A 57,011-nucleotide genomic window follows, 5' to 3' on the forward strand; every position below is an offset into this window, starting at 1 on the left:
AAACGATGGCGGCGATCGCAGCACAGATGCCGAAGGGCGTGTCGATCCTGTTCGGCGCCGCACGCGAAGACAGCTTCTCGATTCATGGCCCGGAATCCTATGCCGGCAGCGTTCTCGCAAGCCTCGGTGCCACCATTCCGACCATGCGGGAAGAAGGTGCTCCGACGGAATTCGCCGGCATCGAGCAGCTTCTGAGCCTTGATCCCGACTGGCTGTTCGTCGGCCACTATCGTCACCCGAACATTGTCGACAAGTGGAGCAAGGAAGAGCTCTGGAGTGTGCTGAAGGCCTCCAACGGCAAGGTTGTCGGCGTCGATTCGAACGTCTGGGCCCGCAATCGCGGTATTCTGTCTGCCGAGAAGATCGCAAGCGACACGCTGGCGATCATGCAGGGTACGTTCACGCCGGTCGAGTGACGGGCTGGATGTAAGAGCATGCCGATGCCAGCCCTTGTTGCCGATCGCCGCCTCGTTTCCATCGGGGCGGCAATCGCGCTGATCGTGCTTCTGTTCTGGTGGTCGCTTTCGGCCTTCTCCGCCTTTGCGATAAGTGCGGCGGATGCCTGGGCCGGGGTCTTCAACGGTGGGCAGGGGGCCGGCACGGCAGCACGTATCGTTGCCCATATCCGCCTGCCGCGCGCGCTCGCCGCGCTGCTGATCGGCGGCACGCTTGGGCTCTGCGGATTGCTGATGCAGGGCATCACCCGCAATCGGCTGGCATCGCCGACAGTTCTCGGTGTCACCGGCGGCGCAAGCCTCGGGCTTGCACTGGTGACCACCGGCCTGATTTCGCTTCCCTTTGCCGATGGCAATCTCGTCGCCACCATCCTGGGTGGTGCATGTGCCTGGCTTCTGGTGTTCATGCTGGGGACGGCATGGTCTCTCGACGCTTCCAAGGGCCGGCTGGTTCTGGCCGGCATCACGGTCGCGGCGCTCTGCGCCGGCCTCACCCGCCTTCTGGTTCTTCTGGCAGAGGAGCGAGCGCTCGGCATGCTGAACTGGCTGGCCGGGTCGCTTGCCAATGTGCGGTTCGCCGAAGTTCAAGTGATGACCGTCGTATTCGTCGCAGGCTTCATTCTGGCGGCGGTGGTCGCCTCGCGGCTAAATCTCGTCAATCTCGGCAATGAAACGGCGCATGCGCTGGGCGTGCGGCTGCGGCTGCTGCGCGCAACGGTGTTCGTCGCCGGATGCATCATGACCGGCGCCACCGTGGCTACCGCCGGTCCGATCGGGTTCATCGGCCTGATGGCTCCCAACATCGCGCGCCTTTTCGTCGGTTCCGATTATCGGCCGCTGGTGCCGATGAGTGCCGCTGTCGGTGCTATCCTTCTCTTGGCCGCCGACATCGCCGGCCGGGCCGTGGCCTTCCCTGCCGAAACGCCGGCCGGAGCGGTGGCCGCGCTCATCGGTGCGCCGTTCTTTCTGCTCATGGCGCGGGGGCAGCGGTAATGGAACGGTCTTCTGTCACCACCATCCCCATCCTGATCCTGCTTCTCGTTGCGGCAACTCTTGCCGCGCTCTGCGTCGGAGCGACGATGATCTCGCCGGTCGAGGCGGGAAGGATGGTTCTCCTGCGCGATGCGGCCGATTTCGTCGTCTGGCAGCATCGCCTGCCGCGCAGCCTGATTGCCATTCTCATCGGTGCAGCGCTCGGCACGGCCGGCGCCTTGATCCAGGGCGTCATCCGCAATCCGCTGGCCTCGCCCGATATTCTCGGGGTAACGCAAGGAGCGGGGCTTGCCGTTACGATCGCGCTTCTGCTGCTGCCGGCCGGAGGTTCTTCCTTTCTGCCGATCGTTGCCTGCCTCGGCGGTGCCGCCGGCGCCGCACTCCTGATGGCCTATAACAGTGGCATGGCCTTCTCGCCGGTACGCTTCGCGCTTTCCGGCGTGGCGGTGTCGCTGACATTCGCCAGCGTCACGGAATTTCTGCTTTTGACCTACCCGGTCGAAATCAATACGGCGCTTCTGGCGCTGACCGGCAGTCTCTGGGCGCGCGGCTGGACACATCTGACGCCGGCACTGCTACTGGTCCCATTGATCGGACTTGCCATGTTCCTTGCAAAGCCTCTCGACCTGATCGGCCTCGGCGATGAGGCGGCCGCGAGCCTCGGGGTTCGCCTTTCGCGGGCAAGGCTGGCGTCGATCACGCTTGCGGTCCTGTTGACCGGTATCTCCGTCTCGGTCATCGGGCCGGTGACGTTTGTCGGGCTTGTGGCGCCGCATCTCGCTCGGCGGCTGGTCGGAGGGGCACATCTTGTGCTGATCCCGACCGCGGCTCTCGTCGGTGCCATCGTCGTCGTGACCGCCGATACGCTCGGCCGCGGTCTTGCCCCGCCGGTCGAAATTCCCGTCGGCATCCTGACGGCGGTGATCGGCGCTCCCTATTTCCTCTGGCTCTTGTTCCGGATCCGATGATGCAGGCTTCCATGACCCAATCGCAGGACGCGACACAATCCTTGGCGGCAATTTCCGTCAGCAATCTTGCCCTCGGCTATGGTGCGGTGAAGGTGATCGACGACCTGTCGCTCGATTTTCCGGCCGGTGCGGTCACGGCACTGATCGGGCCGAACGGCTGTGGCAAGTCCACACTCTTGAAAAGCCTGACCCGTATCGTGCCTTCATCGGCCGGCCAGATCCTTATCGAAGGCAAGCCGCTCGCGGGCTATAGCGCCAAGGCGCTGGCAAGGCGGGTTTCGTTTCTTCCGCAGGTGCTTCCGGTTCCGGACGGCATCACTGTCCGGCAGCTGGTATCCTATGGCCGCAGTCCGCATAACGATATCTGGGGCCGTCTCGCAGGCGAGGATACCAGTGCCGTCGATGCGGCGATCCGGCAGCTCGAAGTCTCCGATCTGGCCGACCGCCATGTCGCCGATCTCTCGGGCGGCCAGCGGCAGCGGGTCTGGATTGCCATGATCGTCGCTCAGCAGACGCCGATCGTGCTGCTCGACGAGCCGACCACCTTTCTCGACATCAACCATCAGGTCGAACTTCTGAAATTCGCGCGCCGGTTGGCATCGGAAGGCAAGACCGTGGTCGCCGTCCTGCACGACCTCAACCAGGCCTTCCGCTATGCCGACCATGTGGCGGTGATGAAGGCGGGCCGGCTGGTCGCGGCAGGGAAACCCGGCAAGGTGGCCGATCCCGACCTGCTGTACGAAGTCTTCTCCATCCGCTGCACCATTATGCAGGATCCCGAATCCGGCACGCCGATGGTCGTAATCCGCGATTGTAGACTGTGATTACGAAAAAGGACCTGGATGTTACTCCAGATCCCTTGTCTCTCGTTTTCGCCGATCCGATTGGGGCGTACTTCTCGCTTAAGAAGCCGCCGCCTTCACGGCCGGGCTGTAGCGGATGAGGCTGAGGATCTCGAACAGCATCTGCGCGCCCGCATGGGCGGTATTGGTCGTAGCGTCATATTGCGGTGCGACTTCCACGACGTCACCGCCGACGAAGTTCACGCCCTTCAGACCGTGCAGGATGTCCAGTGCCTGCCGGCTGGTTAGGCCGCCGATTTCCGGCGTGCCGGTGCCCGGCGCATAGGACGGATCGAGGCTGTCGATATCGAAGGAGAGATAGGTCGGGCCGTCACCTACGATTTCGCGTGCCTTGGCAATGACGGCATCGATGCCCATCTTGCCGATCTCTTCCGCATGAATGACCGTCATGCCGCTCTCGTAGGAGAATTCCCAGAGATATTCGGCGGCGCCGCGGATGCCGATCTGGATAACGCGGGTCGGGTCGAGAACGCCGTCCAGCACCGCGTTGCGGAACGGGCCGCCGTGGTGGAATTTGGTCAGATCATAGGCGCCGCCTGTATCGCAATGGGCGTCGATATGGATCATGCCGACCGGACGGTCGCGGCCGACGGCCTTGAGAATCGGGTGGGTGATCGAGTGGTCGCCGCCGACCGACAGGGGAATGACGTTGGCGTCGATGACCTTGTTGTAATGCGTCTCGATGTCCTCGTGGCTCATTTCCAGCCGGTAACGGCTGCGGAACGGCACGTCGCCGATATCGGCGACCTTCATTTCGAAAGTGGGAGCGGTCTTCAGTACGTGGTTATAGGGGCCGACACGCTCGATCGTACGCAGCGCCCGAGGTCCGAAGCGGGAGCCGGGACGGTTGGTGACGCCGAGATCCATGGGTACGCCGATCAGCGCCACCTGCAGGTCGCCGAAATCCGGATTTTCCGGGTCGATGGCCATCAGCGGCGCGTCGAGCAGCGTGGGCACACCGCTGAACGGAGCTGCGCGCGTGCCACTGGCGGAAAAGATGCGGTCGGCGACGGCGCGGAATTCCGGATCATGGATGCTGCCGCCATGGCCTTCGCCATAACGTGCCCTGAGGTCTTCCAGCGCCTTCTTGTCGAATGTCATGTCGGTTCTCCCGGTCTTTCTCGGTGTGTTTTTATCAGGATGCTTGGCGCGCCGTTTCCAGCGCGTCGAAATGGTCGGCTATCTGCTGGCCTGTGGCAATCCAGACGTCGGATTTCGCCTGCACGTGTCGCAGAAAATCACGCAACAGGTGCCAGCGCATCGGCCGCCCCGAAACCTGCGGATGCAGGACGAGCGTCGTGACACCGCCCCAGGCGTGGGTCGCCTCGAATTCGTCGATCCACATCTGCAGCACGGCCTCGCGTCCGAAGATCGGTCGTGACGAGGTGCGGCTGGTCATGCCGAAATTCCAGTCGTCGAAGGCGAAGTTGACCGGGATCTCGATCAGCCCGCGTTCGCCGCCATGGTCGGCATGTCTATAGGGCAGGATATCGTCGCGGAACGAGCTGGAATAGCGCATGCCGGATTGCGAGAGATAGGCGAGCAACTCCGGGAAATTTTCCCCGGATGGTGCACGGTAGCCGATCGGTCGCACGCCGAGCACCTGTTGCAGCGCCTCGTAGCCAAGGTCGATTTCTTCGAAGGCTTCGGCGAGCTTGTCGCGATCCGGGCATTTGTGCAGATAGCCGTGATGGCCGATTTCGTGGCCCGCTTTCAGGATCGCCTCGCACTGGGCGGGATGCGCGCGCGCCGTCCAGCCAGGAATGAAAAATGTGGCCGGTAGGGAAAGTTCGTCCATCAGCTGGACGATTTTGGCGATCCCGACGCGTGCGTCATAGCCGCCATGGGACGTGGTGACCATGCGGTCGACATTGGATGGCGTGTTGCCGATCCAGGCCGTCTCCGCGTCGACATCGAAGCCGATGAACAGGGCGCTCTTGGCACCGTTCGGCCAGGTCATTGTCGGTGTCGCGGGGGCGGGATTGAGCGGACGGGGAGAAAGATCAAAAGCCATGAGGAATATCCGATGCCGGAATGGTTGGAACCGGGCCGCCGGCTGAAGGCGGCCCGGTATCCGGGCGCAGGACGGGACAGGTCCGCCACCCTGGCCCGGCTTTAGGAGAATGAAGCCGGGCCAGGGTTCCCGCCATGCGGAATGCGGACTTATTTCTGTGCTTCGCCGTTGACGTAGATGCCGTCGAGTGCAGCTGCCTCGAGGTTCCACTTGGCGAGGATCGTCTTGTATTCGCCGCTTGCCATCAGGGCCTTCATGGCCGCGATATAGGCATCGCGCAGTTCGGTGTCCTTCTTGGCGAAGCCGATGCCCTGGTAGACGGCGGTGTAAGGCGTGCCGATGGCTGCGTAGGCATCCTTTTCCAGGTTCATCAGGTAGGGAACGGTTTCAGAACCCTGGACGGCTGCATCGACGCGACCCTGCTTCAGCTGGGTGCGGGCATCGGCCGAGCCTTCGGTGCCGACGACCTTGATGGCCGGCAGACCCTTGGCTTCGCAGTTGGCGGCGCTCCACTTCGCGGTTTCATCCGGGAAGGAGGTGCGGCGGCTCATGCCGACAGACTTGCCGCAAAGATCGGTCTCGGTCTTCAGCTCGTCCTTGCGGGCAGCGGTCGTATAGAACTGAGCGCCGGACTTCATGTAATCGACGAAATCGAGGGCTTCGCGGCGCGTCGGCAGGTCGCTCATTCCCGAATGGATGATGTCGACGCGGCCGGTGGTGACGGACGGTACCATCTGCTCGAAGCCGATGTCGGACCATTCGACCGTGGTGCCGAGCTGCTTGGCAAGCGCCAGACCGAGGTCGATGTCGAGGCCCATCAGCGTGTTTGTCGCCGGGTCCTTGTATTCCATCGGCGGGTAGTTCGGCGTGTTGGCCACGACGACCTTGCCGGCCGACTTGATGCGTTCCGGCAGGCCTTCGGCCGAAACCGCGGTGGCGGCGGTTGCAGCGAGTGCTGCGAGTGCCACGATCTTCAGTGTCTTGGTCATGATATCCCCTATCCTGTTGTCTTTGGACGCTGGTTGATTGTCTGGGTTACTGCGCGGGCGGTCAGCTATGGACCGCCCGGATGAATTCCGCCGTGCGCGCGCTTTTCGGCGCGCTCAGCACTTCCGATGCCGGACCGGTCTCGACGACCCTGCCGGCCTCCATGAAGGTCACGGTGTTGGCGACGTTACGGGCGAAGCCGAGCTCGTGGGTGACGACGATCATGGTCATGCCGGAGGCCGCCAGATCCTTCATTACATCGAGCACTTCCGAGACCAGTTCGGGGTCGAGCGCCGATGTCGGTTCGTCGAACAGGATCAGATCCGGCTGCATGCCCATGGCGCGGGCGATCGCCACACGCTGCTGCTGGCCGCCGGAAAGTTCGGACGGATAGTGGTTAGACTTGTCGCCGAGGCCGACGCGGGCAAGAAGTGCCAACGCTTCCTCGCGCGCCTTTGCGGCCGGATGGCCCAGAACCTGGATCGGACCTTCCATGACGTTTTCGACTGCCGTCAGATGCGGGAAGAGGTTGAAGCGCTGGAAGACCATGCCGATGCGGCGGCGCTGGCGGGAGATTTCCTTGTCGCTCAGTTCGTGGAGGTTGTTGCCCTCGCGGCGATAGCCCATCAGCTCGTCATTGACCCAGATGGCGCCTTCGTCCATCCGCTCGAGAAGGTTGATGCAGCGCAGGAAGGTGCTCTTGCCGGAGCCGGACGGGCCGATGATGCAGGCGACTTCGCCGCGTGCCACTTCCATCGAGACCTTGTCGAGCGCCTTGAATGCGTCGAAGCTCTTGCTGACATCGATCGCCTTGATCAGAATATCTTTCGTCATGTCAGCCTCACATCGATGCGCGAATGGATTTGGAACCGCGACCGTAATAGAGCTCGATACGCTGCTGGATCACGGAGAGGATGGAAACCACGACGAGATACCAGAAGCTGGCAACCAGAAGCAGTTCGAGAACGCGCGTGTTGGCGTAGTAGATCACCTGCGCATTGTGCAGGATTTCGGAAAACTGGATGACGCTGGCAAGCGAGGTCAGCTTGACCATGCCGATCACTTCGTTGCCGACCGGCGGAACCATGACGCGCATGGCCTGCGGCAGAACGATACGGCGCAGCATCTTCATCTGCGTCATGCCGAGCGTGCGGGCGGCCTCGTACTGGCCGGCATCGACCGACAGGAGGCCGCTTCGAACGACTTCGGACGTATAGGCGCCCTGCTGGATGCCGAGGCCCAGCATGGCCGCCACGAAGGGCGTCATGATATCGACCGTACGGAATTCGAAAAGGCCCGGAATGCCCATGGTCGGGAAGATCAGCGCCAGGTTGAACCAGATCATCAGCTGCAGCAGCGCCGGTGCACCCCGGAAAAGCCAGAGATAGCCGATCGCAATCCACGACAGCACCGGATTGCCGGAAATGCGCATGATCGCGATGATCACACCCAGAACGATACCGATCGTCATGGCGGCGACAGTCATCACCAGCGTGTTGACGAGGCCCTGGAGGATGACCGGCGCGAAGAGGAAGTCGCCGACATAGGACCATTCGATCTGGCCGACGCTGAAGGCGCGAATGAGAGCGGCCATCAGCAGTATGACGATTGCTGCGGCCACCTTGCGGCCGAGATTGCGCTTGGGCACCAGCTTCAGATGGGCGATCTCGTATTTGCTCGCCTCGGATGTTGCGGTGGTTGTCGCTGTCATCAGAGCGCCGCCTTATCGGTTTCCGGCTTGGAAAAAGCCGAGCCGCTGAGCGGCGTGCTGGAGAAGCTGCGGAAAATGTCGAGCGCCGCATCGAAGCGGGCGATCTGCTCGCGCACGCTGGCCGGCGCCGTGGAGCCGTAGCCGGTGCGGCTTGCAAGCGCATGTTCCAGCGTGATGGCATTCAGCATGTCGGCGTTGAGGCGCTCGTCGATCTTCGGCAGATCTTCCTCCGTCAGGCCGGAAAGATCGTGGCCGCGCTCCTCGCAATAGCGAACCACGGCGCCGGTGATCTCGTGGGCTTCGGCGAAGGGAATGTTCTGGCGCACCAGCCAGTCGGCTACCTCGGTTGCCAGTGTGAAACCGCGCGGCGCTTCTTCGCGCAGCTTCTCGACTTCGAATTCGAGCGTCTCGACCATGCCGGCGAAGGCGGGCAGTATCAGTTCCAGCGTGTCGATCGTCTCGAACAGCACCTTCTTGTCTTCCGCGAGGTCACGGTTATAGGCGAGCGGCATGGCCTTCATCGTGGCGAGGAAGCCGGCGATGTTGCCGATCAGCGTGCCGGACATGCCACGTGTCAGCTCGGCGATATCCGGGTTCTTCTTCTGCGGCATGATCGAGGAGCCGGTCGAGTAGCTGTCATGCAGGCGCACCCAGCTGAACTGCTTGGAACTCCAGATGCAGATCTCTTCGGCAAGGCGCGAAAGATTGACACCGACGAGCGAGGCGATGAACAGGAACTCGGCGACGAGATCGCGCGAGGCAACCGCATCGATGGAGTTTTCGCAGGCGGCCGAATAACCCAGTTCAACGGCGGAGAGGTCCGGGCGGTTGACGATGCCGGAGCCGGCGAGTGCCGCTGCGCCAAGCGGCGAGCGGTCGAAACGGCGGTCGAAATCGGCAAAGCGCTCCAGATCGCGCAGCAGCGACTGCGCATGCGCCATCAGGTGATGGCCGAGCACGACGGGCTGTGCCGGCTGCAGATGGGTAAAGCCCGGCATGACCGTTTCGGTATGCTTTGCGGCCTGGGAGCGGATCGCCTCCTCGACGGAAATGATGCCGGCGCTGAGTTCGCGGGCCATGCGGCGCAGATAAAGACGGGTGTTGTTGGCTGTCTGATCGTTGCGCGAACGACCGGCGCGCAGCTTGCCGCCGAGCGCGCCGAGGCGGACGGTCAGCAGGCGTTCGAGAAAGGTGTGAACATCCTCATCGCCGGCAATCGGTGTCTCGCGGCCCGCCGCGACATCGGCCTCGACCGCATCCAGCGTCGCGCGGATCTTGGCGAACTCGGCTTCATCCAGCACGCCGGCGCGCTTCAGTTCGGACGCATGGGCGCGCGAGCCGGCAATATCCTCACGGTAAAGGCGGAAGTAGGAGGCGGGCGCACGGGACAGATTGGCCAGTGCCTCGGAGGGGCCGGACTTGAAGCGGCCGCCCCAGAGCTGGGTCGATTCGGACATGGATTTACTCTGCTTGTTTAGACTTTAGGCAAGGTTTGCACGTGCCCTTTTCTGCGGCAAATGAATTTATTTCTCGGCCGTATGACGAAAGCGACTAGCGCACTGAAGGCGATGCGGTTCCGTCATATCCTACCGGCTGACGAGGTGATCGAGCCGCAGGCGATGACGGTCGTCGGTGATGTTTCGCGCCGCCGCGTAGACGGCCAGAATGGTGCTCGCCGCACCGCTGGAAGCCAGAAGAAGCATGAGGAATATCTGGTATTTCCCTGCCTCGAGCGGGTCCTGCCCGGCGAGAATCTGACCGCTCATGATGCCGGGCATGGTGATGATGCCGGCGCCGACCATCTGGTTTGTGACGGGCAGAAGGCCTGCCTGTATGGCGCGCCGCATCAAGGGGCCGAGCGCCTGCCAGCGGGTGGCGCCGAGAGCGAGCTGGGCCTCGATGGCATTGCGCTCGTTGCCGACATTGGCGAACAGGGCATTGAGCGCGATACTGGCCGAATTCATCGAGGTGCCGAGAATGATGCCGGCAATCGGGATGGCATGCGCCGGCTCCAGCCAGCTTTGCGTTCCGAGAACGGTGATCAGCGCAAACGCCGATACCAGGCTGGTCGACAGGCTGATCGCGGCGCCGCTGACCAGAAACTGCAGCGTGCCCTTAAGCCGGCGCGGCAATCTCCCTCCTGTCTCATAGCTTGCAGCGCTCAGCATGAAGACAAAGACGATGAGTGTGATCCATGCCGACTGCTGTGCAAAGACGAAGCGTAGCAGCATGCCGACGAGCAGAAGCTGAACGGTCATGCGGACTGCCGACCAGGCGAGCGTCTTGTGGAAGCCGAGGGACAGGTACACCGACAGGAGCGCGCTCATCAGCGTCAGGCCGATCGCAAGTGTCAGTTCGATTGCACCGAGTGTGACCATGTCAGGCTCGCTTCAGAATGAGATGGCCATCGGCCAGGCGTTTGCCCTGGGCGGTGTCGTGGGTAACGACGAGAAGCCCGCCGCCGGATTTCCTGTAGTCGAGGAGAACTGCCTCGACATCGAGGGTCGCCTGGTCATCGAGGGCTGAGGTCGGTTCATCGAGAAGCAGGAATGCCGGGGCTCTGACGAGCGCCCTGATGAGCGCCATCCTTTGACGCTCTCCAGTCGAGAGGGTCTGGGGTGCGTTCCGGAGCTTTTCCGGCGGCATGCCGAGGCGTTCCATCAATGCCCGAGTGGCATCTTCCTGCTGAAAATGCTCGCCAACCGTCGGCTCCCACCAGCCGCTTTCCGATGCGACATAGGAGACCTTTCGACGCCAGGCGGGGCCTGCAACCGAAAACTGCTGATCGGCTCCCAGCGAGATGGCGCCGTCATGCGGGTCGAGATCGGCGACCTTGCGAAGCATCGTCGTCTTGCCGACGCCGGACGGGCCGGAGACGACGAGGCACCGGCCACCCGAAAGGGTGAAATCGACGCGTCCCGCGATCGATGTCGCCGGCAGGCTGACGGTCAGCAGGTCTTTGTCAGGATTGATCATTCTTGCGGCGCGCCCGGATTTTGTTCCATCGGGACTGGCTAACCCGGTGTTGAAGGCCTGCCAACCTGTTTTTCGCAGTCGGAGCTGCAGGATGAGGCTTTTCACCCTGCAATCCTCGCCGGGCTGCGGCAGCCGGGCGCCCCGGCCCCGGCCGGTCAAGCGGCGTTATTTCACGAAGAGCTGGCGCGGGAAGTTGGTCAGTTTCTCGTAGCCGGTTTCTGTAATCGTGATGGTTTCCGACATGCCGAAACCGCGGGCGAGCACGTAAGTGTGGAAGGTCTGGCCGGGTTCGAAGACCCAGGTGCTGTTTTCCGCCGATTCCAGCGGCTCGCCGCCGTTGGGCTGCAGGAGCAGGCCGACGGAATAGAAGGTCTTGTTCGTGTAGGTTTCGCGAAGGCCCGCCGACAGCACGCCGTCGCGATAGATCGCGTCGGGTACTCGGACAGAAACGCCCGGCTTCACCTCACGGATTGCCGCATCCTGGATGGCGATCAGCTGTTCTACCACCTTATGATCGTCGTCCTGAACCGGTCCGACGCGGATCGGGCGCATGAAACGGGCGTGATAATGTTTGACGTTCGGCGTCGTTTCGATCTGGATGATATCACCGGCTTCCAGCACGCGGTCGGAATAACCGCCATGCAGGTGGAAGGCGCGCTCGCCCGATGACATGACGCCTGGACCCGGCAGGTCGGAACCGGCGCGGATCATCGCGGCGCAGACTTCGGCGGCCATCTCGCGCTCGGTGACGCCGACGGCGGCGCTGTCGATCGCCGCCTGCATGCCGGCTTCGGCAGCCTTTGCCGCACGGCGCTGATAGGCGATTTCGGCAGGCGACTTGATCAGGCGCATCTGCGGCGTCATGGCGCTTTCATCCTGCCAGACGATGCCGGGCAGCGCCGATTTCAGGTATTCGTAGCGGCCGGCCGAGAGCGGCCAGGCCGAAAGTTCGATGCCGAGCTTGGCTGTCTTGCCGATACGGCTTTCGATAGCGGAGGCGGCAACCGCCATGCGGTCGTCGCTGTCGGTCCACATCACCCGATCGGAGAAGACGCAGGTGCTGTCGAGATAATATTCCTCGACGTCACGGCAGAACAGGGTCGGTTCGCCCTCGGCCGGGATAATGGCAAACTGCAGCGTGCCGTAGGCGCGGGTAAAATAGCCGGTGAGCCAGGTCACTGTTTCCGGCAGAAAGGCGACGAGACCGTCGAGCTGCTTTTTCTTCAGCTCGGCCTGGACGCGGGAGAGGCGGGACAGGAATTCGGCGCGTTCGAACCAGTAGGCGGGCGTAACCATTATTCTTCCTCGATCGGGATATTCTTTAAATCAGGCGTTCTGGACCAGTTCCGCAAAACGGGTCAGCATGGTCTTGGCCTCGGCGGCCTCGTGGGCCTGTGCCTTGAGGTCATCGATATTTGCGCCATCGAGCGTCATGCGCTCGCGGTTTTCCTCGAACCAGATGACGGCCTGCGCCTTGGTGATTTCCGGATGGCCCTGGATGCCCCAGATATCCTTGTCCTTGTAGCGCCAGATATGGTTGGGGCAGTCGTCGGAATAGGCAAGCACGGTCATGTCCGGGTGCGCGGCCTTTACCTCGTCATTGTGCCAGACGAACATGTAGGCGCTGTCGACCAGATCACGGCACAGCTTGTCGGTGCGGGCGGCTTCGGTGAGCGGCAGGTCCTTGTAGGCGATTTCGCAGGAAGTGCGGCGGAACACCTGGTCGCGGCCGCAAAGCGCGGATGCTAAAATCTGGCTGCCGAAGCAGATGCCGAGCATGGGGATTTCAAGCTCGGCTGCTTCGCGGATCAGGTCATGTTCGCGCAGGATGAAGGGCACGTCCTCATAGGCGCCATGCGGGCTGCCGGATAAAAAGATGCCGTCATAACCCTTCAGCGTCTCGGGAAACTGGCCATCATAAGCCCAGTAACGATCGACCTTCAGACCCCAGGCTTCGAAGCGGTCATCGAGCTTTGCTATGGACTGAAACTTGCGGCCATTGCCGAGATAAAGAAGGCGCTTGCCCATGTCATTCCCCATTTCCAAAATCAGCACACCAGTGGTATACCAACGGTGTTCATGGCGCAATCGGGAAATCGTGGCAATCATCCGGTGCCGTGTTATGCATCTCACCGGACGGCTGAAGACGGCCGGACACCTTAGAAGGGGAAGTCATGCGCATCGATCTCAATTCCGATCTCGGCGAAGGATTTGGCCCGTGGACGATGGGCGACGATGCGGCGATGCTCGATATCGTCAGCACCGCCAATATCGCCTGCGGCTTTCATGCCGGTGACCCGGACATCATGCGAAAGACGGTGCGGCTGGCGAAGGAGCGCGGCGTCGCGATCGGCGCGCATCCCGGTTATATGGACCTGATCGGTTTTGGCCGGCGGCGTCTGCCGGGATTGAGTATTTCGGACGTGGAGACGCTGGTCGCCTATCAGGTTGGGGCGCTGGCCGCGGTCGCGGCACTCGAAGGCCACCCGATTACACATGTGAAGACCCATGGCGCGCTCGGCAATGTCTGTGCCGATGACGATGAGATGGCTCTTGCCGTCGGCCGTGCAATCAAGGCCGTTGATCCGAAACTCGCCTTCATGGTGATGCCGGGGACGGCGACGGCGCGGGCGGCCGAAAAGCTGGGCCTGACGCCGATCAACGAGATCTATGCCGACCGGACCTATGCGGACAATTTCAATCTTTCGCCACGCTCCGAACCGGGTTCGGTGATCCATGATGCGGAACTGCTGGTGAAGCGGGTGATCGGGATGGTTTCGGAAGGGTGCCTGACTTCGACTTCAGGCAAGCGGCTGGAGGTGCCTATCGGGTCTGTCTGCGTGCATGGCGATACGCCCGGTGCGGTGGGCATGGCGCGGCAGTTGCGTGGGGCGCTGGAAGAGGCCGGATGGGTGATTGGGGCTGCGGTGTCGTGATTGGGGTGAAAAGGAGGGCGCTTGGACGGCGCGCCAACTTTTCCTCAGGCGGCCAAAGGATCGAAAACCTCTCCGTCGTCATCCTCGGGCTTGTCCCGAGGATCTGCATCCGTTCCAGCCCATTGCAACATCGCGGTCTTAGCACTGTGGTTAGATCCTCAGGACAAGCCCGAGGATGACGGCATCTTTTGAAGGATGCTGGTCACAAATTGCTTGCAGCACTCAATGCTTGAGACCCGCAATCACGGCGGTAAGGCGATCCTCGGCGTGGATTGCCTGTTCCTCCGCCAGGTCCGCCGAGATTGCCCGAAACAGAAACTGTTGGCCGGCCGGCAACTGCGCCAGACGCGCGAGATCGAAAGAGGCGATGGTGGCGATTTTCGGGTAGCCGCCGGTCGTCTGGCCATCGGCGGTGAGCACGATCGGCTTGCCCGATCCCGGCACTTGGATGGAGCCTATAACTGTGGCATCCGAGACGATGTCGTGGCCCTTGAATGCCTGGAGCGCCGGACCGTCGAGAACCATGGCCATGCGGTCGCGGGAGGTGGTGGTGCGATAGGACTGACGCAGAAAGGTCTTCCACGCGTCTTCATCGAAGTAATCGTCCTGCGGGCCGGGGACCACGGAGATCGGGCCGTGTGCGCGCAAGTAGGGCGTGCCGAGCATGCGGGGTTTAAGTTTGCCGGTTTCGCCAAGTGGCAGGACATCGCCTGCGGCGAGTGCCTTGCCGTTCAGGCCACCGACTGCTGTTCGCAAATGGGTGGAGCGGCTACCCAGCATCTTTGGGATCGTGATGCCGCCGGACATGGCGACATAACCCCAGACGGCACCGCGCAAGGCACCGACGGTCAGTGTTTCGCCGGCCTTGAGGAGGTGGCTTTCCCAGGTGGGGACCGGCTTGCCGGCAATTTCCACTGCGCAACTGCCGCCGGTGACCGCGATAAGGACATCGCGATCTGCGGTGAATGCGCCGCCGATGAGGGCGAATTCGATAGTCGCGGCATGCGGATCATTGCCGACAAGCGCATTGGCGATAGCGTGGGCGTCGCGATCCATGGCGCCGGATGTCGAAACCCCGCGGGCGCGAAACCCGTAGCGGCCGTCATCCTGCACCGACATCAGCGGGCCGGCGCGAGAAATGGAAAGGAGAGCGGTCATCGGGCGATCTCCTTGAGTTTGGCGGTGCCGGCCGCGACTTGCTCATCCAGTTCCCGGGCCTCGTTGAGGTCGACGCTGCGGAAGGTGATGCGGTCGCCGGCCTTGAGCAGAAAGGGTTCGGCGCGGGCGGGATCGAAAAGCCTGAATGGTGTGCGGCCGAGAAAGCGCCAGCCGCTCGGGCCGGGGACGGAATTGATGCTCGACTGGCGGCCGCCGATGCCAATCGCGCCGGCCTCGATCCGCTGGCGCGGCACGGCAAGCCGCGGCGTGTGTAAAATCTCCGGAAGCCCGCCGAGATAGGCGAAACCCGGCGCAAAGCCGATCATGTAGACCCGGTATTCGGCGGAGGAATGCAGCGCGATGACATCGGCAGCGCTCATGTTCTTCAGCGCGGCGAGTTCGTCGAGATCTGCCTGATGTTCGCCGCCGTAAAGCACCGGGAATTCGAGCAGCCGGCCAGTCTGCGGCGCGGCAATGTCATGCGTTGCCCGCTGCATCAATTCTTGGCCGAGAACGGCGCCGCGCACGATTTTCGGATCGTAGATCACGGTCAGCGAGCGATAGGTGGGGATGGTTTCGAGAATGCCGTCTATCGGCTCTGCGGCAAGCGATGCATCGAGCGACAGGACCTTGAGGTTTGCGGCCTCGCTGACCGTATCGGAAAACTCGATGCCGATTGCGCGGTCGCCGCATCGAAGGACGCGGGGATAGGAGATCTCGGGTATCGACCCGGCACCTGATTGCGGCTTGAACTGCATGTCTCTGCTCTACCCTGTCGTGCTCAGGTGCCGGTGGCCGGAAGCCATTCGAGCGGCTTCAGTTCGGCCAGCACCTTGCTGGCAACCTGAAAGCCCGTCTTTTCCAGCGCCTCGTCCGTCGAGCCGCCGATATGGGGAGTTAGCACAAGATTCGGGCAATCGAGGAGGGGATTATCTGACGTAATCGGCTCTATGGTCAGGACGTCGAGACCGGCGGCGGCGATGACGCCGTCCCTCAATGCGGTGGCGAGCGCGTCCTCGTCGATCAATGCGCCACGGGCGGTGTTGATCAAAATGCCCTGTTTGCCGATCAGCGACAGGCGGCGGGCATCGATGAGCGGCTTTTCCTCGGGTATGCCATGCAGCGAAACGATATCAGCCCATTCGCAGAGGCTGTCGAGATCCGGCAGAGACGTGATGCCTTCGCTTTGCAGTTCGTCGGCAGGCGTGTACCGCGATACGGTGGCGACCTCCATGCCGAATGCCTGTGCCAGATGGGCGACGAGTTTCGCAATATGGCCGTAGCCGAACAGGCCGAGACGGCGGCCGGAGAGCTCATAGGTGCGGTGACGCTGGCGAAAAATCGTGTCGCCGGTGCGCGATGCGTTGTCGGCGGCGATCAGCGAGCGCGAGCAGGCAAGCATCAGGCTGATCACCAGTTCGGCGACGGACTGGGCATTGGCGCCGGGCGTATTGTGCAAGGGGATGCCGCGGGCGGCAAGCGACGGCTTGTGCACCTTGTCGGTGCCGGTGCCGTGAACGCCAACGACCCTGAGATTGGGAGCCGCTTCGATTTCGCGGGCAGACAGGCCGTGATTGCGGGTGATGACCGCTGTGGCGACGGCAAGATAAGGTTCGAGATCGGCAAAGGCGGTAGAGGCCGCAATGTGGACGGCGAGCCCGGTTTCCTCCAGCATGCGGATGGCGCTTTTGGCGATCGGCTGGACGATGAGGCAGTCACAACGAATATCGGACATGATCAGGTTTTCAATGGCGGGTCGAGACAGAGCGCGGACACGAGCCGCGCTGCCTGCGTGAAATCGGCAATCTCCATCTGCTCGTCCGGATTATGGCTGCCATTGGCATTGCGGATGAAGACCATGCCGGTCGGCACGCCGGCATCGGCAAAGACCGCCGCATCATGGCCCGCACCGCAGGCCATGATTTCGGCCTCGATACCATGCTCCTTTGCCAGACCGGCGAGCGAGGCGACAATAGCGTCGTCCATCTTCGCCGCCTTGCTGTCGGTCAAACGGCCGAGTTCGAATTTGACCCGGTGTTCCGCCTCGATGCGGGCAACCGCATCGGCAAGGACGGCCTGCATCCTGGCGAGCGTTTCCGGCTCCTGGCTGCGGACATCGAGTGCAAATGAGAGCTTGCCGGCGATCTTGCTGAAGGCAGCTTCCGAGGCGTCGGTCGAAAACTGGCCGAAGGTGACGACGAGATCGGCACCTTCCGCCTGCAGCCTGTCCCAGGCCTTGTCGAGTTCGACGACCAGAGCCGAGGCTGCACGAACCGCATCGCTGCGGTATTCACGCGGAGTCGCGCCGGAATGGGCATAGGTCCCGATGCATTTGGCTTCGCGATAACGGAAGGAACCGCGAATGCCGGTGACGATGCCGATCGGCAGCTTTTTCTCGATCAGAACCGGCCCCTGCTCGATATGCGGCTCGATGAACATCGCGATACTCTTCGGGTCGAGCCAGGATTTGTCCGAGCGAAGGAATTCCGTATCACCGCCGGCTGCATCGATGGCGGCGCCGAGGGAGATCTGGTCGGAGGAGCGCTTGACCTGATCGAGTTCGCGTCCCGTCAGCCGGCCGAGTGCGGCGCGGCTGCCGATATAGGAGGCGCCGAACCAGGTGCTTTCCTCGGCGCGGATCGCCATGACGGTGATATCGCGCGGCGGGCGGATGCCGGCGCGGACATAACCGGAAATGACCGACAGGCCGAGAAGCACGCCGGCAGCGCCATCGAAATTGCCGCCCATCGGCACGGAATCGAGATGCGAGCCGATGAAGATGCCCGGACCCTCTTCGCGGCCCTTCATCGTCATGTAGAGATTGCAGCCCGGATCGGTCTTGACTTCGAGGCCGAGCTTGCGCGCCTCACGGCGGACCATGTCATGGGCGATCTGTTCGCCGAGACCGTAGGAAGCGCGGGTGATGCCGCGATTGGTGCCGGTGCGGCGCCTCAACTCGTCGAACAGCCGTTCCGCGAGAGAGATATCCACAGGGGCGGCGTTGCTGAGCACGGACGTTTCCGTCTGCGCTTGTTCTGCCAAAACGGTCATGCGCGGGTCAGTCTCCCGATAATGCTGTCTTTTACATGCGCGAGATGGTCGCGCATCATTTGTGCGGCATCGTCACCACGGCCTTCACGCAAAGCTGAAACGATGGCGAGATGCTCGCGGCAGGTCGCGTCGAACCGTTCCGGCATGCTTCTCAGGTCGAAGATCTGGGTCTGGCGGCGCAGCGTGCGGATGATATGGGCCAGTTGCGGATTGCCGGCGGCATCGCCGATACCGCCATGCAGGCGGTCGTCGACATCGCGGACGGAGCCGCGGTCCGGCTTGCCTTCGCCATCTTCCGGGTGGCCGAGAAGCGTGTTGAGATCGGCTTCCAGTTCATCGAGAGCCGAAGCCGGCATATGACCGGCGGCGAGACGTGCGGCTTCCGGTTCGAGCAGCAGGCGGACCTGAAGCGCGTCCATATAATCCTCGATGCGCATCTGCTTCACCTGAAGGCCGCGGCTTCCCTGGCGGATCAGAAGGCCTTCGCCCTCGAGCATCAGCAGCGCATCGCGGATCGGGGTGCGCGACATGTTGAGCGTTTCGGCCAGACGACGTTCGGTCACCATGGCGCCGGGCTGGGCAGCACCGGAAAGGATCAGGTTCAATATCTGCTCGTAGGCCTGCAGCGCCAGCCGCTTGTCGGTTTCAATCAGCATAAATATCCAGTCCCTCCCTTTGGGAGACGGCTTCAAATGACTTTCTGGTGCCACACGTTATGGCGGTTGTCACCAGCTCTTGCGCCCAACGGCTGTCTATCCTCAGCGATCCCTTTTCCCATGCGGTTTTTGGTGTGACGCAATTTTTGTATTCCGCTGGTTGACGAGTGGTATACCAAACCGTATCGTGAAGCAACATCGAGCTTTGACGATCGTGTCGAAAGGACGAACCTGTGAGTGCCATGCCGCAACCGAACCTCCCCTTTTCGAAAGAGGAGCATCTGCAGCGACAGGACCGGCTTCGGGCCGAACTCGCGGCGCGCGGCGTTGACGCTATGCTCGTGTTTGCACAGGAAAGCATGTACTGGCTGACCGGTTACGACACCGGCGGCTTCGTCTATTACCAGTGCCTCGTGGTGCCGACGGATGGCCGTCAGCCGGTGCTTCTGACCCGCCGCCCCGATCTGGTGCAGGCAAAACAGACGAGCATCATCGAGGATATCCGCATCTGGTGGGATGCCGAGGATGCAAACCCGGCCGCCGACCTGAAAGTGATCCTCGAAGAACTCGGCCTCGGCGGGAAAAAGATCGCCATCGAGCTGAACACCCACGGCCTGACCGGCTGGAACCTCTATCGCACGCAGCAGACGATCGGCAACTGGTGCGAGCTGGAAGACGACCGTCACCTGATCCGCTGGCTGCGTGTCTGCAAGTCGCCGGCCGAGATCGAATATACCCGCAAGGCGGCCCGTATTCTGGATGACTCGCTGAATGCCGTAATCGCGGCAGCGCGTCCGGGCATTCTCGACAGCGATCTGAAGGCAACCTATCTCACCTCGATCCTCGGCCAGGGCGCCGACATGCCGCCGAATGCGCCACTGTTCAATTCCGGGCCGCGCGCCGTCTACGGTCGCGGCGTTTCCGATCCGCGCCGACTGGAAGAGCAGGACCAAATCCTGGTCGAATACCCGGTCGCCTATCGTCGTTACAATGTGAAAACCGAATGGACGATCCTGTTCGGCAAGGTCTCCGATGCGCATCGCAAGATGTACGATGTCGGCATGGAGACGCTGAGGAAAATGACCGAGATCGCCCGTCCGGGCACGACGCTCGGCGAGATCTTTGACGTTTATGCCGACGGTCTCGACAAGGGCGGCTACAAACGCGCGCGCTACGGCGCGACCGGCTATTCGGTAGGCTGCACATTCGCGCCGACCAGCATGGATGTGCCGCCGATGATCTATTCCGGCAACCCGACCGTCTGCCAGCCGGGCATGACGCTGTTCTACCACGTGATGAACGGCGATGCCGATACGGGGCTGGCGATGGGCGTGGGCCACACGCTGCTGGTTACCGACGGCGCGCCGGAAGTGCTGACAGGATTGCCCGACGAGCTGACCGTGATCAGCTGACGGGCCAGGGAATAAAGCCGGGAAAATCACAAGAACAATGCCGCCCGGCTTCAGTCAAAAACCAAATTCAGAGGGAAAACGATGACGACTTTCATGATTACCCGCCGCAGCATGGTAATGGGCCTCGCAGGCGGTGTTGCCGCAATGGCGTTGCTTCCCACGCTGAACATGACCGATGCGCTTGCCGCAGGAACGCCGAAAGAAGGCGGCACGCTGAAGATCAGCCATTCGACGCGTATCGCGACGTTGAACGTGCTGAACTGCTCCGGTCCTGCCGAATATCCGGTGGTAGACATGCTCTATTCGGGTCTCACCCGCATGGGACCGGACAATGCGCCTATGGCTGATCTTGCCGAGCGCTGGGAAAGCAGCGAAGACGCCAAGATCTTCACCTTCTACCTGCGCCAGGGTGTGGTTTTCCATGACGGCACGCCGTGCACGGCGGACGATGTCGTCGCTACCTTCCAGGCGATCCTCAATCCCGACATCCCGGCTGCCGCCCGCTCGGTCCTCAACATGATCGAGAAGATCGAGGCGGTTGATCCGACGACCGTCCGTTTTACGCTCAAAACGCCATTTGCCGACCTGCCGATCTCCACGGCGCATGCCAATGCACGCATCATCTCGAAGGCCGCTCTTTCCGGTCCCCGTGAACAGCTGGATACGATGGCGAACGGCACCGGCCCGTTCAAGCTCGAGACCTATGATAGCGCCCGCATGGTGCGCCTGGTCAAGAACGAGAGCTATTTCATCAAGGGCAAGCCGCATCTCGATGCCGTCGAGATGATGCTGTTCCCCGACCTTGCCGCCGAAAGCGCCAATTTCCTGTCCGGTGCCGTCGACGTCATGCTGGTTGTGCAGCAGGCCGACTTCCAGCGTATCGCTGATGCGACCGGCATCACCGCACAGCGCATTCCGTCCGGCCGTTTCGTCAACATCACCATGCGTCAGGACCAGAAGCCGTTCGACGACGTGCGCGTGCGCAAGGCGCTTGCCATGTCGGTGGATCGCCAGATGCTGGTCGATATCGTGCTCGAGGGCCTTGGTCGCCCGGCTTATGACAACCTCGTCTCGCCGGAATTCCAGTATGCGATCGACACTCCGGAAATCGCCTATGATCCGGAAGGCGCCAAGAAACTGCTGGCCGAGGCCGGTTATCCGGACGGCATCACGATCAAGCTCGTCGCCTCCAACCGCCCTGCCATCCGTGCGCAGGTGGCGATCGCGCTGAAGCAGATGGCGCTGCCGGCCGGTTTCGACATCGAAGTCGAAACCATGCCGCACGACACCTATCTCGCCAATGTGTGGATGAAGGGCCAGTTCTACATGGGGTATTGGGGCATGCAGGCGACCGAGGACGCAACCTTCAACCTGCTTTTGACCTCCAATGCCTCCTATGAAGATACGGCCTGGAAGAATGCCGATTTCGACAAGCTGATCGCGGATGCCCGCGCCACTGTCGATCCGGCCGCGCGCAAGGAGCTTTATGCGAAGGCGCAGCAGCTGCAGCTCGACGAGACGCCGTATATCGTGCCGATTTTCGAGGATATCCTGACTGCCAGCGGTGCAGGCTCCGAAGATTGGACGATCGCGCCCCTGTCGCGCTATTACTATATTGAAAACGTCTGGCTGAATAAGGCCTGATCCGCATGACCAGGGCTTACCTTCTCCGTCGTTTGCTGGCTGTTTTCCTCGTGCTGGCAATCGTAACCTTCGCCGTGTTCGCGATCACGACGATGCTGCCGGGCAATGCCGCGATCATGATCCTGGGGGAATATGCCACCCCGGATGCGGTCGCTGCACTCGAAAGGCAGCTCAATCTCAACCAGCCCTGGTACATGCAATACTTAAGCTGGGTCACCGGTATTCTGCACGGTGATTTCGGCACGTCCCTCCGTCTTTCCTTGCCGGTGACACAGGTCGTCGGCGAGGCCTTCGTCAATTCCGCCATGCTGGGCGCGACGGCGCTTGTTGCCGTTACCATCACCGCCATTCCGCTCGGTGCGCTGGCTGCGTTGAAGCGCGGTACGGGAATGGATCTGGGCTTAAGCCTGTTCAGTTATCTCGGAACGGCGCTTCCGGAATTCGTCACGGCCACGCTGCTCCTCGTCTTCTTTGCAGCACCTCAGCACGGGCTTTTTCCCGCCGGCGGGTTCGTCGCGCCGTGGGAGAATCTTGCCGGCTTCGGCGCGCATGTCGTCCTGCCCGCCGCGACACTCGGCCTCGTGCTGATGGCTCACATATCCCGACAGGTGCGCTCGGAAATGTCGGAAGTGCTGTCTTCCGATTACATTCGGGCGGCACGATTGAAGGGGTTGACCGAAAGGCGGGTAATCCGCCGCCATGCGCTGCCGAACTCGCTGGCGCCGGCCGTCGCGGTCATCTCGCTCGATATCGGTTATCTGCTCGGCGGTATCATCGTGGTGGAGGAAATTTTTGCCTGGCCGGGCCTTGGTCGCCTGCTGATCTACGCGCTGGAAAACCGCGATCTTCCCGTCATCCAGGCCGTGACCCTGCTTCTCGCAGCCGTCTATGCCCTGTCCAATCTTCTGTCGGACATCGTCATTGCCCTGCTCGACCCGAGGGTGCGTTATGCGTAATTTCTTCTCTTCTCCCACAGCCATCGTCGGCACGATGCTTCTCGGGATCGTCTGTTTCGCGGCGATTTTCGGACCTATGATTGCCCCCTATGACCCGCAGGCATTCGATCCGCTGAACCGGTTGCAGGGGCCGTCGATGACGCATCTTCTCGGCACCGATCAGTTCGGCCGCGACCTGCTGTCGCGCGTCCTCACCGGTGCGCCCTCGACGGTCGCCTTCGGTGTCGGCGCGACGCTGCTCGGCGTCGGCATCGGCTCGATCATCGGTGTCATTGCCGGTGTATCCGGCGGCTGGGTCGACTCGACGATCATGCGCGTTCTTGACGGACTTCTCGCCGTTCCGGATCTGCTGTTCACGCTACTGATCGTCACCATTCTGGGGGGCGGGATGGAACACGCGATGCTGGCGGTGTCGATCGCATTTGCCCCGGGCATGGCGCGTATTGCCCGCAGCGCGGTTCTCTCGGTGCGTACCCGCGACTATGTGCGGGCAGCCGTGGCGCGCGGCGAGTCCGGCGTCTACATCGTCACCTGCGAAGTGCTGCCCAATGCGCTGAGCCCGATCGTGGTGGAGGCGACGATCCGCGTTTCCTTCGCCATCATGATCGGTGCGACGCTCGGCTTCCTCGGTCTCGGTGCACAGCCGCCGAGCACGGAATGGGGGCTGATGGTGGCGGAAGCCCGCCAGTTCATGTTCCGCAATCCGTGGTGCGTGGCGATCCCCGGCATCTCGATCGCCATTGCGGCGCTCGGTTTCAACCTTTTCGGCGACGCCCTGCGTGACGCCCTCGATCCCAAGAGGAGCCACGGATGACCTTGCAGACCATGACGCAGGAGATGTCGCAGACAGCCGAAAAGCCGGCGCTTTCGATCATCGACTATTCGCTCTCCTACAAGACCGCCAACGGGCTCGTCTCGGCGCTGAAGAATATCGATCTGACCATCCCGAAGGGCAAGACGGTCGGGCTTGTCGGCGAGAGTGGTTCCGGCAAGTCGTCTATGGCGTGGTCGGTGATGCGTTACCTGCCGCCAAACGCTGTCGAAACCGGCGGCGCCATCCGGCTGGCGGGTGAGGAATTGCTCGATTATACGCCATTCCAGATGGCCGACATCCGCGGCAGGCGGATGTCGATGGTGTTTCAGGATCCCTCGACATCGCTCAACCCGACCATTCGTCTGGGCGAGCAGATCGCCGAAGTGCTGATGCGGCATCGCGGACTGACGAAGATCCAGGCCTTCGCCGAGGCGGAGGTGGCTCTGGCGCGCACTGGCATCACCCGGCCGAAGGAAATGCTGCAGCGTTTTCCGCATGAGGCATCGGGCGGCGAAAAGCAGCGTGTCGTCATCGCCACCGCCTTTGCCTGCGAGCCGGAACTGATCATTTTCGACGAGCCGACCACGGCGCTCGATATCCTGACCGCGCGACAGATCCTCGATCTGTTCAACAAGCTGCGCGACGAGACGAATGTGTCGGCACTTTATATCTCGCACGATCTCGGGCTGGTTTCCCGCGTGGTGGACGAGGTTTCGGTGCTGCACAAGGGCGTCATTGTCGAGCGCGGGCTTGTCGGCGAAGTGTTTAGCAAGCCTTCTGCGCCCTATACGAAACAGCTGATCGGTGCGGTGCCGAACCCGGATCGCTGGATCGGCGTCGATGCGCCGGCCGAGCCGCAGACGCTGATCAAGCTCGACGGGATCGGTGTGCATTACGGTGCGCCATCGAAGATCCAGAAGATGTTCTGGCCGGAAGATGCCGAAAAGGTCGGTTTCTGGGGTGCGAAGGACGTCAATTTCGAGGTTCGCAAGGGCGAGCTGCTCGGCGTTGTCGGGGAAAGCGGATCGGGTAAGTCGACGATCGCCAAGGTTTTGGCCGGCCTGCAGGATTTTCAGGGCAAGCTTGAAATCGAGGGCAAGACGGTCGGTAGCCGCAAGGCGATCGACCGGGCCTATCGTCGACGGGTGCAGATCGTTTTCCAGCATCCCGATGCCTCGCTCAACCCGCGCCAGAAGATCGGTACGATCATTGCCCGGCCGCTGAAGCTTTACGGCGTCGTGCCGCGTGAAAAGATCAAGGCGCGGATTGCCGAGCTGCTCGAGATGGTCCGGCTGCCGGCCGAATACGCCGATCGTTATCCGCACCAGCTTTCCGGCGGTGAAAAGCAGCGCGTGGCGATTGCCCGCGCCTTTGCGGCCGAACCGGAACTGGTGATCTGCGACGAGGTGACGGCGGCGCTCGACGTGTCGGTTCAGGCGGCGGTGGCCGAACTGCTGGTCAAGCTGCAGAAGGATACAGGCGCTGCCTGCGTGTTCATCACCCACGACCTCAACCTGATCCGCCAGCTCGCTCATCGCATCGCCGTCATGCATCACGGCAAGCTGGTCGATTTCTTCGACAGGCCGGATGCGCGCGCACAAGACCGCGATGCCTATACCAAGGCGCTGCTCGATGCGGTGCCGGTCCATACGCCCGTGGAGGTTTGAGAAGTCGCATGAGCATGTATGTCCCGCAGGAGTTTGCCGGCGCAACGCGTGGCGGTCGCCAGGTTCTTCTGAAATTCAGGCAGGCCGAGTTCAACACACGTCTCGCGGCGACGCGTCGGCGGATGCGGGAGCGCGGTCTCGATGCGCTGATCGTGTTTTCGCAGGAAAGCCATTATTGGCTGACGAGCTATGATACGGCCGGCTACGTATTCTTCCAGGCGGGGTTGGTGCTGGCAGACGATGGCAGCGACACCGTGCTTCTGACCCGCACGCCGGATCTGCGGCAGGCGAATGTCGCTTCGCTTTATGACGATGTGCGTGTCTGGCTGAATGCCGAGGACGCCAACCCGGCCGACGACCTGCGCGCCATCATGGCCGAGAAGGGCCTTGCCGGCAAAAAGGTCGGCGTCGAATATGCGACCTATGGCCTGACCGGCGCCAACGCCCGCATGGTCGATGCGGCGCTCGACGGTTTCTGCGTGACCGAGGATGCGTCCGACATCATCCGCACCGGGCGGCTGGTGAAATCTGCAGCCGAGCTGGAGCATGTGCGCATGGCGGGCAAGCTGGCGGATGCCGCCGTGCGCGCGGCGATCGATGTGACGAAGCCGGGCATTCCCGACACCGTGCTTTCGGGTGCAGCACTCACCTCCATGCTTGCCGGCGGTGGCGACATTCCCTCCGGCGGGCCGCTGGTCAATTCGGGATCGCGCGCGCTTTATGGTCGCGGTATCGGCGGGCCGCGACTGATCGAGGAACAGGACCAGATCCTGGTCGAACTTGCCGGCTCGCATTGCCGCTATCATGTCGTGGTCGAGCATACGCTGGTGACGGGAAAGCCGGATCCACGCCAGCTCGACATGCTGAAAGTGGCGAAAGAGGCGCTCGACGGTATCAAGGATGCCGCAAGGGCAGGGGTGGCGCTCGGCACGCTCGACGATATCCATCGCCGCGTGCTGGACGATGCCGGTTTTGCCAAGGCGCGTTATGCAGCCTGCGGTTATGCGCTGGGCTGCACCTTCAAGCCGACCTGGATGGACGTGCCGCCGATGATCTATTCCGGCAATCCGCTGATCATGACGCCGGGCATGGTGTTCTTCGTCCATATCATGATTCCCGACGCGACGACCGGGCTGACGGCCGGCGTCGGCCAGACTTTTGCGATCACCGATGGCGCGCCGGAAGTGTTCAGCGAGCTTCCGGTTGAACTCTATTGTTGTTGAGCACGGCATCGACGGTGGCGCCTTCGCCCGCATCCGACTAGACATGCGATCAAGGCTGCGCGTGCCGAATGCGCAATTGAATTTTGGGAGAATACAATGACCTTCAGCACCCAGACAAAGGGCGTCTATGCGATCGCCGCCACCCCGTTTCTCGATGACGGCTCGATCGATTTCAACTCGGTCGACCGACTGACGGATTTCTATCAGGACAGCGGCTGCACCGGCATCACCATCCTCGGCATGATGGGCGAGGCGCCGAAGCTCGATGCGGAAGAGAGCAAGGCGATCACCAGACGCGTCGTCGAGCGCGCCAAAATCCCGGTCATCGTCGGTGTCTCTGCGCCTGGTTTCGCGGCCATGCGCTCGCTGGCGAAAAGCTCGATGGATATGGGGGCGGCCGGCGTGATGATCGCGCCCGCGCCGGGCTCGAAAACCGATGACCAGACGATCAACTATTTCGCCGGCGCCGTCGAGGCGATCGGTGACGACATTCCCTGGGTGCTGCAGGATTATCCGCTGACGCTGAACACCGTGATCGCTCCGAGCGTGATCGCGAAGATCATGACCAATCATCCGTCCTGCCTGATGCTGAAACATGAGGACTGGCCGGGCCTGGAAAAGGTCTCGAAGCTGCGCGCCATGCAGAAGGCGGGCGAGCTGCGCGAATTCTCTATCCTGTGCGGCAATGGCGGGATTTTCCTCGATTTCGAGCCGGAGCGTGGCGCTGACGGCGCGATGACCGGCTATGGCTTCCCCGACATGCTGGCCGAACTGGTCGATCTGGCCGCCGCCGGCAAGCGCGACGAGGCACACGATCTTTTCGACGCGCATCTGCCGCTGATCCGCTACGAGCAGCAGCCGGGTGTCGGTCTTGCCGTACGCAAGCATGTCTTGAAGCGCCGTGGCGTCATCACGTCCGATGCGCAACGCAAGCCGGCGCAGATGCTGACGGCAACCGCAAGGGCCGAGGTGGATTATCTGCTGGCGCGTCTTGCCAGACACGACAAGCGCGCCGCGCTCTGAACCCTACGGGGCTAGACCGAGCAGATGAACATGCGATCCCCGGCCATTCCAGTGCGCCGGGGATTTTTTATGCGCCACGTTCCGGCGAGCGTGCCGTTCCCTTCGGTATTTCCCCTATAAGTTTTATATTTATTGCCGCATTCCGGCATCTCGAAATCCTATGGCACCGAGATGCACATAACACTGCCGGTCAAAAGGATCGGCGACGTTATCCAAGGGTATGCACCATGGCATTCGATTACATCCTGAGCGGGATGGTGACGGTCGTCATCACCATCTATCTCGCTTACGCCCTCTGGCGGCCGGAACGGTTTTAGGTGCTGTCATGTCGCGTTTGATTGACGGCTGCCGCAGATACCTGTCGAGGCAGGTAGACGCCCGCAAGCTTTGCACCGGCTCAACCATCATCCTCGCACTCTGCGTCCTCTCCGGCGCCGCAACCGCCGTGTTGATGCTGATCGTGCGTCTCGCCGAGGCTGCTTGAACCTTTTCGACTGTTTCAACATCAATGGGGTCTCTTATGAGCCAGCCCAAAAGCGCGAGCATGTTCGATGCTCGCATACTCGTGCCTGCCATTGGCGGTGCATTTACCAAACTCAACCCGCGAACACTGGCCAAAAACCCGGTCATGTTCGTGGTCGCCATCGTTTCGACGTTGACCACCATCCTTTTCGTCAAGGATCTGGCGACCGGCGCCGAAGGCCTCGGCTTTTCCTTCCAGATCATTCTCTGGCTCTGGTTCACCGTGCTTTTCGCCAATTTCGCCGAAGCGGTGGCGGAAGGCCGCGGCAAGGCACAGGCCGATAGCCTTCGCAAAAGCCGTACCGAGACCCAGGCCAAGCTTCTCATCTCGGCGCAAGGGCGCGAGTGGAGGGACGTGGCCGGAACCTCGCTGAAGGTCAATGACATCGTGCTTGTCGAGGCCGGTGACATCATTCCGTCGGACGGCGAGATCATCGAGGGCATCGCCTCAGTCAACGAGGCGGCGATCACCGGTGAATCCGCGCCCGTGATCCGTGAATCCGGCGGCGACCGTTCGGCGGTGACCGGCGGCACGCAGGTGCTTTCCGACTGGATAAAGGTGCGTATCACGGCCGCTGCCGGTTCCACCTTCATCGACCGTATGATCGCGCTCGTCGAAGGCGCCGAGCGCCAGAAGACACCGAACGAGATCGCGCTCAACATCCTCCTTGCCGCCATGACGCTGATCTTCGTCATGGCCACCGCAACCATCCCCGCCTTCGCCTCCTATGCCGGCGGCGCGATCCCGATCGTCGTTCTCGTCGCACTGTTCGTCACGCTGATCCCGACGACGATCGGCGCACTTCTGTCGGCCATCGGTATTGCCGGCATGGATCGCCTCGTCCGCTTCAACGTGCTTGCGATGTCCGGCCGTGCGGTCGAAGCCGCCGGCGACGTCGACACGCTGCTCCTCGACAAGACCGGTACGATCACGCTCGGTAACCGCCAGGCCACCGAATTCCGCCCCGTCGGGGGGGTATCCGCAAAGGAACTGGCAGATGCGGCACAGCTTTCCTCGCTTGCCGACGAAACGCCGGAAGGCCGATCGATCGTCGTGCTTGCCAAGGAGAAATACGGTTTTCGCGCCCGTGACATGAAGGAACTCAACGCGACCTTCGTACCGTTCACGGCCCAGAGCCGCATGAGCGGCGTCGACCTCGATGGTTCATCCATTCGTAAGGGTGCCGTCGATTCCGTGCTCGGATATCTGAAGTCGCAATCGTTCACAGGCGGCAACGCCATGTCGGAAGCTGCGATCAAGGAAGGTCAGGCGATCGCCGACGAGATCGCGAAGGCCGGCGGTACGCCGCTCGCCGTCGCGCGCGACGGCAGGTTGCTCGGCATCGTCCACCTCAAGGATATCGTCAAGGGCGGTATCCGCGAGCGCTTCGCCGAGCTGCGCAAGATGGGCATACGCACCGTCATGATCACCGGGGACAACCCGATGACGGCCGCCGCCATCGCCGCGGAAGCCGGTGTCGACGATTTCCTTGCCCAGGCCACGCCCGAGAACAAGCTGCAGCTCATTCGCGAGGAACAGGCCAAGGGCAAGCTGGTTGCCATGTGCGGCGACGGCACCAATGATGCACCGGCACTCGCGCAGGCCGATGTCGGCGTCGCGATGAACACCGGCACGGTCGCTGCCCGTGAAGCCGGCAACATGGTCGACCTCGATAGCGACCCGACGAAGCTCATCGAGATCGTCGAGATCGGCAAGCAGTTGCTGATGACGCGCGGCTCGCTGACGACCTTCTCTATCGCCAACGACGTTGCGAAATATTTCGCCATCATTCCGGCGATGTTCGTGACGCTCTATCCCGGTCTCGACGCGCTCAACATCATGAACCTTGCCTCGCCGCAAAGCGCGATCCTGTCGGCCATCATCTTCAACGCGCTGATCATTGTCGCGCTGATTCCGCTGGCGCTCAAGGGCGTGGCCTACAAGGCGATCGGTGCCGGCCCGCTGCTGCGTCGCAACCTCGTCATCTATGGCCTGGGTGGTCTCGTCGTCCCGTTTATCGGCATCAAGCTGATCGACATGGTCGTCGCGGCCCTCAACCTCGCCTGATCGGAGACATCAATGACCATTCTTTATCTCATCCTCGGGCTGGTGGTCTTCGGACTGCTGTTTGCCCTCGTCTCAGCGCTCGATCGCGCGTGAGGCCGGAGACACGACAATGACACAAGCAATCGTCTTCGTACTCCTGATACTCGCCGGCACCGCGCTCATGTCGTGGCCGCTCGGCCGCTACATGAGCTGGGCCATGGACCCCGCACGCGGGCAGGGCAGCCAGAACGGCTTCACTGCACTCTTCCAGGGCATCGGCGGCCCGCTTGCGCGCCACGACCAGGACTGGAAGCGCTATGTCGTTTCCCTTCTCGGCTTTAACGTCGTGCTGTTCGTCATCGTCTTTGCGATCCTGGCCCTGCAGCAGTATCTGCCGCTCAATCCGGACGGCAAGCAGGCTCTCGACCCGAGCCTGATCTTCAACACGGCCGTGTCGTTCACGACGAACACCAACCTGCAGCATTATTCGGGCGAAGTCGCGATGAGTTATCTGACGCAGCTTGCGGGCCTCATGTGGCTGCAGTTCGTCTCGGCGGCCGTCGGTATTGCGGCGCTTGCGGCGCTCGCCCGTGGGCTTGCCGGCCGTAAGCTCGGCAATTTCTTCGTCGATGTGCAGCGCGCCACTTTTCTCGTCCTGCTGCCGGCCGCCTTCGTCGTCGCAATCCTGCTTCTCCTGACAGGCGTACCGATGAGCTTCAACGGCTCGGTCGTCGCAACGACGCTGGAAGGCGTGCAGCAGACGATCGCGCGCGGTCCCGTTGCAGCCTTCGTGGCCATCAAGCAGCTTGGCACCAATGGCGGCGGCTTCTTCGGCCCCAACAGCGCGCATCCGCTGGAAAATCCGACCTTCTGGTCAAACGTCGTCCAGACCGTATCGATCATCGTTATCCCGATGGCATGCGTATGGATGTTCGGCCGGATCATCGGCCGCGTCAGGCACGCCGCCGTGCTGTTTACCGTCATGCTGGTCCTGATGGGCGCGCGCATCACCGCAACTGTCGGCTTCGAGAGCGTTCCGACACAGGCCTTCAATGCGCTGCCGATCACTCAGGATGTCGGCAACCTCGAAGGTAAGGAACTGCGTTTCGGTGCGTCGGCCGGTCCGCTCTGGGCGGTTCTGACCACCTCGACCAGCAACGGCTCCGTCAATGCCATGCATGACAGCCTCAATCCGCTGGCGGGCATGATGCCGATGATCGGCATGTGGCTGAACGAAGACTTCGGTGGCGTCGGCGTGGGCATGGTCAACATGTTCCTCTACATCATCGTCGGCGTCTTCATTGCCGGCATGATGATCGGCCGTACGCCGGAATATCTTGGCTGGCGCGTCGAGGCCAAGGAGGTGAAGTTCGCCATGATGGGGCTTCTGTCCCACGGCTTCTTCATTCTCGTCGGTACGGCGGTCTTTGCCGTCACGCCGTGGGGAGCGGCCACGCTCAACAATGTCGGCCCGCACGGTTTCAGCGAAATCCTCTACGAGTTCTCTTCCTCCGCCGCCAACAACGGCTCGGGCTTCGAAGGACTGGGGGACGCGACCACGCCGTGGAATATCGCCACCGGTCTGGTGATGCTGCTTGCGCGCTTCATCCCGATCATCCTGCCGCTTGCGATCATCGGCTCGCTGTCGGCAAAGCGTCGGTCGACGGAGACGAGTGGTACGCTGTCGGTCGAGGATGGGACATTCGCAGGCATGTTGACCGCAACGGTCATCATCGTCGGCGCGCTGACATTCTTTCCTGCCGCCACGCTCGGCCCGATTGCCGAACACGTCATGTTTATGAAGTAAGAGGTCCCGACCATGGAAATCCTTCTCTCCAGCCTGCGCATCAGCGTCGCCACCCTGGCGATCTGCGTCGGCGGTTACTCCGCGGCGGTCTGGGCTATCGGCCAGGCGGTGACGCCGGATACGGCCGAGGCCTCGATCATCACAAGGGCGGACGGCACCATCATCGGCAGTCGCCAGGTGGCGCAGGCCTTCAGCCAGCCGCAATATTTCTGGCCGCGGCCCTCGGCCGTGGATTACAACGGCGCCGGTGCCGGCGGTTCCAACAAGTCGCCGACCAGTGCCGATTTGACGGATCGCGCCACCGAAACCGTTGCCGCCTACGGTGCGACACCGGAAAATCCGCTGCCGGCCGAACTGGCGGCAGCTTCCGGTGCCGGTCTTGACCCGCATATCACCGAGCGTGCGGCCCGCTATCAGGCAGTGCGTATCGCGGCGGCGCGAAACATTCCGTCAGCACAGGTCGAGCAGGTCATCGCGCAGAACAGTTTTTCGCCCGGCGGCATCTTCACCCCCGACAGGCTGGTCAACGTGCTGGAGCTGAACCTTGCGTTGGATGGCGTCCAGACACGGTGAACGGACGGCAAGAGCGGCTCCTGAACGGGGCCGCTCTTTTGTTTCGCCTTCGCCCGTTCAGGAGAGGGTTGCGCGTTCGTCACGTTTTGAATTTCGTCGGCTCCCTACCATTCCACCTGCCCACACAAAGGCGTAAACGGGTCTGGCAAGATGCGCGCCGGGAACCTCGGCCGGATGTCTTAAGGGGCAACGGGCTCAGGGTTTCGGCGCTTGATGAGAATGGACGTCTTATGCCGCATATCGTCGTGAAGATGATCGAGGGCCGCAGCCCTGAGATGAAGCAGGAACTGACCAAGGAAATCACCCAGGCGCTGATGTCGGTTCTGGGCAGCCGTGAGGACAGCGTGTCCGTCGCCATCGAGGATGTTGCGGCCGATCGCTGGGACACCGATGTCTTCGCACCCGACATCAAGGGCAAGAAGGAAACGCTCTACAAAAAGCCGGGATACGCATCCGTCGACTAAGGCGCGGGCGTGGTGGCGCCGGAAGCACTTTGAATGACGGCGATGGAAGTCGGACGCTTCCATCGCCGACTGGGGCCAGCCCTATTGGACCTCGTTCACATACCGATGGTTGGCAGTCGTAGCGCGGTGCGAGTTGATCAGGACCGGCACGGCCATCTGGTCATAGGCGATCTCGTCGATGGTCAGCACCGCCCCCGGCAGGTTGATGCCAAGCCAGCGGACATCATCATCGTTTGCAAGGTCTGCACCGATCTGTTCGCGGATCGCCGAAATGCGGATACCATAGTTTTCGAGCAGGTGCAGATAGAACAGCGGCGGAATGTCCTGCGCATTCTCGGGAAAGTCGACGACGCGTTCGCGCGGCAACGTCAGCGTTTCGTGCATGATCGGCTTGTCGTCCACGGACCGGACACGATGGAAGGAGACGACTGGCGCGCCTTCTGCGAGCTGCAGCTTGCCGGCGTCCAGCGCCGACGCAGAGCCAAAGGTGAGCGAGGTGACATTCGTCACCGACTTGCTGAGCGAACCGTCCAGGCCATGAAGTCTGAAATACTGAAAGAAAAGGCGAAGGCTGTGCTGCGGCTTTCGGCCGGTGACGACTGTGCCTGTCTTGCGCCTGCGGCTGAGCAACCCGTCATTGGTCAGATCCATCAGGGCGCGGCGGATGGTGCCGACGGCAACGCCATAGGTCTGTGACAGCGCCACCTCGCTCGGCAGCACGGCACCCGGTTGCAATTTGCCGAGCATGATGGCTTCCGTGAGTTGTCGTTTCACGATCTCATAGAGTGGCAAGGATAGTTCGCCTAGCCTCTGTGCGTCTGATGAAATATTGGGCAGTTCTGGCAAGTATTTGCCTCTTCTTTGGAGTTGACTTGGCAGGCCGTTCTACGCAGTATTACTATATAGTTTATATTAAATCACAAGCCGCAAGGCTGGTGCCGAAATTCCGAGGGCGTCGTGATGGCTGATCAGCAACCTGCCGTGCATAATGACACGCTTCCGTCTGCCATGGCAGCGATCGAAGCCAATGTCGAGAGTGCCGTTGCCGATCTGGCGCGCATGGTTGCCATCGATACGTCCTTTCCTCCCGGCGAAGGCTATGGTCCGTTCGCGGGTCTGATGGCGGAACTGCTTGCTCCTCTCGGCTTCTCCTTTGAGCGCGTGACCGTGCCACGCGACCTCTGGCATGTCGAAGGCGGGCCTGCTTCGGGCGAGCGCGTCAATCTCGTCGCCAGCCGGACCAGCGGCAAACCCGTCTGCGGTCTCTATTATCACGTCGATACCGTCCCGGTCGCCCCCGGCTGGGTGCGCAATCCGCTGGAACTGACGATCGAGCAGGACAATCTGTTCGGTCTCGGTGCGGCCGACATGAAGGGCACGATTGCCGCCACGCTTCTGGCGCTGCGTGCGGCGAGCGATTGCGGCGTCCCGCTCGCCTATGATCCGACGCTGCTTTTATGCACCGACGAGGAGGGCGGGCTTTATCCGGGTATCCGCTATCTCGCCGAACAGGGGCTGCTGAAGGGCCATATCCTCAATTTCAACGGCTCGGCCGCGCCGCGCGTCTGGGCGGGTTGCTTCGGCATCTTCAACCTGCAGGTGACGATCACCGGCCATGCGGTGCATGCCGGAGAAGGCAATCGCACCGGCACCGGAGTGAACGCCATCGAAGGTGCGCTGCCGGTCATGAATGCGATTGCAGCCCTGAAACCGGAAATCGCCAGGCGGTCGTCCGAGCTTGCGCCACCGCCGCATGCGACCGGGCCTCTGCGGCCATCCTTGACGATCGCCGCCGTCAATGGCGGGACGGCGGGCGGACAGGTGCCGGCGGAAATCAAGATCCTCCTTTCGCGCCGCTACGCGCCGGAAGAAAGCTATGATGAGGCGCGTGCCGAAATCGAGGCCGTCATCCGCGATTGCATCGTCGGAACCGACCTCGGCCTCAAGATCGATCTCGTCGGCCATCTGATCCCCACGGATGATCCCGACGGCCCGCATTGGCCGCGTTGGCAGCAGGCCCTGTCAGAAGGTTTCGGCTACAGTCCCGAGGACTTCAACAAGTGGGGGGCTGCAAGCTGCTCGGACTTCGGTTACGTGCAGAAGGCGGGTTTCGGGCCGGAGGTCCTGCTGGGTGGTCTCGGCCGTCCATCGAGCTGCATCCATAGCCCGGAAGAACACACGACCCGCCAGGACATCGTTTCGCTCGCCAAGAGCATTCTTGCCTATCTCGCGGCCGACTTTGCCGCAGACGCCATTCCAGAAAACCGCAGCTGAGTTAATCAAAGGGAACTTTCACATGCTGGAAATGAAACGCCGCTTCTTCCTCGCCGGCACGGCAGCCATCCTCGCCGCTCCGTCGATGAGCTTTGCCCAGACCGCTGCGCCCGTCAAAGGCGGTACGCTGAAGATCTCCGTCGATCAGGCAGCCAGCGTCATTCATCCGCTGCTGACCCGCGTCAACCCGGAATACATGATCACCGAGCTGCTCTACAGCAACCTGACGCGCCTCAAGGTCGACATGTCGGTCGAGCCCGATCTCGCCGAAAGCTGGACGGCCAATGACGCGCTGACTGAATGGACCTTCAAACTGCGCACCGGCGTCACTTTCCATGACGGTTCCGCATTCTCGGCAAACGACGTCGTCGCTACCTTCAAGGCGATCCTCGATCCGGCCACCGCTTCGCCGGGCCGCAACAATGTCGGCCCGATCGCCGATATCGTCGCCGTCGACGACGCGACCGTGCTGTTCAAGCTCTCCGGCCCGTATGCCGACCTTCCGGTCTCCGTCGCCTATACCAATGCCCGCATCATCCCGGCGTCGATCGCCACCGGCGACCTGAAGAGCCTGTCGACCAAGGCCGTCGGCACCGGCCCGTTCAAACTGGTTTCCTACGAGCCGGACCGTCTCGTCGTGGTCGAGCGCAACGAAAACTATTACGACCCGGCGCGCCCTTATCTCGACCGCGTCGAAGTCCAGGTCTTCCCGGATATCTCGGCCGAAGGATCGGCGATGATTTCCGGCAATGTCGACATCATCTCGACGCTGCAGCCGACTGAATACATGCGCCTCGACGGCAATGACGGCGTCGAAGTGCTGCGCACGCCGTCGGGCCAGTTCTGCAACATCAATTTCGGCTGCGATACGGCTCCGTTCAACGATCCGCGCGTGCGCAAGGCGATTGCGCTGACCGTCGATCGCGAAGCCATGGTCGGTTTCGTCACCGAAGGCTTCGGCATCACCGGCAATGATACGCCGCTCAACCCCTCCTACCAGTTCTTCAAGCCGGTAGCCCAGCGCGAGGCGAATATCGAGGAGGCCAAGAAGCTGCTGGCCGAAGCGGGCTTCCCGAACGGGCTTGAAGCGACGCTGATCGCCTCCGACCGTCCGGCCGTGCGCACCCAGCTTGCCGTCGCTTTGCGCGAAATGGCGAAGGAAGCCGGTATCACCATCAACGTCCAGACCATGCCGCATGCGACGTATCTGGAGCAGGTGTGGAAGAAGGGCGCCTTCTATGTCGGCTTCTACAACATGCAGCCGACCCCGGACGGCATCTTCAAACTGCTCTATACCTCGGATGCAGCCTGGAACGAGACGCGCTGGAACAACAAGGCCTTCGATGCTCTCGTTGCCGAAGCCCGCGGCACGACAGACGAGGCCAAGCGTACCGATCTCTACACCAAGGCTCAGGAAATCATGAACGAGGAAGTTCCCTCGATCATCCCGTCCTTCTTCGACGTTCTGGCCGCCAAGCGCAGCTGGGTACAGAACTTCGAAGCGCATCCGCGCGCATCCGTCTTCCGCCTCGACCACGTCTCGCTGAGCAGCGACGCACCGAAGCGCGGTTGATCCGTTACCTTGCCGGACGCCTTGGGGCGTCCGGCCATCTCGACCGAGGAATACGCCCCTGTCACCGAATTACATAGCCAAGCGGCTGGTGATGATCGTCTATACGCTCTTCATCGTATCGCTGATCGTCTTCGCCATAACCCAGATTCTGCCCGCCGACGCGGCGGTGATGATGCTGGGCGAGAACGCCACTGAGGAAGCGCTCGATGCGCTGCGCCAGACGATGGGGCTCGACGCGCCCATATGGCAGCAGTATTTCAGCTGGCTCTGGCATGTCCTCCAGGGGGACCTGGGCACGTCGCTGCGCACCGGTCAGCCGGTCGGGCCGGTCATGTTCGAGGCACTCGGTCGCTCGCTGCTTCTCGCACTGTTCTCCATCGGTCTGATGCTGGTGCTCGCCATTCCGCTCGGCATTATCGCCGCCATCCGTCGCGGCAAGGTGGCCGATATGGTGGTGAGCCTGATTTCCTATGCAGGTGTCGCGCTTCCCGAATTCGTCACGGCGACAGTCGCCGTTCTGTTCTTCGCCGACTGGATGAAGTGGCTTCCGCCGACCGGTTATGTGCCGCTGACGGAGAATTTCGTCGATGGCATCATGCACCTCATCCTGCCGGTCTGCGTCATCTCGGTCATCCTGATCGCCCATGTCTCTCGCATGGTGCGCTCGGAACTCGTCGACGTGCTGCATACCGATTATATCCGCGCCGCAAGGCTTAAGGGCATGTCCCGCGGACATGTGCTGCGCCGCCACGCGCTGCGCAATGCACTTTTGCCGACCATCACCATCGTCGCGCTCGATGTCGGGTATCTTCTCGGCGGTGTCATCGTGGTGGAGGAAATCTTCGCCATTCCGGGCATCGGCCGCCAGCTGATCGTCGCCATCCAGGCACGCGACCTGCCCGCAATCCAGGCCGGCGTACTGATCATGGCCGCCACCTATTCGATCGTCAATTTCATCGCCGACATCCTCTATGCCTGGCTCGACAAGAGGATCCAGTATGACTGAGTTCATGAAGCGCCTTCTCAAGACGCCGCAGGGCGCCATCGGTGTGTTTCTCGTCGTGGTGGTCCTTTTCATCGTGTTGTTCGGCCCCATGCTGGCACCTTACGATCCGGAAAAGCTGTCGCCGCTCGCCCGCTACAAGGGACCGAGCCTCGCCTACTGGCTCGGCACCGACCAGTATGGCCGTGACATCTTCAGCCGTCTGCTGATCGGCGCGCGGGCGACCGTCGTCATGGCGGTGCTGGCCACCATTGCCGGCACGCTGATCGGTGCGCTGATCGGCACTGCCTCGGCCTTTCTTGGTGGACGCGCCGACGAGCTGATCATGCGCACCATCGATGCCGTGATGTCGATCCCGAGTCTGTTGTTCGCGCTTCTGGTCGTAAACCTTCTCGGCTCCAGCACCGTCAACGCGCTGGTGGCCGTTGCCATCGCCTTTGCACCCGGCATGGCCCGCATCACGCGCAGCGTCGCGCTGTCGGTGCGCAAGCAGGATTACGTGAATGCGGCGATCGCCCGTGGCGAAAGCTCCGGCTATATCATTCGCCGCGAAATGCTGCCGAACGTGATTGCCCCGATCATCGTCGAGATGACCATTCGTGTCTCGTTTGCCGTCATGCTGTTCGCGACGCTTTCCTTCCTTGGTCTCGGTGCTCAGCCGCCCGCCGCCGAATGGGGACTGATGGTCTCTGAAGCGCGCCGCTACATGCATCTGTCGGCCGGCATCCTGATCTGGCCGAGCGTGGCGATCGCGATCGTCGCCGTCGGCTTCAACCTTCTGGGCGACGGTCTGCGCGATGCCCTCAATCCGCGGACCTGAGGTGACGCCCATGACGAATACGGAAATGACGAATACTGAAAACAAGCCGGTTCTCGCTATCGAGAACTACTCGCTGGATTACCAGACCGCCAACGGACCGTATCACGCGCTGAAGACGATCGACCTCGCCATCCATCGCGGCGAGATCCTCGGCCTTGTCGGCGAGAGCGGTTCCGGCAAGACCTCGCTCGCCTGGTCGATCATGCGCTACCTGCCGAAGAATGCCAGCGAACCAGGTGGCCGCATCCTGCTCGGCGGCGACAACCTGCTGGAAAAAACCGAGCGCGAGATGGAGGCCATTCGCGGCCGGCGCATCAGTATGGTGTTTCAGGACCCGAGCACGTCGCTGAACCCGACGCTGTCGCTCGGCACGCAGCTGGCGGAAGTTCTCGTTCGCCATCGCGGCCTGACCCGCCAGCAGGCGTGGAAGGAAGGCGAGGAGCGGCTGGCCCATGTCGGCCTCAAGACGCCGGCACAGATGATGCTCCGTATGCCGCACGAGGTTTCCGGCGGTGAGAAGCAGCGCGTCGTCATCGCCTCTGCCTTCGCCTGCAACCCGGAATGCATCATCTTCGACGAGCCGACCACGGCGCTCGACGTGATCACGTCGCGACAGATCCTCGATCTGTTCGTCGAGCTGCAAGCGCAGACCGGCGTCGCCTCGCTCTATATCTCCCATGACCTGGCGCTGGTTGCGCGCACCGCAAGCCGTGTCGCCGTCATCAAGCGCGGCGATATCGTTGAGCAGGGCGGTGTGAAGGCTATCTTCACCAACCCGCAGCAGGACTATACGAAGGAGCTGATCGCGGCTGTTCCCGATCCTGCACACCGATTGGTCAAGGATGACGTTGTCATCACCGACAAACCGCTGGTGAAGGTCGAGAATGTCAGTGTCCATTTCGGCCGCAAGCCCTTCCTTGCAGCCCTGACCGGCAAGAAAACCGAACGGGTCACTGGCAACAACGCTGTCAGCCTCAGCGTCAATCCGGGCGAGATCCTCGGCATCGTCGGCGAGAGCGGTTCAGGCAAGTCGACGCTTGCCAAGGCGATGACGGGTCTCAACCGGTTCGAGGGCAAGATCTGGTTCGACGGGCGCGAGATCAGAAATCTCGGCGATATGGACAATGCCTATCGCAAGGACGTGCAGATCATCTTCCAGCACCCGGATGCCTCGCTCAATCCGCGCCAGAAGATTTCGGAAATCCTCTCGCGGCCGCTGAAACTGTTCGGTGATGGCAGCGATCTGGAAAAGCAGATTGGCGACATGCTGGAACAGGTCCGCCTGCCGCGCACCCATGCCGACCGCTATCCGCACCAGCTTTCGGGCGGTGAAAAGCAACGCGTTGCGATTGCCCGCGCCTTCGCATCGAAACCGAAACTGGTCATCTGCGACGAGATTACCTCGGCGCTCGACGTTTCGGTGCAGGCCTCCGTGGTCGAGCTGCTGCTCGACCTGCAGAAGGCGAGCGGCACGGCCTACCTGTTCATCACCCACGACCTCAACCTGATCCGCCAGATCGCCCACCGGATCGCCGTGATGTATCGCGGCGACCTGATCGAGGTGGTGAAGGCAGACGAGATCGATAGCCCTGATCGGGCCGACTACACGCGTCGGCTGATCGAGGCGGTGCCACGCGCCGCGGCTCAATACGAATAACTTCCTCAATACCCCAGCAAGACCCAATGCCAGTGAGAATGCATCAAGGAGCATGACAATGGACCCGAAGTCCCTCGTGGATCGGATCGACGAAAAGGCCTGCCTCGATTTCCTGTCGAAAATGGTCCAGCACAAGAGTCATTCGGAAACCGAGGGCGAGAAGGATCTCGCCCGCTGGATGGCCAAGGAGCTTGAAAAGATCGGCGTGGAAGCCGAGCTTCAGGCATTCGACGAAGGCCGTCGCTTCAACACGATCGGCCGCCTCAAGGGTGAGGGCGGGGGCAAGAGCCTGCTGTTCAATGGTCATCTCGACACCAATCCGGTCACCGAGGGCTGGACGGTCGATCCCTATGCGGGCCTCGTCGACGACAAGTTCATCTACGGCATCGGCGTTTCCAACATGAAGGCCGGCGACGCCGCGTATTTCTGCGCTGTGAAGACGCTGCTCGACGCCGGCGTCAAGCTGAAGGGCGACGTCATCCTGACCTTCGTCGTCGGCGAATTACAGGGCGGCGTCGGCACGCTGGCGGCGATCCGGAGCGGCGTGAAGGCCGACTATTTCGTCAACAGTGAGCCGAGCGACCTCGTTGCCGTAACCATGCATGCGGCGGCGCTGAGCTATGTCATCGAACTGACCGGCGATACCCGCCACCTGTCGAAGCGAGAACAGTCTGTCGATGCGATCGCTGCGGCCTGCGACATCATTCCGCGCATCAACGCGATGACCTTCAGCGGTGCAAAGAGCGATACGCATCGCTCGATCAACCGTGGTCATGTCGGCGTCGTCCACGGCGCGCTCGGCCGTGATCTGGCAGAATGGCGTCCGCCGCAGGTGGCCGATTTCGTCCGCCTGCGCGGCTCGCTGCGTTATGCGCCAGGCCAGACGCAGGAAAGCGTTCTGGCCGACGTCGATGCGGAACTGCGCCTTCTGGAGGCCAGGTTCCCCGGCCTTGAAGCCAAGCTCGTGCCGGACATGATCGAAGGCCGCCCGCTGATGCCGCCCTTCGAAGTGTCGCCGGATAGCCGCATCGTCAAGTCGATCAATGCCGCCTACGAAGCCGTGCGCGGCGAAAAGCAGCAGACCGGCGCGATCACGCCGACGCGCTTCTACGGCACGGATGCCGGCCATCTCTACCATGAGCTTGGCATGGAAGGCATCGTCTGCGGTCCGGGCGGACGCTACAACACGATGCCCGACGAGCGCGTCGACATCGTCGACTTCCTCGACATGATCCGCGTCTACATGCTGACCATTCTCGACATCTGCGAGGTGGCGTAAGATGTTTTCCCGGGCGGAATATGATCGCCGTATCACACTCGCCCGGGAGGTCATGGCGTCTTCTGGCCCCATCCAGGGCGCCGATCTTCTGCTCGTCGACAGCGGCGAGCTTCTGGCCTGGCTGACGGGCTATACCGTCTCGGAAACCATGTATCGCGCGGCCTTTCTGCCGCGCGAGGGCGACGCGTGGTTCTGCCTGCGTGCGCTGGACGAAGCGCCGTGCCGGGAGAAGAGCTGGATTACCGATGTCGTCGGTTTTGCCGATACGGACGAAGCGCAGGCGGCGGTTGCCGCCAGCATTCGCGATCACGGCTTCGGCCAGGCGCGGATCGGGCTCGACACCAATTCCTACTGCATGAGCGCCGCAACCTTGACGCGGCTGCAGCAACTTCTGCCCGAGGCTGTCTTCGTGCCCATGCCGGGATTGAGCGATAGCCTGCGCTGGGTGAAATCGGCCGAGGAAATTGCGGTTCTGGCACAGGCGTCGGCGATTGCCGACAAGGCGATGGTGGAGATTGCGCAGCAGGCAAGGCCCGGCATGACGACGCGAGACGCGGCGGCGATAGCCTCCGGCGTGTTCCTGCGCGAAGGGGCGGATACCGGCGAGGTTGGGCCTGTGGTCAAGGCTTCCGGCAGCCACGAGTTTCTTCATGGAGTGTTCAAGACCGAGGCGATCGATGAGGGCGACGTGCTGCATGTCGAACTCATTCCACGCGTTGGAAACTATGGCGCGCGAATGATGCGGCCGATCGTGGTCGGCAGGCCATCGGCAGACCTTGAAGCTGCGGCTGAAAAGCTTGTCGCGTTGCAGGATCTCCAGATCGCCGCGATGAAGCCGGGTGCCATTGCCCGCGATGTCGATGCGATCATGCGTCAGGGCGCGCTCGATGCTGGGCTGCGGCCGGTCTATGAGAATGTCACCGCCTATACGCTCGGACTATACACCCGCACCCCGCGCACCAGCGACTTTTCCGGCGTGTTTCTGCCGACATCCGACTGGCCGCTCGAAGAGGGCATGGTCTTTCATCTCTATGCAACGGCAAGCGGTCTCGGCTTCAGCGAGACTGTGGTAGTGGGCAAGGCAGGCGGCATTCGGCTGACCCAAAGCCCAAGGCACATTCTCTCCAACGCAGGTTGACCGCAGCTCCACCCAGCCGCCCGCGCCAAGGACTGCGGGCGGTTTGAGTGTTGCAGCTCGGATCACGCTGGAGAACGAACCTATCGCTTGTTTTCCCGCATGATTTGATGCCTTGTGGTCTCATGATGGAAAAAGCCGAAAAAATCGATGAGTTTGATCTAAAGATCCTCACGCATCTGCAGCGCAATGCGCATCTGTCCCAGCGCGATCTGGCCGAGAAGGTCGGCCTGTCGCAGAATGCCTGCTGGAGGCGGCTGCAGCGGCTAACCTCGATCGGGATGATCCGTGGCGCGCATAGCGATATCGATCTGTCCGCGCTCGGGCTGGACCTGACCGTGTTCGTGATGATCCGTACCCGTCATCATTCCAGGGAATGGATGGAAAGCTTTCGGACGCATGTGGAACGGCTGCCCGAAGTCATCGACTTCTACCGCATCGGCGGCGACTGGGATTACCTGATCAAGGTCGTGACAAGCGGCATGTCCGGCTATGACGCCTTTTACCAGCGGCTGGTCACCAATTTCGATCTCGCGACCGTCACGGGCTTCTTCTCGATGGAAGCGATCATCAACAATCGTGCCGTGGACCTGAGGCGCATGTCGACTGCAGATCGCCGGCCCGCCATTTCCAGGGACAGAAGCTGAAAGAGGCAAGGCTGCCCCTTCCATACCCGTCAAGCCTGTAATCAGGCCATGGCCTTCAGTTTTTCATAGTTTTCCGAAGACAGCGGAATGCCGTCCTGCTCCGCCTTGGCACGGGTCACATGGCGGCGATCGCCGGGCAGGCGCTCCTGGCCGGCTTCCAGAACGAGATCGCAGATGCCCGCGACGCGCTCGGCAAACACGTCATTGCCGCCGCGTGCCGGATCGATGACGATGAAGAACTGTCCGGTGAACGGCGTCTGTGCGCCCTTGTGGCCGCTCCAGTCGAACTCGCCGGAGAAATAGCCGCCCGTGAGCGCAGCGCTGAGGATTTCCACCATCAGTGCAATCGAATTGCCCTTATGACCGCCGAAGGGCAGCAAGGCACCGCCATCGAGAATGGCCTTGGGATCGGTCGTCGGCTGGCCGTCGCTGTCGACACCCATGCCGGGCTTGAGTTCGTGACCGGCGCGCGCGGCGATCTGAACATCGCCATGGGCGATCGCCGAGGATGCCTGATCGAAGACGAAGGGTGGCTTGCCGGCACGCGGTGAGGCAAATGCGATCGGATTGGTTCCGAAGACGGCCGTCTTGCCACCATGCGGCACGACGCAGGCCATGCTGTTGACGACGCTCAAGGCGACAAGACCCTCCTCGGCAAAGGGCTCTACGTCCGGCCACAGCGCGCTGAAATGATGCGACCGGCGGATGGCGAGAACCGCCACGCCATTCTGCTTCACCTTTTCCATGAGGAGCGGCCTGGCGGCGAAGAAGGCCGGCTGGGTAAAGCCGCCCTTTGCATCGACGCGAACGAAGGCCGGACCGACATCCTCGACTTCGGCTATGGCCTTGCCGTCCACCCAGCCGCTGTTCAGTGACGAGACATAGCCGGCCATGCGAAAAATGCCGTGGCTGAGAGAACCGTCGCGTTCGCAGCTCGCGCAGTTCTCCGCCAGGATGAGGGCGTTTTCCCCGGACACGCCGTTCTTGATGAAGATCGACTGGAGCAGGTCGACGAGATCGGCATAAGGCAGGAGGATCTTGGCGTTGTCCGGCATTGTCATTCTCCTGCCTGCTATTGCTATGCCGCGCCTCGTCGGTAGCGTTTCGGGCGGTCGCATCCATTCGTTTTGATTTCGAAAGCATATCGGCAATGGCCGTGCATTCAACTGTGTTTCGACAGTTGGTCACAGCCGAGTGGTCGATAAGGCAGGCTTGCCGCCGGAGGCGCGGGAAATGATGCCACGGCCGTGGTATCATTACCGGACCGGTCGGGCGCCTCAGACCGCGGCCTTGCTCGCCTGCAGCGACTGCCAGGCGTCATAGGCGGAGATCACCGTTTCCATCTGCGCCGTGTGGCCGGTGATGAAATCGTCGCCATAGATTGTTTCATCCGGATATTCGGTGATCAGCGTCAAGGGAACCGTATGCCGGTCGTCGATCGATGATAGGCAGGGGAAACCATTGATGATGCGGAAGCCCGTTTCGCCGGCATGGGTTTCGTAAAGCGCGATCTGGCGATTGTTGTAATCGAGAATCCCCGGAATGGCGCCGAGATGACGGGTCACATGGTCGAGCATGGCTTCGGCCTGTTCGGTCCAGCCGGCATGATGGCGCATGATCAGGAAGAAGCCCTTCGGCAGCGTCCACATGGCGAAATTGCGCGGAACGTAGCCGGAGAGCGGCCGCGTCCATTCATGCGACGGATAGCCGTGCAGGTTCACATGCAGCTTTGCGCCGCTCAAGTCCTGCGCCTCGAAGCGGATGGCCTTCTCGTTCAGGTGCTCGCCGGCATTTTCGCGCGTACGGTATTCGAGATCATCGCCGAGTGCGGTGTAACGTGCGGCATGATGCATATGGCGCGGGTTGTCGACGCGCAGGCGCTGATGCAACGCGTAACCGTCCGGGTTTTCGAGGGGCGAGATGGTGAAATGCGCGTTGGCACGCTCTTTCAGCGCGCGGGCAGCACGGATGGCGCCGACGATGCCGGTCGTCTCATTGGGATGCTGGCCGCCGCTGATCATCACGGCGGCATCGCTGCCCTTGATGTAACGTGCCGAAAGCACGCGGCCGGAACGGGATTTGGCATCGAATTCCTCGCCGCCGATCTCGTTCAGCAGCTTTGCCATCTGCGCGGCTGCTGGAGGTTCGATCGCGGTGTCTATTGCCTGTTCCCGGCCGTCGAGGAACCCGGTCGTCAGCGGCCGGGTCTCGACGCGAACGGCGATCTCGCCATTGCTCTTGACGATTTCCGGTACGATCTGGCCCGGCTTCAAGCCTCGATCACCCAGCGGGCGGCCTGAATTCTTCTGGAAATATTCGAGCAGCGAGAAATAGAAGTCTTCATGCAGCGCCTCGCGCAGGCTGACCACCTCGTCGCCGACGGCAAGGTCCATATCCTCGGCGGGATGCGATACGCGGATGTTGAGTTCCTCGAAATAGGGTTCGGTCACACCCCAGTCGTAACCGCCGACGGCCTGAATGGCGCTGTGGAACAGGCGTTCGTAATCGGTTTCCAGACGCTGACCGGTCGCATCGCCTTCGGCACGGTACCAGCCGGTCGGCGAGACATTGGTTTCGCCGACGATGTCGTCATGCACGCGGTTCGGTGCCGGTACCTTCAGGGTTTCCGTCCGGCCATTACGGATCAGCGTGACGTCGTAGACGAATTCGCTGTCATCGCGAGCCACGAATTCGATCTTTGCGTCACCGACGAGCGATGCCAGCGGATAGGCTTCGAGGCGGAAGCGGTTGTCGGGGGCATTCGCATGGACCGGGTAGCGCACTTCGATCGCCGTCACACCGGCAAGGTCGATCTCTTCGACGAAGGTGAAGAGAAGCGGCTTGTAGGCGCTGCGGATACGGGCGGTGATGCCCTTCTCCTTCAGCGCCTGCTCGGTGGCGCGGCGGCTTTTCGTGTCGTCGAATGTCCAGGCTTCGAAGGACTGGCCGGGCGTGGCATCCATGACCAGAGTTTCAAGAGTGCGCTCGATTGAAGTCTCGAAGATCGTGGTCATGGTGCTAAAACCTTGCTGTCTGTCGATGTGGATTATCTGGATGTGCGGCCGGTCGGGTCGAGGCTGTCGCGCAGCCAGTCGCCGAGCAGGTTGAGGCCAAGCACGGTCAACAGGATGGCGAGGCCCGGGAAGACGCTGACCCACCATGCGGTCTGCAGATAGGTGCGGCCGTCGGCCAGCATACCGCCCCAGCTTGGAATGGTCGGATCGACGCCGAGGCCGAGGAAGGTCAGGCTGCTTTCCAGCAGAATGTTGTTGGCGACGTTGAGCGTCATCAGCACGATCACCGGCCCGATCAGGTTCGGCAGCAGGTGCTGGAAAATGATACGCCAGTCCTTCACGCCGATGGCTCGTGCCGAGAGAATGAACTCGCGCTCACGCAGGGTCAGCACGGAGCCGCGCACGAGGCGGGCATACTGCACCCATTGCGACACGATCAGGAGGATGATCGTGTTGGTCAGGCTGCCACCGACGATGGCGATGAAGGTGATGGCCAAGAGGATGAACGGCATGGCGAGCTGCAGGTCGGCGAAACGCATGACGAGCATGTCCCAGAAACCGCGATAATACCCGGCGATCAGGCCCATCAGCACGCCAAAGATGACGGCGCCGATCACCGAGGTGAAGCCGACCAGAAGCGAGATCTTGCCACCGGCAACGACGCGCGCCAGCACATCACGGCCAAGCGGATCGGTGCCGAAGGGGAAGGCCGGATTGGTGAACGGCTTTGCCAGACGCGCCATCAGATTGATCTTGTCGGCGCCACCGGGAAACAGCAGGTCGGAGAAGACGACCGCAAGGCAGATGATGACGGTCAGTGAAATGCCAAGGATGAATTCGAGGCTCGCGAAGCGCGACAGGCGGGAGGTTCTGGTTGCCATTGTCGTTTACTCCGTGCGGATGCGGGGATCGACGAGGCCATAGGCGATGTCGACCAGAAGGTTGATGCCGACGATCATCAGCGACAGAACGGTGATGACGGCCTGAAGCACCGGATAATCACGGGCGGCCACCGCATCGAATGCGAGCGAGCCCATGCCCGGCCAGTTGAAGACGCGCTCGATGACGACGATGCCGCCGAGCAGGCCACCGAACTGCAGGCCGAAATAGGTGATCAGCGGAATGGCGCAGTTGCGCAGCGCATGCTTGTAAAGAACCTTGCTTTCGGAAAGACCTTTCGCGCGCGCCACCATGATGTATTGCGACTGCAGCGTTTCCAGCATCGAGGTGCGCACGAGGCGGACGTTGGTCGCGGTCAGGATGACGCCCATGGTGATGGCGGGCATGACATAGCTGGCAAAACCGCCCATGCCGCTTGGCGGCAGCCAGCCGAGCGTGATGGCGAACAAGAGCACCAGCATGGTGGCGAGCCAGAAATTCGGAAAGGACAGGCCGATCAGCGAAAAGATTCGGATCGCCTGGTCGGCGGCCGAACCGCGGGCCGTCGCGGCCTTGATGCCGAGCGGGATCGACAGGGCGATCGAGACGACCATCGAAATGAAGGCGAGCAGCAAGGTCGCCGGCAGGGCGTCGCCGATCAGCATTGAAACGGACGTGCCGCCGTTGAAGCTGCGGCCGAAATCGAGTGTGAGCATGCCCTTCAGGAAGGTGAGATACTGCACGATGAACGGCTGGTCGGTGCCGAGCGACGCACGAATGCGCGCCAGGTCTTCCTCGGTCATGCTGCCGCCGCCCTGGAACATCATGAGCGCGGGATCGCCGGTCAGGCGAATGGCGAAAGAGACGACGAGCGTGATGGCGATGACGACGAAAATCGCCTGTAGCAATCGCTTGATGAGGAAACCGGCCACGTTCTAGTTCCTATAAGAGAAGTCCAGCCCCGCCCGCGGGGATGCGGGCGGGGGATTTTATCGAATGAAGAACGTGCCGATTAGTCGACTGATACTTCGTTCAGCTTCAGGCGGTTGTCCGGAGGCGCGATGAAGTCCTTGATCCGCTTGTTGATGCCGAAGATGGCGTTCGAGTTGTAGAGCGGCAGTTCCAGAGCGCGGTCGGCGGCATAGGCGCCGACTTCCTTGAGGATCTTTTCACGCTCGGCACGGTCGGTCAGCGGACGCTGCGATTCCAGCAGCTTGTCCATCTTCTCGTCGGCGTCGTAGGGGTTCCACTTTTCGCCGGAATGGTACATCGAATAGGCGGTGTTATCGTAGTCGAAGGTCCAGCCGCCCCATTTCTGCTGGAACATCGCGCCGGTCTTGCCCTGCGGGATGATGTCGTTCAGCAGAACATTGGTCTCGTAAGGCTTGATGGTTGCAGTGATGCCGACCATCGACAGGTAGCTGGAAATGACCTGTGCGACTTCGTTCATCGTCGAGTCATTGCCGCGAATGTCGATCTGCAGCGTCGCACCCGCCTTGACGCCGGCTTCGGCCAGAAGCTTCTTCGCGCCTTCCGGGTCGAACGGGATTGCCTTCAGGTCCGGGTCGAAGCCGAACGACAGGGCGCTCTGGAAGCTGGTGATCTCGGATGCCTGACCAGCGAGGATAGACTGCACGATCGTGGAACGGTCGACCGCCATGATGATCGCCTTGCGCACGTTCGGGTCGGCGGTGATGCCGTCGCGGGTGTTGAAACGCAGTGCATCGACGGTCGGGCCGGGAACGGAGACGATTTCCAGCTTGTCGTCGCCCTGGATGACCGGCAGCATGCCGATCGGAATGGTTGGCGGGACGACCAGATCGACGCGGCCGGCCTGCAGCTCGGCAACGGCCGTCGCCGGCTCGGCGATGATGCGGAATTCAAGCTCCGACAGCTTCGGTGCGCCACCCCAGTAATCCGGGTTGGCGTCCAGCTGGATGTTCACCTTCGGCTGATAGGATACGAACTTGAACGCACCGGTGCCGACCGGGTTGACGTTGAAATTGTCCTCACCCTTCTCAGCGATGTATTTCGGCGGGACTATGACGGCGCCATAGCCGGCGAGCTTGGTCAGAAGAACCGGATCCGGTGCCTTCAACTTGAGGTCGACAGTGTAGTCGTCGATCACCTCGACGCTGTCGATTGCCGTGTAGTTCGAGCGCTGCGGTCCCTTGGCACCCTGTTCGCCGAGAAGGCGCTCGAAAGTGAACTTTACCGCTGCCGCATTGAAGTCTTCGCCATTGTGGAACTTGACGCCCTGGCGCAGCTTGAAGCGAAGGCGCTTGCCTTCGTCCAGCTCTTCCCAGCTTTCAGCCAGGCCGGGAACCAGCTTGAGGTCGGGACCGCGATAGGTCAGGCCATCGAAGATGTTGGTGGAAACGGCAGCCCAGGCAACAACGAATGTATCGATCGGATCCCAGCTGCCCGGATCCTGCGGGATCGAAACGGTCATCTTGCCGGCGGCGAAGGCCGGAGCGGCGGAAAGCACGGTGCCGGCGAGAGCGAAAGCCACGAAGGCCGACGCCAGTCCCCTTTTGAGCATTGTCATTACCTGTTCCTCTTCAGATGCTTGCGATTGTGTCGCGGTTTATGATCCGGGTTTCCTTAGGCGCTTCTGGCGATGAAGTGACCCGGATTGATTTCCTCGTGGGAAAGAATGGCCGGCTCATCGCCGACGCGACGGACGGGGTTGGGGATTTCGCCCTCGATCAGCGCCGTGTTGCGCGGTGCCGTCGGATCGGCAACCGGAACGGCGGAGAGAAGACGACGGGTATAGTCATGGCTCGGGTTCTCGAACACCTGACGGCGTGACCCCATTTCCATGATCTGGCCGAGATACAGTACGGCGACGCGGTGGCTCATCTTTTCGACCACCGCCATGTCGTGGCTGATGAACAGGTAGGCGAGACCACGCTCCGCCTGCAGGTCCATGAACAGGTTGATGATCTGTGCCTGAATGGAAACGTCGAGCGCCGAAAGGGCTTCGTCCGCGATGATCAGTTTCGGGTCGGAAGCGAGTGCGCGGGCGATGCAGACACGCTGGCGCTGGCCGCCCGAAAATTCGTGCGGGTAGCGCGACGCGACATTCGAAGGCAGGCCGACACGCTCCAGCAGTTCATCGACGCGGCGGCGCACCGCCTTGCCGTCATTGATCAGGCCGTGCGTGTTGATCGGCTCGGCGATCGAAAAGCCGACCGTCTTGCGCGGGTCGAGCGAGGCGAACGGGTCCTGGAAAATGTACTGGACTTCCTGGCGCATGCGGAAGCGCTCGGCCGCCGACATGGACTGATAGGTGCGGCCGTTGAATGCAATTTCGCCGCCCATGGAGGCTTGCAGCTGCTGGATGGTGCGACCGATGGTCGATTTTCCGGACCCGCTCTCGCCGACCAGCGCCACTGTTTCGCCGGGATGAATATCGAAGCTGACCTTCTGCACGGCGCTGCAGCGATGCGTTGCCTTGCCAAAGATGTTCTTCTTGATGTCGAAGCGAACGAACAGGTCCTTTACCGACAGAAGCGGCTTCTCGTCGTATTTTGCCGTGTCCTGCACGCGCTCTTCACCGACCACTGTCGGCTCGCCGTCCTGAAGAACGGTCAGCGGCATGCGCTTGGGAAAATCTTCGCCGGTCATGCTGCCGAGCTTGGGGACCGCCGACAGCAGGGTGCGGGTATAAGGATGCTGCGGGTTGGCGAAGATGTCGGCTACCGGACCTTCCTCGACCTTCTTGCCCTTCCACATGACGACGACATGGTCGGCCATTTCGGCAACCACACCCATGTCATGGGTGATGAAGACCATACCCATGCCGAGCGTCTTTTGCAGGTCGCGCATGATGTTCAGGATCTGTGCCTGAATGGTGACGTCGAGTGCTGTTGTCGGCTCGTCGGCGATCAGCAGCTTCGGGCGGCAGGCAAGCGCCATGGCGATCATCACGCGCTGGCGCATGCCGCCGGAAAGCTGGTGCGGGAAGCGATGCAGAAGCTGGCCCGAGTCCGGCAGGCGAACCATATCCAGCAGGCGTTGGGCCTCCGTCATGGCTGCGGACTTGCCCATTTTTTCGTGCAGCATCAGCACTTCGCAGATCTGGTCACCGATGGTGAAGACCGGGTTGAGCGAGGTCATCGGCTCCTGGAAGATCATGGCGATCTCCTTGCCGCGGATCGAGCGCATCTCCTTCTGGCTGGTCTTCAGCAGATCCTTGTCGTTGAACATGATGCGGCCGGCCGCGTATTTCGCGCCCATCATGTCGGCAAGGCGCATGGTCGACAGCGAGGTAACGGACTTGCCGGAACCGGATTCGCCCACCACGGCAACCGTCTTGCCGGCTTCGACGGCAAAGGACAGGTCGTCGACGACGCGGCTCGAGCCGAATTCGACGCTCAGATTTTCGACCGACAGAAGCGGCTTGGTGGTTTCGCTCTTGGTCATGTCCGTGTCTCCGGCTTGGCCTGTTCGGTCGTTGAAGTGTTTTCGCCGGCGATGCGCGCAATCACGGCGCCTGCCGTCTGGGAGGAGCCAGCCTCGGCCAGGATGGTGATCGTGCCGGAGACAGGTGCGGGAACAGCCGTCTCCATTTTCATCACGTCCATCACGGCAAGAACGTCGCCTTTTTGCACGACAGCGCCATCGGCAACATTCCACTGAACCAGAATTCCGGGGACGGGGGCCGTTACAGCGCCCTCATCGTTTCTCTCGCCCGTATTGCTTTCGCCCGGAACCGCCGAAAGCGGGCCGAGCAGGCGCAGGAATGCGTCGGGAATGCCGATCTCGACACGCCTGCCGTCGATTTCGACATGGCCGCGCAGAAGACCGGCGACCGCCGCCGGGGCAGGGCGGCTCGCGGCTTCCAGCGTCTCGGCAAAATCGGTCTCGATCCAGCGCGTGTGGACGCGGAAATCACCGGCAAAATCGGCATGATCGATGACGGCGCGGTGGAAGGGCAGCACTGACGGTACGCCATCAATACTGAATTCACGCAGCGCACGGCGGCTGCGGGCTATCGCCTGTTCGCGCGTCGCGCCCCAGACGATCAGCTTTGCCGACAGGGAATCGAACATCGGAGGTATGGCAGAGCCGGTAGCAACGCCGGAATCCATACGAATGCCGGGGCCTGCCGGTGCCGTGAACCGGGAAATCTCGCCGGCGGAAGGCAGGAATCCGCGGCCGGGATCTTCCATGTTGATGCGGAACTCGATCGCATGGCCGCGCGGTTCCGGTGTCTGCGTAACGCTCAAGGCTTGACCCTCGGCGATGCGGAACTGTTCGATGACGAGGTCCAGGCCGGTGGTCTCCTCCGTCACCGGATGTTCCACCTGAAGGCGGGTGTTGACCTCGAGGAAGGAAATCATACCATCGGCGCTGAGCAGGAATTCGACCGTGCCGGCACCCGTGTAGCCGGCCTCGGCGCAGATATCGCGTGCCGCCGAATGGATCTTTTCGCGCTGTGTGTCGGAAAGGAAAGGCGCAGGTGCTTCCTCGACAAGTTTCTGGTTGCGGCGCTGGAGCGAGCAATCGCGCGTCCCCACGACCAGAACATTGCCGAGACGGTCCGCCAGCACCTGCGCCTCGATATGCCGCGGGCGGTCGAGAAACTGCTCGACATAACATTCGCCGCGACCAAAAGCGGCGACAGCCTCGCGCGTCGCCGATGAAAACAGTTCCTCGACCTCGTCAAGCTGACGGGCGATCTTCAGACCGCGACCGCCGCCGCCATGCGCTGCCTTGATGGCGATCGGCAAGCCGAATTCTTTCGCGAATGCCAAAGCTTCGGCGGGCGAGGAAATCGCGCCGTCGGAGCCGGCAACCAGCGGAGCGCCGACTTTCTGGGCGATCGCGCGCGCCTTCAGCTTGTCGCCGAGCGCTTCGATCACCTGCGGATCGGGGCCGATCCAGATGAGACCGGCATCGATGACGGCCTGCGCAAACTCGCTGCGTTCCGACAGAAAACCGTAGCCCGGATGCACGGCATCGGCGCCGCACCGTTTCGCTGCCGCGATCAGCTTGTCGATATCGAGATAGCTGTCCTTCGCCGTCACGCCGTTCAGGGCATACGCTTCGTCGGCAAGCGTCACGAACATCGCATCGGCGTCGGCATCGGCATAAACGGCGACCGAGGTCAGTCCGTAATCCTTGCAGGCCCGGATGATCCGCACCGCGATCTCGCCGCGGTTTGCTATCAGAACCTTCTTCATGGGCATTTTCCTGGAATGAAACGGGGGGCGAAGCTCGAGATCGCGTTGAAGCGGATCTTTGCGCCAACGGGTATCTGGCCTGCGAGATCGAGATGATGGCCGGCGACATTGGCGATCACCGGATAACCGCCGGTCAGCGGATGATCGGCAAGGAAAAGCACGGGCTGGCCGCTTGCCGGGACCTGCAGCGCGCCACGCACGGTGGCCTCGCTTGGCAGTTCCGCGTGCTTGGCGCGTTCCAGTGACACGCCGGCAAGGCGAATTCCGACACGGCTGGATTGCGGTGTGGCAGCCCATTCCTGGGTCAGGAAGCTTTCGACGGCTTCATCGGTGAACCAGTCGGTGCGCGGGCCCATGACGACGTCGAGCACGACGGTTTCGGTCGTCGTCGGCATGGCAAAGGCCGGTTCCTCTATGGAAACTAGCGATCCAACCGGAACATTCCGGATGTTCACGACATCGCCTGCCGTCAGGGCTGCCGGGCCGATCTGGGCCAATGTGTCTGTGGCGGTGCTTTGCAGAACCGGTGCCACCTCGAAACCGCCGCGCAGCGCCAGATAGGAACGCATTCCCGCCGACGGGGCGCCGAGCGAAACCTGGTCGCCGTCATCCAGCGCGATGGCTGTGTGATGCGGAGCGGGGATAGTTGTTCCGTCGGCGCCGGTAATCGAGATCGATGCCGTGGCGCCGGTCACGGCCATGACGCCGCGGCCGCGCATGCGCAGGCAAAGGCCGCCCATGGCGACTTCAAGCGCCGTCGTATTTGCCGGATTGCCGACAATACGGTTGGCGGCCTTCAGGTTTGTCCGGTCCGCAGCACCGGAGACGCTGATACCCTGACCGGCCTGTCCGGCGCGCCCGAGGTCCTGAAAGACGACGGGCAATCCTGTGGACAGGATTTCGATCGAAGCCGCACCCGCGTCGGCAGAGGAGGGGGCCTTGGCGGTGGCAGACTGGACGGCCTGCCTGATCTCGTAGGCAGCATCCTTCGCCATGTCGCGAAACCTGATGCGGCTGCCCGGTTGCAGCAGCGATGCCGGCGTCCGGTCGATGTCGAACATCGCAAGCGGCGTGGTGCCGATCAACTGCCAGCCGCCGGGGCTGGTCTTCGGGTAGATGCCGCTGAATTCGCCCGCGAGACCGACGGCTCCGGCCGGCACCTGGGTGCGTGGCGATTTGCGGCGCGGTACGGTGAGGCGCCGGTCGCCACCGGAAAGATAGGCGAAGCCCGGCGCAAAACCGGTGAAGGCAGCGACATAATCGCTTTCGCCATGCAGGCGAATGACGTCTTCGGCATTGATGCCGAGAATGCCGGCAACCTCGTTCAGGTCCTCTCCGTCATAGCGGACAGGAATTTCGACCAGCCCTCCGGCGGCCGCCTTGCGCTCGCCGCCGGCCAGTGCCGCCACGGCATCCGCCAGCATATCGTCGGAGATGATGTAGGGATCGAAGGAGATCAGCAGCGTGCGGGCGGCCGGAATGATTTCGCCGATACCGGCAACCGGGTTCGTCTTCAGCGCGTCGAAAAGTGCCAGCGCCTTACCGAGGTCTGCCAGTTCGACGAGAATGCAATCGCCCCGCACCGGCAGGATGCGCAAGGATGTGTCTCTGTTGGTATCATGCACTGCGGACTGCATGACGGCTCACGCAATGCCTGCAAAGGCGCGGATGGCAAGCCCGGACTGTTCGAAAACCTCGCGCAGGCGCTTTGCCATGGCAACGGCGCCGGGGCTGTCGCCATGCACGCAGATCGACTGGGCATCGACCTTGGTCAGCGTGCCGTCGATCGCCTCGATGACGCCTTCCTTGACCATCCGCACCATGCGTGCGGCGATCAGATCGGGGTCATGCAGAACGGAGCCTTTCTCCCGGCGCGAAACGAGATTGCCCTCTGGCGTATAGGCTCGGTCGGCAAAGGCTTCGGCGACAACGGTCAGGCCGGCAGCGCGTGCCTGTGCAACGAGCGGAGAACCGGCCAGCGCCATCAGCACCAACGAAGGGTCGACGGCAAGAATGGCGTCGATCACGTCCTTGCCCTGGCGGGCATCGACGGCAATCGTATTATAGAGCGCGCCATGCGGCTTCACATAGGTCACGCGGGTGCCGGCGGCGCGGGCCAAGCCCTGCAATGCGCCGATCTGGTAGATGACATCGCCGACCAGCTCTTCGCTCGACGGGTCCATGTTGCGGCGGCCGAAGCCGGCAAGATCGCGATATCCGACATGGGCGCCGATCGTCACATTGCGTTCGGCGGCAGAGCGAAGTGTCTTGAGAATGCCGGCAGGATCTCCGGCATGGAAGCCGCAGGCAACGTTGGCGCTGCTGACGATATCGAGCATGGCAGTGTCATCGCCCATCTTCCACGCGCCAAAACTTTCGCCCAGGTCGCTGTTGATGTCGATGTTCATCATGAACGCTCTGCCCTCTCCGCCTCATTTTGAACAAAAGCTAACAAAGGAGGACAATGCTGTCCATAGTGTTGAACAATTTTTGTGTATTGCCCTACAAAGGATCAGGTGCATATTGATTGGGCATGCTTGATTTTTGCACGGCTTAAATAGGTTCCGACTGTGGTCGCGGCGTCATTTCGCTTGTCGGGACGACCCGCGCACATTACCGGAAGATGAATACGGATCGGCGACGGAAGGGGCATCGCTTGGCTGCACGCAAACCGCTAGGAGAGGAAACGGGTATGCCGGCTCCGGGCAACCGTAATGCGCCAGCCGCAACACGCCCATCGGAGCAGGTCCAGACACTGGCGGAAACGATCGCAAGCCGTATCCGCGATCAGGTCATTTCCGGCCACCTGACGCCGGGAAGCCATCTTTCCGAATTGACGCTGAGCGAGGAGTTGCAGGTCTCGCGCAATACGCTGCGCGAAGTGTTTCGTATGCTGACCAAGGAAGGTCTGCTGCGCTACGAGGCCAATCGCGGTGTCTTCGTGTCGACGCCCAGCATGTCGACGATCATCGATATTTATCGCGTTCGACGCTTCATCGAATGTCCGGCGCTGGCGCAGGCGCATCCAGGACATCCGGCGGTAAAACGCATGCGCGCCGCCGTGGACGGGGCGCGGCACTGCCGCAAGGCAGGCGATTGGCTTGGAGTCGGCAGCGCCGACATCGCCTTTCATGCGGCCATCGTCGAGCTTTCGGACAGTCCGCGGATGTCGAATTTCTATGCGCAGATTTCCCTCGAACTGCGTCTCGTCTTCGGTCTGTTGAAAGACCCCGAGTTTCTGCACGGGCCGTTCATCGACCAGAATGTCGAGATCGTCACGGCACTGGAAGCCGGGAATTCTGCCGCCGCCGCCGCCCTGCTCGAAGCCTATCTTCTGCGTGCCGAGCGCTTCATCCTTGGCGCTTATGCACGTGTTACTGCGGAAGTCTGAAGACGCATCTTCCCGAGATATGGAAGCCGGGGCGGCTGATATGAAAAAGGGCCGCGGAGATTTCTCCGCGGCCCTTCGTATTTTCGTTCAATCGCTTACTTCATCAAAGCGTTGGTCTGCTCGACGATCTGCTTCAGGCCGTCTTCCGGCGATACTTCGCCGCGCATGACGGTGCCGATGATGTCGCGCTGGGTGCGCCAGATGCGAACGCTGTCGCCACCCGGATAG

Annotated in this window: 53 protein-coding genes (2 of these 53 cut by a window edge); 27 read left to right on the forward strand and 26 right to left on the reverse strand. The window is 62.0% G+C overall.

The window, feature by feature from the left end; translation table 11 throughout:
* The 4 genes in view from AC0JZ4_RS19135 to fecE are tightly spaced (at most 18 nt apart) and all read left to right on the forward strand, a layout consistent with a single transcriptional unit that may run on beyond the window.
* Positions 1-416, forward strand: the 3' portion of a protein-coding gene (locus tag AC0JZ4_RS19135; RefSeq protein WP_471888096.1) for a Fe(3+) dicitrate ABC transporter substrate-binding protein. The gene continues 490 nt to the left of window position 1, outside the view; the window shows 416 of its 906 coding nt (coding positions 491-906); its start codon lies off the left edge, out of view; its stop codon occupies positions 414-416.
* An 18-nt stretch (positions 417-434) separates the two neighbouring features.
* Entirely contained in the window at positions 435-1,448 is a 1,014-nt protein-coding gene (locus AC0JZ4_RS19140) for an iron chelate uptake ABC transporter family permease subunit (RefSeq protein ID WP_471888097.1), read from the forward strand.
* Positions 1,448-2,416, forward strand: a complete 969-nt coding sequence (locus AC0JZ4_RS19145) for an iron chelate uptake ABC transporter family permease subunit (protein ID WP_471888098.1) — start codon at positions 1,448-1,450, stop codon at positions 2,414-2,416. The genes AC0JZ4_RS19140 and AC0JZ4_RS19145 overlap by 1 nt, the downstream gene beginning before the upstream one ends.
* A gap of 11 nt (positions 2,417-2,427) precedes the next feature.
* A complete protein-coding gene (fecE, locus tag AC0JZ4_RS19150; protein ID WP_471888099.1) occupies positions 2,428-3,240 on the forward strand; it encodes a Fe(3+) dicitrate ABC transporter ATP-binding protein FecE in 813 nt (270 codons plus the stop codon).
* A 78-nt stretch (positions 3,241-3,318) separates the two neighbouring features.
* Here fecE and speB read toward each other — a convergent pair whose 3' ends face one another.
* From speB to AC0JZ4_RS19200, 10 genes are all read right to left on the reverse strand, one after another.
* Positions 3,319-4,380, reverse strand: a complete 1,062-nt coding sequence (speB, locus tag AC0JZ4_RS19155) for an agmatinase (protein WP_471888100.1) — start codon at positions 4,378-4,380, stop codon at positions 3,319-3,321.
* 34 nt (positions 4,381-4,414) lie between these two features.
* Entirely contained in the window at positions 4,415-5,293 is an 879-nt protein-coding gene (locus AC0JZ4_RS19160) for a polysaccharide deacetylase family protein (RefSeq protein ID WP_471888101.1), read from the reverse strand.
* Positions 5,294-5,442: 149 nt separating this feature from the next.
* Complete coding sequence (locus AC0JZ4_RS19165) at positions 5,443-6,282, reverse strand: ABC transporter substrate-binding protein (protein WP_471888102.1); 840 nt, start codon at positions 6,280-6,282, stop codon at positions 5,443-5,445.
* A 61-nt stretch (positions 6,283-6,343) separates the two neighbouring features.
* Complete coding sequence (locus AC0JZ4_RS19170) at positions 6,344-7,114, reverse strand: amino acid ABC transporter ATP-binding protein (RefSeq protein WP_471888103.1); 771 nt, start codon at positions 7,112-7,114, stop codon at positions 6,344-6,346.
* A gap of 7 nt (positions 7,115-7,121) precedes the next feature.
* Entirely contained in the window at positions 7,122-7,991 is an 870-nt protein-coding gene (locus AC0JZ4_RS19175; protein WP_471888104.1) for an amino acid ABC transporter permease, read from the reverse strand.
* Positions 7,991-9,448 (reverse strand): argininosuccinate lyase, encoded by a 1,458-nt coding sequence (gene argH / locus AC0JZ4_RS19180; protein ID WP_471888105.1) that lies wholly within the window; start codon positions 9,446-9,448, stop codon positions 7,991-7,993. The genes AC0JZ4_RS19175 and argH overlap by 1 nt, the downstream gene beginning before the upstream one ends.
* Before the next feature lie 129 nt (positions 9,449-9,577).
* Positions 9,578-10,369, reverse strand: a complete 792-nt coding sequence (locus tag AC0JZ4_RS19185) for an ABC transporter permease (protein ID WP_471888106.1) — start codon at positions 10,367-10,369, stop codon at positions 9,578-9,580.
* Position 10,370: 1 nt separating this feature from the next.
* Positions 10,371-10,967, reverse strand: coding sequence for an ABC transporter ATP-binding protein (locus AC0JZ4_RS19190; RefSeq protein WP_471888107.1), 597 nt, complete (start codon positions 10,965-10,967; stop codon positions 10,371-10,373).
* Between the two features lie 165 nt (positions 10,968-11,132).
* Entirely contained in the window at positions 11,133-12,263 is a 1,131-nt protein-coding gene (locus AC0JZ4_RS19195; RefSeq protein WP_471888108.1) for a M24 family metallopeptidase, read from the reverse strand.
* Positions 12,264-12,293: 30 nt separating this feature from the next.
* Positions 12,294-12,995, reverse strand: coding sequence for a type 1 glutamine amidotransferase (locus tag AC0JZ4_RS19200; RefSeq protein WP_471888109.1), 702 nt, complete (start codon positions 12,993-12,995; stop codon positions 12,294-12,296).
* A gap of 146 nt (positions 12,996-13,141) precedes the next feature.
* Between AC0JZ4_RS19200 and AC0JZ4_RS19205 the strand changes: the two genes are divergently transcribed.
* A complete protein-coding gene (locus AC0JZ4_RS19205; RefSeq protein ID WP_471888110.1) occupies positions 13,142-13,903 on the forward strand; it encodes a LamB/YcsF family protein in 762 nt (253 codons plus the stop codon).
* A 222-nt stretch (positions 13,904-14,125) separates the two neighbouring features.
* Here AC0JZ4_RS19205 and AC0JZ4_RS19210 read toward each other — a convergent pair whose 3' ends face one another.
* The 5 genes from AC0JZ4_RS19210 to AC0JZ4_RS19230 are packed head-to-tail and all read right to left on the reverse strand — an operon-like array spanning position 14,126 to position 18,768.
* Positions 14,126-15,061 (reverse strand): 5-oxoprolinase subunit C family protein, encoded by a 936-nt coding sequence (locus AC0JZ4_RS19210; RefSeq protein ID WP_471888111.1) that lies wholly within the window; start codon positions 15,059-15,061, stop codon positions 14,126-14,128.
* Positions 15,058-15,819, reverse strand: coding sequence for a 5-oxoprolinase subunit PxpB (gene pxpB, locus AC0JZ4_RS19215; protein WP_471888112.1), 762 nt, complete (start codon positions 15,817-15,819; stop codon positions 15,058-15,060). The genes AC0JZ4_RS19210 and pxpB overlap by 4 nt, the downstream gene beginning before the upstream one ends.
* A 23-nt stretch (positions 15,820-15,842) precedes the next feature.
* Complete coding sequence (locus AC0JZ4_RS19220) at positions 15,843-16,796, reverse strand: NAD(P)-dependent oxidoreductase (protein ID WP_471888113.1); 954 nt, start codon at positions 16,794-16,796, stop codon at positions 15,843-15,845.
* Positions 16,797-16,798: 2 nt separating this feature from the next.
* Positions 16,799-18,112 carry a hydantoinase/carbamoylase family amidase gene (locus AC0JZ4_RS19225; protein ID WP_471888114.1) on the reverse strand — a complete coding sequence of 438 codons (1,314 nt, stop codon included), beginning with the start codon at positions 18,110-18,112 and terminating at the stop codon, positions 16,799-16,801.
* Positions 18,109-18,768 (reverse strand): GntR family transcriptional regulator, encoded by a 660-nt coding sequence (locus tag AC0JZ4_RS19230; RefSeq protein WP_471888115.1) that lies wholly within the window; start codon positions 18,766-18,768, stop codon positions 18,109-18,111. The genes AC0JZ4_RS19225 and AC0JZ4_RS19230 overlap by 4 nt, the downstream gene beginning before the upstream one ends.
* Before the next feature lie 242 nt (positions 18,769-19,010).
* Here AC0JZ4_RS19230 and AC0JZ4_RS19235 point away from each other — a divergent pair, with 242 nt between their 5' ends.
* From AC0JZ4_RS19235 to AC0JZ4_RS19295, 13 genes are all read left to right on the forward strand, one after another.
* Positions 19,011-20,180, forward strand: coding sequence for a M24 family metallopeptidase (locus AC0JZ4_RS19235; protein WP_471889033.1), 1,170 nt, complete (start codon positions 19,011-19,013; stop codon positions 20,178-20,180).
* 81 nt (positions 20,181-20,261) lie between these two features.
* Entirely contained in the window at positions 20,262-21,824 is a 1,563-nt protein-coding gene (locus AC0JZ4_RS19240; protein ID WP_471888116.1) for an ABC transporter substrate-binding protein, read from the forward strand.
* Between the two features lie 5 nt (positions 21,825-21,829).
* Positions 21,830-22,780, forward strand: a complete 951-nt coding sequence (locus AC0JZ4_RS19245; protein ID WP_471888117.1) for an ABC transporter permease — start codon at positions 21,830-21,832, stop codon at positions 22,778-22,780.
* On the forward strand, positions 22,773-23,594 hold the full coding sequence (locus AC0JZ4_RS19250) for an ABC transporter permease (RefSeq protein WP_471888118.1): 822 nt from the start codon (positions 22,773-22,775) through the stop codon (positions 23,592-23,594). Before AC0JZ4_RS19245 ends, AC0JZ4_RS19250 begins: the two co-directional genes overlap by 8 nt.
* Positions 23,591-25,261 (forward strand): nickel ABC transporter ATP-binding protein NikE, encoded by a 1,671-nt coding sequence (gene nikE / locus AC0JZ4_RS19255; protein ID WP_471888119.1) that lies wholly within the window; start codon positions 23,591-23,593, stop codon positions 25,259-25,261. Before AC0JZ4_RS19250 ends, nikE begins: the two co-directional genes overlap by 4 nt.
* An 8-nt stretch (positions 25,262-25,269) precedes the next feature.
* Positions 25,270-26,484, forward strand: coding sequence for a M24 family metallopeptidase (locus AC0JZ4_RS19260; protein WP_471888120.1), 1,215 nt, complete (start codon positions 25,270-25,272; stop codon positions 26,482-26,484).
* A 96-nt stretch (positions 26,485-26,580) separates the two neighbouring features.
* Positions 26,581-27,507, forward strand: coding sequence for a dihydrodipicolinate synthase family protein (locus tag AC0JZ4_RS19265; RefSeq protein WP_471888121.1), 927 nt, complete (start codon positions 26,581-26,583; stop codon positions 27,505-27,507).
* 227 nt (positions 27,508-27,734) lie between these two features.
* Entirely contained in the window at positions 27,735-27,824 is a 90-nt protein-coding gene (locus AC0JZ4_RS19270; protein WP_471888122.1) for a potassium-transporting ATPase subunit F, read from the forward strand.
* Between the two features lie 8 nt (positions 27,825-27,832).
* Positions 27,833-27,991, forward strand: coding sequence for a hypothetical protein (locus AC0JZ4_RS19275; RefSeq protein WP_471888123.1), 159 nt, complete (start codon positions 27,833-27,835; stop codon positions 27,989-27,991).
* A 36-nt stretch (positions 27,992-28,027) separates the two neighbouring features.
* On the forward strand, positions 28,028-30,097 hold the full coding sequence (gene kdpB / locus AC0JZ4_RS19280) for a potassium-transporting ATPase subunit KdpB (protein ID WP_471888124.1): 2,070 nt from the start codon (positions 28,028-28,030) through the stop codon (positions 30,095-30,097).
* Positions 30,098-30,206: 109 nt separating this feature from the next.
* Positions 30,207-31,883 (forward strand): potassium-transporting ATPase subunit KdpA, encoded by a 1,677-nt coding sequence (gene kdpA / locus AC0JZ4_RS19285; protein WP_471888125.1) that lies wholly within the window; start codon positions 30,207-30,209, stop codon positions 31,881-31,883.
* A gap of 12 nt (positions 31,884-31,895) precedes the next feature.
* Positions 31,896-32,456 (forward strand): potassium-transporting ATPase subunit C, encoded by a 561-nt coding sequence (locus AC0JZ4_RS19290; RefSeq protein WP_471888126.1) that lies wholly within the window; start codon positions 31,896-31,898, stop codon positions 32,454-32,456.
* A gap of 230 nt (positions 32,457-32,686) precedes the next feature.
* Positions 32,687-32,920, forward strand: a complete 234-nt coding sequence (locus AC0JZ4_RS19295; protein ID WP_471888127.1) for a tautomerase family protein — start codon at positions 32,687-32,689, stop codon at positions 32,918-32,920.
* Positions 32,921-33,001: 81 nt separating this feature from the next.
* Here AC0JZ4_RS19295 and AC0JZ4_RS19300 read toward each other — a convergent pair whose 3' ends face one another.
* The gene (locus AC0JZ4_RS19300; protein ID WP_471888128.1) at positions 33,002-33,766 is read right to left on the reverse strand and encodes a GntR family transcriptional regulator; all 765 of its coding nucleotides are present in this window, start codon (positions 33,764-33,766) and stop codon (positions 33,002-33,004) included.
* A gap of 114 nt (positions 33,767-33,880) precedes the next feature.
* On the opposite strand from AC0JZ4_RS19300, the gene AC0JZ4_RS19305 reads away from it, so the two are divergent.
* The 8 genes from AC0JZ4_RS19305 (at position 33,881) to AC0JZ4_RS19340 (ending at position 43,308) form a co-directional block, all read left to right on the forward strand.
* Entirely contained in the window at positions 33,881-35,194 is a 1,314-nt protein-coding gene (locus AC0JZ4_RS19305; RefSeq protein WP_471888129.1) for a M20 family metallopeptidase, read from the forward strand.
* Positions 35,195-35,216: 22 nt separating this feature from the next.
* Positions 35,217-36,767, forward strand: a complete 1,551-nt coding sequence (locus AC0JZ4_RS19310; protein ID WP_471888130.1) for an ABC transporter substrate-binding protein — start codon at positions 35,217-35,219, stop codon at positions 36,765-36,767.
* A 58-nt stretch (positions 36,768-36,825) separates the two neighbouring features.
* Positions 36,826-37,773 (forward strand): ABC transporter permease, encoded by a 948-nt coding sequence (locus AC0JZ4_RS19315; protein WP_471889034.1) that lies wholly within the window; start codon positions 36,826-36,828, stop codon positions 37,771-37,773.
* Entirely contained in the window at positions 37,766-38,590 is an 825-nt protein-coding gene (locus AC0JZ4_RS19320; protein ID WP_471888131.1) for an ABC transporter permease, read from the forward strand. The genes AC0JZ4_RS19315 and AC0JZ4_RS19320 overlap by 8 nt, the downstream gene beginning before the upstream one ends.
* Positions 38,591-38,600: 10 nt before the next feature.
* Positions 38,601-40,247: a dipeptide ABC transporter ATP-binding protein gene (locus AC0JZ4_RS19325; RefSeq protein WP_471888132.1), complete on the forward strand. Its 1,647-nt coding sequence runs from the start codon at positions 38,601-38,603 to the stop codon at positions 40,245-40,247.
* A gap of 58 nt (positions 40,248-40,305) precedes the next feature.
* Positions 40,306-41,526 carry a M20 family metallopeptidase gene (locus AC0JZ4_RS19330; RefSeq protein WP_471888133.1) on the forward strand — a complete coding sequence of 407 codons (1,221 nt, stop codon included), beginning with the start codon at positions 40,306-40,308 and terminating at the stop codon, positions 41,524-41,526.
* A 1-nt stretch (position 41,527) separates the two neighbouring features.
* On the forward strand, positions 41,528-42,664 hold the full coding sequence (locus tag AC0JZ4_RS19335; RefSeq protein WP_471888134.1) for a M24 family metallopeptidase: 1,137 nt from the start codon (positions 41,528-41,530) through the stop codon (positions 42,662-42,664).
* A gap of 122 nt (positions 42,665-42,786) precedes the next feature.
* Positions 42,787-43,308 carry an Lrp/AsnC family transcriptional regulator gene (locus AC0JZ4_RS19340; protein ID WP_471888135.1) on the forward strand — a complete coding sequence of 174 codons (522 nt, stop codon included), beginning with the start codon at positions 42,787-42,789 and terminating at the stop codon, positions 43,306-43,308.
* A 41-nt stretch (positions 43,309-43,349) separates the two neighbouring features.
* Here AC0JZ4_RS19340 and AC0JZ4_RS19345 read toward each other — a convergent pair whose 3' ends face one another.
* From AC0JZ4_RS19345 to AC0JZ4_RS19385, 9 genes are all read right to left on the reverse strand, one after another.
* Positions 43,350-44,363, reverse strand: coding sequence for an Ldh family oxidoreductase (locus AC0JZ4_RS19345; protein ID WP_471888136.1), 1,014 nt, complete (start codon positions 44,361-44,363; stop codon positions 43,350-43,352).
* A gap of 222 nt (positions 44,364-44,585) precedes the next feature.
* The gene (locus AC0JZ4_RS19350; RefSeq protein ID WP_471888137.1) at positions 44,586-46,322 is read right to left on the reverse strand and encodes a M14 family metallopeptidase; all 1,737 of its coding nucleotides are present in this window, start codon (positions 46,320-46,322) and stop codon (positions 44,586-44,588) included.
* A 32-nt stretch (positions 46,323-46,354) separates the two neighbouring features.
* Positions 46,355-47,203, reverse strand: a complete 849-nt coding sequence (locus tag AC0JZ4_RS19355; protein WP_471888138.1) for an ABC transporter permease — start codon at positions 47,201-47,203, stop codon at positions 46,355-46,357.
* Positions 47,204-47,209: 6 nt separating this feature from the next.
* Positions 47,210-48,133, reverse strand: a complete 924-nt coding sequence (locus AC0JZ4_RS19360; RefSeq protein ID WP_471888139.1) for an ABC transporter permease — start codon at positions 48,131-48,133, stop codon at positions 47,210-47,212.
* Between the two features lie 80 nt (positions 48,134-48,213).
* Positions 48,214-49,749, reverse strand: coding sequence for an ABC transporter substrate-binding protein (locus AC0JZ4_RS19365; protein WP_471888140.1), 1,536 nt, complete (start codon positions 49,747-49,749; stop codon positions 48,214-48,216).
* A 56-nt stretch (positions 49,750-49,805) separates the two neighbouring features.
* Complete coding sequence (locus tag AC0JZ4_RS19370; RefSeq protein WP_471888141.1) at positions 49,806-51,629, reverse strand: ABC transporter ATP-binding protein; 1,824 nt, start codon at positions 51,627-51,629, stop codon at positions 49,806-49,808.
* A complete protein-coding gene (locus AC0JZ4_RS19375) occupies positions 51,626-53,392 on the reverse strand; it encodes an acetyl/propionyl/methylcrotonyl-CoA carboxylase subunit alpha (protein WP_471888142.1) in 1,767 nt (588 codons plus the stop codon). The genes AC0JZ4_RS19370 and AC0JZ4_RS19375 overlap by 4 nt, the downstream gene beginning before the upstream one ends.
* On the reverse strand, positions 53,389-55,029 hold the full coding sequence (locus tag AC0JZ4_RS19380) for a 5-oxoprolinase subunit B/C family protein (RefSeq protein ID WP_471888143.1): 1,641 nt from the start codon (positions 55,027-55,029) through the stop codon (positions 53,389-53,391). The genes AC0JZ4_RS19375 and AC0JZ4_RS19380 overlap by 4 nt, the downstream gene beginning before the upstream one ends.
* Before the next feature lie 6 nt (positions 55,030-55,035).
* Positions 55,036-55,803, reverse strand: coding sequence for a LamB/YcsF family protein (locus AC0JZ4_RS19385; RefSeq protein WP_471888144.1), 768 nt, complete (start codon positions 55,801-55,803; stop codon positions 55,036-55,038).
* Between the two features lie 281 nt (positions 55,804-56,084).
* Between AC0JZ4_RS19385 and AC0JZ4_RS19390 the strand changes: the two genes are divergently transcribed.
* Complete coding sequence (locus AC0JZ4_RS19390; protein WP_471889035.1) at positions 56,085-56,783, forward strand: GntR family transcriptional regulator; 699 nt, start codon at positions 56,085-56,087, stop codon at positions 56,781-56,783.
* 95 nt (positions 56,784-56,878) lie between these two features.
* Here the strand turns inward: AC0JZ4_RS19390 and AC0JZ4_RS19395 are convergent, their stop codons facing one another.
* Positions 56,879-57,011, reverse strand: partial view of an ABC transporter substrate-binding protein gene (locus AC0JZ4_RS19395; RefSeq protein WP_471888145.1) — the 3' portion only. 1,160 nt of this gene lie beyond the right edge of the window; the window shows 133 of its 1,293 coding nt (coding positions 1,161-1,293); the start codon falls outside the window, past its right edge — the gene reads right to left on this strand; its stop codon occupies positions 56,879-56,881.

The sequence above is a fragment of the [Rhizobium] kunmingense genome (genome assembly GCF_977018605.1).

Coding starts and splice junctions, on each gene's coding strand:
- AC0JZ4_RS19245 (WP_471888117.1), top strand. CDS start 21,830: ATGACCAGGGCTTACCTTCTCCGTCGTTTGCTGGCTGTTTTCCTCGTG.
- AC0JZ4_RS19250 (WP_471888118.1), top strand. CDS start 22,773: ATGCGTAATTTCTTCTCTTCTCCCACAGCCATCGTCGGCACGATGCTT.
- AC0JZ4_RS19175 (WP_471888104.1), bottom strand. CDS start 7,991: ATGACAGCGACAACCACCGCAACATCCGAGGCGAGCAAATACGAGATC.
- AC0JZ4_RS19230 (WP_471888115.1), bottom strand. CDS start 18,768: ATGCTGATTGAAACCGACAAGCGGCTGGCGCTGCAGGCCTACGAGCAG.
- argH (WP_471888105.1), bottom strand. CDS start 9,448: ATGTCCGAATCGACCCAGCTCTGGGGCGGCCGCTTCAAGTCCGGCCCC.
- AC0JZ4_RS19270 (WP_471888122.1), top strand. CDS start 27,735: ATGGCATTCGATTACATCCTGAGCGGGATGGTGACGGTCGTCATCACC.
- AC0JZ4_RS19335 (WP_471888134.1), top strand. CDS start 41,528: ATGTTTTCCCGGGCGGAATATGATCGCCGTATCACACTCGCCCGGGAG.
- AC0JZ4_RS19265 (WP_471888121.1), top strand. CDS start 26,581: ATGACCTTCAGCACCCAGACAAAGGGCGTCTATGCGATCGCCGCCACC.
- AC0JZ4_RS19305 (WP_471888129.1), top strand. CDS start 33,881: ATGGCTGATCAGCAACCTGCCGTGCATAATGACACGCTTCCGTCTGCC.
- fecE (WP_471888099.1), top strand. CDS start 2,428: ATGACCCAATCGCAGGACGCGACACAATCCTTGGCGGCAATTTCCGTC.
- AC0JZ4_RS19260 (WP_471888120.1), top strand. CDS start 25,270: ATGAGCATGTATGTCCCGCAGGAGTTTGCCGGCGCAACGCGTGGCGGT.
- AC0JZ4_RS19220 (WP_471888113.1), bottom strand. CDS start 16,796: ATGTCCGATATTCGTTGTGACTGCCTCATCGTCCAGCCGATCGCCAAA.
- AC0JZ4_RS19295 (WP_471888127.1), top strand. CDS start 32,687: ATGCCGCATATCGTCGTGAAGATGATCGAGGGCCGCAGCCCTGAGATG.
- AC0JZ4_RS19290 (WP_471888126.1), top strand. CDS start 31,896: ATGGAAATCCTTCTCTCCAGCCTGCGCATCAGCGTCGCCACCCTGGCG.
- pxpB (WP_471888112.1), bottom strand. CDS start 15,819: ATGCAGTTCAAGCCGCAATCAGGTGCCGGGTCGATACCCGAGATCTCC.
- AC0JZ4_RS19370 (WP_471888141.1), bottom strand. CDS start 51,629: ATGACCAAGAGCGAAACCACCAAGCCGCTTCTGTCGGTCGAAAATCTG.
- AC0JZ4_RS19190 (WP_471888107.1), bottom strand. CDS start 10,967: ATGATCAATCCTGACAAAGACCTGCTGACCGTCAGCCTGCCGGCGACA.
- AC0JZ4_RS19355 (WP_471888138.1), bottom strand. CDS start 47,203: ATGGCAACCAGAACCTCCCGCCTGTCGCGCTTCGCGAGCCTCGAATTC.
- AC0JZ4_RS19325 (WP_471888132.1), top strand. CDS start 38,601: ATGACGAATACGGAAATGACGAATACTGAAAACAAGCCGGTTCTCGCT.
- AC0JZ4_RS19350 (WP_471888137.1), bottom strand. CDS start 46,322: ATGACCACGATCTTCGAGACTTCAATCGAGCGCACTCTTGAAACTCTG.
- AC0JZ4_RS19380 (WP_471888143.1), bottom strand. CDS start 55,029: ATGCAGTCCGCAGTGCATGATACCAACAGAGACACATCCTTGCGCATC.
- kdpB (WP_471888124.1), top strand. CDS start 28,028: ATGAGCCAGCCCAAAAGCGCGAGCATGTTCGATGCTCGCATACTCGTG.
- AC0JZ4_RS19330 (WP_471888133.1), top strand. CDS start 40,306: ATGGACCCGAAGTCCCTCGTGGATCGGATCGACGAAAAGGCCTGCCTC.
- nikE (WP_471888119.1), top strand. CDS start 23,591: ATGACCTTGCAGACCATGACGCAGGAGATGTCGCAGACAGCCGAAAAG.
- AC0JZ4_RS19160 (WP_471888101.1), bottom strand. CDS start 5,293: ATGGCTTTTGATCTTTCTCCCCGTCCGCTCAATCCCGCCCCCGCGACA.
- AC0JZ4_RS19385 (WP_471888144.1), bottom strand. CDS start 55,803: ATGATGAACATCGACATCAACAGCGACCTGGGCGAAAGTTTTGGCGCG.
- speB (WP_471888100.1), bottom strand. CDS start 4,380: ATGACATTCGACAAGAAGGCGCTGGAAGACCTCAGGGCACGTTATGGC.
- AC0JZ4_RS19275 (WP_471888123.1), top strand. CDS start 27,833: ATGTCGCGTTTGATTGACGGCTGCCGCAGATACCTGTCGAGGCAGGTA.
- AC0JZ4_RS19375 (WP_471888142.1), bottom strand. CDS start 53,392: ATGAAGAAGGTTCTGATAGCAAACCGCGGCGAGATCGCGGTGCGGATC.
- AC0JZ4_RS19200 (WP_471888109.1), bottom strand. CDS start 12,995: ATGGGCAAGCGCCTTCTTTATCTCGGCAATGGCCGCAAGTTTCAGTCC.
- AC0JZ4_RS19390 (WP_471889035.1), top strand. CDS start 56,085: ATGCCGGCTCCGGGCAACCGTAATGCGCCAGCCGCAACACGCCCATCG.
- AC0JZ4_RS19170 (WP_471888103.1), bottom strand. CDS start 7,114: ATGACGAAAGATATTCTGATCAAGGCGATCGATGTCAGCAAGAGCTTC.
- AC0JZ4_RS19240 (WP_471888116.1), top strand. CDS start 20,262: ATGACGACTTTCATGATTACCCGCCGCAGCATGGTAATGGGCCTCGCA.
- AC0JZ4_RS19345 (WP_471888136.1), bottom strand. CDS start 44,363: ATGCCGGACAACGCCAAGATCCTCCTGCCTTATGCCGATCTCGTCGAC.
- kdpA (WP_471888125.1), top strand. CDS start 30,207: ATGACACAAGCAATCGTCTTCGTACTCCTGATACTCGCCGGCACCGCG.
- AC0JZ4_RS19195 (WP_471888108.1), bottom strand. CDS start 12,263: ATGGTTACGCCCGCCTACTGGTTCGAACGCGCCGAATTCCTGTCCCGC.
- AC0JZ4_RS19185 (WP_471888106.1), bottom strand. CDS start 10,369: ATGGTCACACTCGGTGCAATCGAACTGACACTTGCGATCGGCCTGACG.
- AC0JZ4_RS19310 (WP_471888130.1), top strand. CDS start 35,217: ATGCTGGAAATGAAACGCCGCTTCTTCCTCGCCGGCACGGCAGCCATC.
- AC0JZ4_RS19235 (WP_471889033.1), top strand. CDS start 19,011: ATGCCGCAACCGAACCTCCCCTTTTCGAAAGAGGAGCATCTGCAGCGA.
- AC0JZ4_RS19165 (WP_471888102.1), bottom strand. CDS start 6,282: ATGACCAAGACACTGAAGATCGTGGCACTCGCAGCACTCGCTGCAACC.
- AC0JZ4_RS19320 (WP_471888131.1), top strand. CDS start 37,766: ATGACTGAGTTCATGAAGCGCCTTCTCAAGACGCCGCAGGGCGCCATC.
- AC0JZ4_RS19205 (WP_471888110.1), top strand. CDS start 13,142: ATGCGCATCGATCTCAATTCCGATCTCGGCGAAGGATTTGGCCCGTGG.
- AC0JZ4_RS19225 (WP_471888114.1), bottom strand. CDS start 18,112: ATGACCGTTTTGGCAGAACAAGCGCAGACGGAAACGTCCGTGCTCAGC.
- AC0JZ4_RS19365 (WP_471888140.1), bottom strand. CDS start 49,749: ATGACAATGCTCAAAAGGGGACTGGCGTCGGCCTTCGTGGCTTTCGCT.
- AC0JZ4_RS19140 (WP_471888097.1), top strand. CDS start 435: ATGCCGATGCCAGCCCTTGTTGCCGATCGCCGCCTCGTTTCCATCGGG.
- AC0JZ4_RS19340 (WP_471888135.1), top strand. CDS start 42,787: ATGATGGAAAAAGCCGAAAAAATCGATGAGTTTGATCTAAAGATCCTC.
- AC0JZ4_RS19145 (WP_471888098.1), top strand. CDS start 1,448: ATGGAACGGTCTTCTGTCACCACCATCCCCATCCTGATCCTGCTTCTC.
- AC0JZ4_RS19210 (WP_471888111.1), bottom strand. CDS start 15,061: ATGACCGCTCTCCTTTCCATTTCTCGCGCCGGCCCGCTGATGTCGGTG.